The sequence below is a fragment of the Streptomyces sp. NPDC058470 genome (assembly GCF_042721055.1).
Classification (GTDB): Bacteria; Actinomycetota; Actinomycetes; order Streptomycetales; family Streptomycetaceae; genus Streptomyces.
In genome coordinates this window covers 112,946-170,403 of the sequence record NZ_JBHXMF010000005.1, presented here as the reverse complement: position 1 = coordinate 170,403, position 57,458 = coordinate 112,946, and the positions used below count along the sequence as shown (strand labels likewise).

At 70.0% G+C, this 57,458-nt stretch carries 50 protein-coding genes and 1 riboswitch (2 of these 51 running past the window's edge); of the genes, 35 read left to right on the top strand and 15 right to left on the bottom strand.

Translation table 11 applies throughout. The annotated features are described in order from the left end of the window. From ACFWP7_RS05740 to ACFWP7_RS05710, 7 genes are all read left to right on the top strand, one after another. On the top strand, positions 1-134 hold the 3' end of the coding sequence (locus tag ACFWP7_RS05740; RefSeq protein ID WP_384376662.1) for a DUF4192 domain-containing protein. 1,543 nt of this gene lie to the left of the window's left edge; only the last 134 of its 1,677 coding nucleotides appear in the window; its start codon lies off the left edge, out of view; its stop codon occupies positions 132-134. A 563-nt stretch (positions 135-697) separates the two neighbouring features. Continuing rightward, positions 698-2,668, top strand: a complete 1,971-nt coding sequence (locus tag ACFWP7_RS05735) for a glycogen debranching N-terminal domain-containing protein (RefSeq protein WP_384376659.1) — start codon at positions 698-700, stop codon at positions 2,666-2,668. Between the two features lie 131 nt (positions 2,669-2,799). After that, positions 2,800-3,558 (top strand): NUDIX domain-containing protein, encoded by a 759-nt coding sequence (locus tag ACFWP7_RS05730; RefSeq protein WP_384376528.1) that lies wholly within the window; start codon positions 2,800-2,802, stop codon positions 3,556-3,558. A gap of 126 nt (positions 3,559-3,684) precedes the next feature. After that, positions 3,685-5,445, top strand: coding sequence for an ATP-binding cassette domain-containing protein (locus tag ACFWP7_RS05725; protein ID WP_384376525.1), 1,761 nt, complete (start codon positions 3,685-3,687; stop codon positions 5,443-5,445). A 162-nt stretch (positions 5,446-5,607) separates the two neighbouring features. Beyond that, positions 5,608-6,495 (top strand): FadR/GntR family transcriptional regulator, encoded by an 888-nt coding sequence (locus ACFWP7_RS05720; RefSeq protein WP_384376522.1) that lies wholly within the window; start codon positions 5,608-5,610, stop codon positions 6,493-6,495. Between the two features lie 408 nt (positions 6,496-6,903). After that, a complete protein-coding gene (locus ACFWP7_RS05715) occupies positions 6,904-8,439 on the top strand; it encodes an RNA polymerase sigma factor (protein WP_384376519.1) in 1,536 nt (511 codons plus the stop codon). A gap of 133 nt (positions 8,440-8,572) precedes the next feature. Beyond that, on the top strand, positions 8,573-9,391 hold the full coding sequence (locus tag ACFWP7_RS05710) for a S1 family serine peptidase (protein WP_384376516.1): 819 nt from the start codon (positions 8,573-8,575) through the stop codon (positions 9,389-9,391). A 364-nt stretch (positions 9,392-9,755) separates the two neighbouring features. Here ACFWP7_RS05710 and ACFWP7_RS05705 read toward each other — a convergent pair whose 3' ends face one another. Then, positions 9,756-9,986, bottom strand: coding sequence for a hypothetical protein (locus tag ACFWP7_RS05705; protein WP_121406526.1), 231 nt, complete (start codon positions 9,984-9,986; stop codon positions 9,756-9,758). A 439-nt stretch (positions 9,987-10,425) separates the two neighbouring features. Between ACFWP7_RS05705 and ACFWP7_RS05700 the strand changes: the two genes are divergently transcribed. The 6 genes from ACFWP7_RS05700 to ACFWP7_RS05675 all read left to right on the top strand — a co-directional run bounded on the left by ACFWP7_RS05700 (position 10,426) and on the right by ACFWP7_RS05675 (position 17,861). Continuing rightward, positions 10,426-12,549 (top strand): type IIA DNA topoisomerase subunit B, encoded by a 2,124-nt coding sequence (locus tag ACFWP7_RS05700; RefSeq protein WP_384376513.1) that lies wholly within the window; start codon positions 10,426-10,428, stop codon positions 12,547-12,549. Between the two features lie 780 nt (positions 12,550-13,329). Continuing rightward, positions 13,330-13,857 (top strand): DUF1453 domain-containing protein, encoded by a 528-nt coding sequence (locus tag ACFWP7_RS05695; RefSeq protein WP_384376510.1) that lies wholly within the window; start codon positions 13,330-13,332, stop codon positions 13,855-13,857. Further along, positions 13,854-15,005, top strand: coding sequence for a sensor histidine kinase (locus ACFWP7_RS05690; RefSeq protein WP_384376506.1), 1,152 nt, complete (start codon positions 13,854-13,856; stop codon positions 15,003-15,005). The genes ACFWP7_RS05695 and ACFWP7_RS05690 overlap by 4 nt, the downstream gene beginning before the upstream one ends. Next, a complete protein-coding gene (locus tag ACFWP7_RS05685) occupies positions 15,002-15,679 on the top strand; it encodes a response regulator (protein ID WP_384376503.1) in 678 nt (225 codons plus the stop codon). Before ACFWP7_RS05690 ends, ACFWP7_RS05685 begins: the two co-directional genes overlap by 4 nt. Positions 15,680-15,783: 104 nt before the next feature. Next, positions 15,784-16,272 (top strand): DUF485 domain-containing protein, encoded by a 489-nt coding sequence (locus tag ACFWP7_RS05680; protein WP_384376500.1) that lies wholly within the window; start codon positions 15,784-15,786, stop codon positions 16,270-16,272. Beyond that, positions 16,269-17,861: a cation acetate symporter gene (locus tag ACFWP7_RS05675; RefSeq protein ID WP_384376497.1), complete on the top strand. Its 1,593-nt coding sequence runs from the start codon at positions 16,269-16,271 to the stop codon at positions 17,859-17,861. Before ACFWP7_RS05680 ends, ACFWP7_RS05675 begins: the two co-directional genes overlap by 4 nt. A gap of 132 nt (positions 17,862-17,993) precedes the next feature. Here ACFWP7_RS05675 and ACFWP7_RS05670 read toward each other — a convergent pair whose 3' ends face one another. The 4 genes from ACFWP7_RS05670 to ACFWP7_RS05655 form a co-directional block, all read right to left on the bottom strand. Continuing rightward, positions 17,994-18,674, bottom strand: coding sequence for a response regulator (locus ACFWP7_RS05670; protein ID WP_384376494.1), 681 nt, complete (start codon positions 18,672-18,674; stop codon positions 17,994-17,996). Next, on the bottom strand, positions 18,671-20,527 hold the full coding sequence (locus tag ACFWP7_RS05665; RefSeq protein ID WP_384376491.1) for an ATP-binding protein: 1,857 nt from the start codon (positions 20,525-20,527) through the stop codon (positions 18,671-18,673). The genes ACFWP7_RS05670 and ACFWP7_RS05665 overlap by 4 nt, the downstream gene beginning before the upstream one ends. Positions 20,528-20,654: 127 nt before the next feature. Continuing rightward, positions 20,655-21,599, bottom strand: coding sequence for a sucrase ferredoxin (locus tag ACFWP7_RS05660; RefSeq protein ID WP_384376488.1), 945 nt, complete (start codon positions 21,597-21,599; stop codon positions 20,655-20,657). 99 nt (positions 21,600-21,698) lie between these two features. Further along, on the bottom strand, positions 21,699-22,955 hold the full coding sequence (locus tag ACFWP7_RS05655; RefSeq protein WP_384376485.1) for a citrate synthase family protein: 1,257 nt from the start codon (positions 22,953-22,955) through the stop codon (positions 21,699-21,701). Positions 22,956-23,052: 97 nt separating this feature from the next. Here ACFWP7_RS05655 and ACFWP7_RS05650 point away from each other — a divergent pair, with 97 nt between their 5' ends. After that, on the top strand, positions 23,053-24,219 hold the full coding sequence (locus ACFWP7_RS05650) for a citrate synthase/methylcitrate synthase (RefSeq protein WP_384376482.1): 1,167 nt from the start codon (positions 23,053-23,055) through the stop codon (positions 24,217-24,219). 113 nt (positions 24,220-24,332) lie between these two features. Here the strand turns inward: ACFWP7_RS05650 and ACFWP7_RS05645 are convergent, their stop codons facing one another. Beyond that, a complete protein-coding gene (locus tag ACFWP7_RS05645; RefSeq protein ID WP_384376656.1) occupies positions 24,333-24,569 on the bottom strand; it encodes a hypothetical protein in 237 nt (78 codons plus the stop codon). 617 nt (positions 24,570-25,186) lie between these two features. Continuing rightward, entirely contained in the window at positions 25,187-25,714 is a 528-nt protein-coding gene (locus ACFWP7_RS05640; RefSeq protein ID WP_384376479.1) for a DUF6082 family protein, read from the bottom strand. Between the two features lie 381 nt (positions 25,715-26,095). Between ACFWP7_RS05640 and ACFWP7_RS05635 the strand changes: the two genes are divergently transcribed. Then, the gene (locus tag ACFWP7_RS05635; protein ID WP_384376476.1) at positions 26,096-27,184 is read left to right on the top strand and encodes a CobW family GTP-binding protein; all 1,089 of its coding nucleotides are present in this window, start codon (positions 26,096-26,098) and stop codon (positions 27,182-27,184) included. Between the two features lie 25 nt (positions 27,185-27,209). On the opposite strand, the gene ACFWP7_RS05630 is transcribed toward ACFWP7_RS05635, so the two are convergent. Then, positions 27,210-29,675: a DNA topoisomerase (ATP-hydrolyzing) subunit A gene (locus ACFWP7_RS05630; RefSeq protein ID WP_384376472.1), complete on the bottom strand. Its 2,466-nt coding sequence runs from the start codon at positions 29,673-29,675 to the stop codon at positions 27,210-27,212. A gap of 325 nt (positions 29,676-30,000) precedes the next feature. Between ACFWP7_RS05630 and ACFWP7_RS05625 the strand changes: the two genes are divergently transcribed. The 4 genes from ACFWP7_RS05625 (at position 30,001) to ACFWP7_RS05610 (ending at position 34,776) form a co-directional block, all read left to right on the top strand. Beyond that, positions 30,001-31,353: a M16 family metallopeptidase gene (locus ACFWP7_RS05625; protein WP_384376469.1), complete on the top strand. Its 1,353-nt coding sequence runs from the start codon at positions 30,001-30,003 to the stop codon at positions 31,351-31,353. Next, positions 31,350-32,738: a M16 family metallopeptidase gene (locus ACFWP7_RS05620; RefSeq protein ID WP_384376466.1), complete on the top strand. Its 1,389-nt coding sequence runs from the start codon at positions 31,350-31,352 to the stop codon at positions 32,736-32,738. Before ACFWP7_RS05625 ends, ACFWP7_RS05620 begins: the two co-directional genes overlap by 4 nt. A 192-nt stretch (positions 32,739-32,930) precedes the next feature. After that, positions 32,931-33,091, top strand: a riboswitch (cyclic di-AMP (ydaO/yuaA leader). 12 nt (positions 33,092-33,103) lie between these two features. Beyond that, positions 33,104-33,856 carry a M23 family metallopeptidase gene (locus ACFWP7_RS05615; RefSeq protein WP_384376463.1) on the top strand — a complete coding sequence of 251 codons (753 nt, stop codon included), beginning with the start codon at positions 33,104-33,106 and terminating at the stop codon, positions 33,854-33,856. 224 nt (positions 33,857-34,080) lie between these two features. Further along, the gene (locus tag ACFWP7_RS05610) at positions 34,081-34,776 is read left to right on the top strand and encodes a GntR family transcriptional regulator (RefSeq protein WP_384376460.1); all 696 of its coding nucleotides are present in this window, start codon (positions 34,081-34,083) and stop codon (positions 34,774-34,776) included. A 259-nt stretch (positions 34,777-35,035) separates the two neighbouring features. Here ACFWP7_RS05610 and ACFWP7_RS05605 read toward each other — a convergent pair whose 3' ends face one another. After that, on the bottom strand, positions 35,036-35,317 hold the full coding sequence (locus ACFWP7_RS05605; protein WP_384376457.1) for an HPr family phosphocarrier protein: 282 nt from the start codon (positions 35,315-35,317) through the stop codon (positions 35,036-35,038). A 196-nt stretch (positions 35,318-35,513) separates the two neighbouring features. On the opposite strand from ACFWP7_RS05605, the gene ACFWP7_RS05600 reads away from it, so the two are divergent. The 4 genes from ACFWP7_RS05600 (at position 35,514) to ACFWP7_RS05585 (ending at position 40,888) form a co-directional block, all read left to right on the top strand. Then, entirely contained in the window at positions 35,514-38,330 is a 2,817-nt protein-coding gene (locus tag ACFWP7_RS05600) for a GNAT family N-acetyltransferase (protein WP_384376454.1), read from the top strand. 92 nt (positions 38,331-38,422) lie between these two features. Continuing rightward, positions 38,423-39,010 carry a DUF5998 family protein gene (locus ACFWP7_RS05595; protein WP_384376451.1) on the top strand — a complete coding sequence of 196 codons (588 nt, stop codon included), beginning with the start codon at positions 38,423-38,425 and terminating at the stop codon, positions 39,008-39,010. After that, positions 39,010-40,197 carry an alkaline phosphatase family protein gene (locus tag ACFWP7_RS05590; RefSeq protein ID WP_384376448.1) on the top strand — a complete coding sequence of 396 codons (1,188 nt, stop codon included), beginning with the start codon at positions 39,010-39,012 and terminating at the stop codon, positions 40,195-40,197. Before ACFWP7_RS05595 ends, ACFWP7_RS05590 begins: the two co-directional genes overlap by 1 nt. A gap of 43 nt (positions 40,198-40,240) precedes the next feature. Next, positions 40,241-40,888, top strand: coding sequence for a thymidine kinase (locus tag ACFWP7_RS05585; RefSeq protein ID WP_384376445.1), 648 nt, complete (start codon positions 40,241-40,243; stop codon positions 40,886-40,888). A 33-nt stretch (positions 40,889-40,921) separates the two neighbouring features. Here the strand turns inward: ACFWP7_RS05585 and ACFWP7_RS05580 are convergent, their stop codons facing one another. Continuing rightward, on the bottom strand, positions 40,922-41,725 hold the full coding sequence (locus tag ACFWP7_RS05580; protein WP_384376442.1) for a VOC family protein: 804 nt from the start codon (positions 41,723-41,725) through the stop codon (positions 40,922-40,924). A 324-nt stretch (positions 41,726-42,049) separates the two neighbouring features. Here ACFWP7_RS05580 and ACFWP7_RS05575 point away from each other — a divergent pair, with 324 nt between their 5' ends. Next, the gene (locus tag ACFWP7_RS05575; protein WP_384376439.1) at positions 42,050-42,877 is read left to right on the top strand and encodes a sulfurtransferase; all 828 of its coding nucleotides are present in this window, start codon (positions 42,050-42,052) and stop codon (positions 42,875-42,877) included. A 208-nt stretch (positions 42,878-43,085) separates the two neighbouring features. Here the strand turns inward: ACFWP7_RS05575 and sepH are convergent, their stop codons facing one another. Beyond that, positions 43,086-44,138, bottom strand: a complete 1,053-nt coding sequence (gene sepH, locus ACFWP7_RS05570) for a septation protein SepH (protein WP_384376436.1) — start codon at positions 44,136-44,138, stop codon at positions 43,086-43,088. A gap of 490 nt (positions 44,139-44,628) precedes the next feature. Between sepH and ACFWP7_RS05565 the strand changes: the two genes are divergently transcribed. Next, positions 44,629-45,369, top strand: a complete 741-nt coding sequence (locus ACFWP7_RS05565; RefSeq protein ID WP_384376433.1) for a hypothetical protein — start codon at positions 44,629-44,631, stop codon at positions 45,367-45,369. Here the strand turns inward: ACFWP7_RS05565 and ACFWP7_RS05560 are convergent. Both ACFWP7_RS05560 and ACFWP7_RS05555 read right to left on the bottom strand, forming a co-directional pair. Then, positions 45,293-46,612 (bottom strand): D-arabinono-1,4-lactone oxidase, encoded by a 1,320-nt coding sequence (locus ACFWP7_RS05560; protein ID WP_384376430.1) that lies wholly within the window; start codon positions 46,610-46,612, stop codon positions 45,293-45,295. The two genes, ACFWP7_RS05565 and ACFWP7_RS05560, sit on opposite strands and share 77 nt — an antisense overlap. Further along, positions 46,572-47,810 (bottom strand): MFS transporter, encoded by a 1,239-nt coding sequence (locus ACFWP7_RS05555; RefSeq protein WP_384376427.1) that lies wholly within the window; start codon positions 47,808-47,810, stop codon positions 46,572-46,574. Before ACFWP7_RS05555 ends, ACFWP7_RS05560 begins: the two co-directional genes overlap by 41 nt. A 199-nt stretch (positions 47,811-48,009) precedes the next feature. Here ACFWP7_RS05555 and ACFWP7_RS05550 point away from each other — a divergent pair, with 199 nt between their 5' ends. Then, on the top strand, positions 48,010-49,137 hold the full coding sequence (locus ACFWP7_RS05550; protein WP_384376424.1) for a ferrochelatase: 1,128 nt from the start codon (positions 48,010-48,012) through the stop codon (positions 49,135-49,137). A gap of 8 nt (positions 49,138-49,145) precedes the next feature. Then, the gene (locus ACFWP7_RS05545) at positions 49,146-49,961 is read left to right on the top strand and encodes an inositol monophosphatase family protein (RefSeq protein ID WP_384376421.1); all 816 of its coding nucleotides are present in this window, start codon (positions 49,146-49,148) and stop codon (positions 49,959-49,961) included. Positions 49,962-50,111: 150 nt separating this feature from the next. Here the strand turns inward: ACFWP7_RS05545 and ACFWP7_RS05540 are convergent, their stop codons facing one another. Continuing rightward, positions 50,112-50,285 (bottom strand): hypothetical protein, encoded by a 174-nt coding sequence (locus tag ACFWP7_RS05540; RefSeq protein ID WP_365426212.1) that lies wholly within the window; start codon positions 50,283-50,285, stop codon positions 50,112-50,114. Positions 50,286-50,676: 391 nt separating this feature from the next. On the opposite strand from ACFWP7_RS05540, the gene ACFWP7_RS05535 reads away from it, so the two are divergent. The 4 genes from ACFWP7_RS05535 to ACFWP7_RS05520 all read left to right on the top strand — a co-directional run bounded on the left by ACFWP7_RS05535 (position 50,677) and on the right by ACFWP7_RS05520 (position 54,222). Beyond that, positions 50,677-51,330 (top strand): response regulator transcription factor, encoded by a 654-nt coding sequence (locus tag ACFWP7_RS05535; RefSeq protein WP_384376416.1) that lies wholly within the window; start codon positions 50,677-50,679, stop codon positions 51,328-51,330. Positions 51,331-51,336: 6 nt separating this feature from the next. Continuing rightward, positions 51,337-52,584 (top strand): sensor histidine kinase, encoded by a 1,248-nt coding sequence (locus tag ACFWP7_RS05530; RefSeq protein ID WP_384376413.1) that lies wholly within the window; start codon positions 51,337-51,339, stop codon positions 52,582-52,584. 392 nt (positions 52,585-52,976) lie between these two features. Next, on the top strand, positions 52,977-53,273 hold the full coding sequence (locus tag ACFWP7_RS05525; RefSeq protein WP_003997302.1) for a DUF4193 domain-containing protein: 297 nt from the start codon (positions 52,977-52,979) through the stop codon (positions 53,271-53,273). A 13-nt stretch (positions 53,274-53,286) separates the two neighbouring features. Next, the gene (locus ACFWP7_RS05520) at positions 53,287-54,222 is read left to right on the top strand and encodes a hypothetical protein (RefSeq protein ID WP_384376410.1); all 936 of its coding nucleotides are present in this window, start codon (positions 53,287-53,289) and stop codon (positions 54,220-54,222) included. A gap of 41 nt (positions 54,223-54,263) precedes the next feature. Here ACFWP7_RS05520 and ACFWP7_RS05515 read toward each other — a convergent pair whose 3' ends face one another. Continuing rightward, the gene (locus tag ACFWP7_RS05515; protein ID WP_384376407.1) at positions 54,264-54,725 is read right to left on the bottom strand and encodes a DUF3093 domain-containing protein; all 462 of its coding nucleotides are present in this window, start codon (positions 54,723-54,725) and stop codon (positions 54,264-54,266) included. A 58-nt stretch (positions 54,726-54,783) separates the two neighbouring features. On the opposite strand from ACFWP7_RS05515, the gene ACFWP7_RS05510 reads away from it, so the two are divergent. From ACFWP7_RS05510 to ACFWP7_RS05495, 4 genes are all read left to right on the top strand, one after another. Further along, the gene (locus ACFWP7_RS05510) at positions 54,784-55,368 is read left to right on the top strand and encodes a PaaI family thioesterase (RefSeq protein ID WP_384376404.1); all 585 of its coding nucleotides are present in this window, start codon (positions 54,784-54,786) and stop codon (positions 55,366-55,368) included. Next, positions 55,365-55,880, top strand: a complete 516-nt coding sequence (dut, locus tag ACFWP7_RS05505; protein ID WP_384376401.1) for a dUTP diphosphatase — start codon at positions 55,365-55,367, stop codon at positions 55,878-55,880. Before ACFWP7_RS05510 ends, dut begins: the two co-directional genes overlap by 4 nt. Before the next feature lies 1 nt (position 55,881). Then, a complete protein-coding gene (locus tag ACFWP7_RS05500) occupies positions 55,882-56,643 on the top strand; it encodes a DUF3710 domain-containing protein (RefSeq protein ID WP_384376397.1) in 762 nt (253 codons plus the stop codon). A gap of 205 nt (positions 56,644-56,848) precedes the next feature. Beyond that, positions 56,849-57,458: the 5' portion of an alginate lyase family protein gene (locus tag ACFWP7_RS05495; protein ID WP_384376394.1), read on the top strand. 611 nt of this gene lie beyond the right edge of the window; the window shows 610 of its 1,221 coding nt (coding positions 1-610); it begins with the start codon at positions 56,849-56,851; its stop codon lies beyond the right edge, outside the window.

Sequence of the window (57,458 nt, the reverse complement as noted above, 5' to 3'; positions counted from 1 at the left end):
GTGGCCGACGGCGTCGGCCCATCGACGGTGTCTCGCCGGCTGGGGACGGACCAGGCCGTGCCGCCGAGGGCGCGAGCGGACGCTCGCGGGCCCGCCGTGACTGCGGACGGCATGGCGCGGAGGAGGACACGTGAGCGCGGGCTCCTCTCGAACCGACGACGCACGGCACCTCCACCACGCATACGCCAACGGACGCGCAGCCGCAGGCGCGAGCGTCAAGCGGGTGAACTGGGTGAACTGGGTGAACTGGGTGAACTGGGCGAACCGCGTCCACCGCGCCATCCCTCGTGGCTGTTCCAGCCGTGCCGAGCACGCCCGCAGCGCGCCCGCGTCCCGGGTCGCGCCCTACCCGGCTCCCCACCGCCATTCGGTCGGCTTCCCCGGCCGAGGGCGTGACCCCGAGCGGGGCCGTCCCGTTCACCTGAGTGGCGGAACCGTGGCCGGGCCGCGCCGCCGCAGTGCCCCCGCCCTTTCGGAGCCCCCCACCCGGCGCCGAGCGCGCCCAAGCCGCGCCGAGCGCGGAGGAAACCGCCCCATGTCTCTGCCCACTCCGCACTCGTCTCCCGACGGCCATCGCCCGCCCCTTCGCAAGACCGGGCGGCCCCTCACGAGTCGAGACGCCCCCCCGAACCCGCGCGTGGCTGGGGACAGCGCCCGGCCCTTCTTCGCGGGAGCGGGCGGCCCCGCGGCTTCCCGGATGTCGGTGCCCTTGCCGCCCCGGACAGTGGACCTGCCACCTGTCCACACGGCCCTGATCTGTGTCGCCCTGCCAGGACTGGCGATCTCCACGGATCAGGGGCAGCTGACCGGGCGAGGCCTGGAGGGCTTCTATCGCGCGGGACGGCGGCTGCTCTCCCGTTGCCAGCTCCGCGTCGCCGGACGCGAACCGCTGGCGGTTCAGGCCCGAATGCTCACGGCCGACCGCGCCCGTTTCGTGGGGACGCTGCGCTCGTCCGCCGACGGAGGCCCGGATCCGGATGTCGTCGTCGAGCGGACACGGCACGCTGACGGCACAGAGCGGATCACTCTGCGGAGCGCGGCCTCTCGTACGCTGCGGCTGCCTGTCGAAGTCGCCCTAGGCACGGACCTCGCGGAACTGAGCTCGGTCGCCGCGGGCAGGGCCGGGCCCGAACTGCCCGCGAGCGTCCACGACTCCGGCCTGCGCTGGTCCTGTGCCACGGGGCACTCCGCCGTCACCGCCGACCCTCCACCCGTCGACGCGCTGGCCTCTGCCGGACTGCTGCGCTGGGAGTTCGAACTGCCTCCCGGCGGCACCCGGAGCGTGGAGCTGCGCGTACGACCGGATGGTGCGGTCGCCAACAGAACGGTGGGGCGCGGCGGCGCGGCGAGCCCGATCGCACAGGCCCGGGCAGCGGGCGACGACCCAAGGGCCCAGGCGCTCCTGCACACCTGCGTCGAGGATCTCCGGGCTCTCTTGTTGCGCGACCCCGGGCACCCGTCCGACACGCACCTCGCGGCCGGGGCTCCCTGGCGTTGCGGCCTGGCCCCGGCAGAAGCAATGGTCGCCGCACGGATGACGTTGCCGCTCGGAACCCGGCTCGCCCTGGGCACTCTGCGGACTCTCGCACGTACCCAACTCGCGGGCCCGCGGTCCGGCCTGATTCCCGGACCGCGCAGGGACGCGGGCCCGCACCTGCCGCCGGGTTGCACGGCCACCGAGGCGACCCTGCTGTTCCCCGTACTCCTTGCGGAGGCGCGGCGCTGGGGGCTCGAGGCAGGGGAGACCGAGGAACTTCTGCCCGCGGCCGAGCGGTGCCTCGACTGGCTGCGGACGGCTGTCGGCGACGGCATCTACTTGCCCGACTCCTTCTCCGGAGGACCGCTGCGCTCCGAGACCCAGGCGCACGCCCATCGGGCCGCACTGCTGGGCGCCGACCTGCTCGACGCGCATGGCCGGCCGGGGGGTGCGGGACTGCGGCAATGGGCCCTGGCACTGCGGACCGCGTTCCGCGAGGACTTCTGGGTCGAGGACCGGGGAGGCGGCAGACCGGCGGCCGCCCGCGCCCCGGACGGTCGCCTCGTGCCGCACCTTGCCGCGGGTGCCGCCCATCTCCTTGACACCGGTCTGCTCGGCTCCGGCGCGACGGCCCCCGGGTTGCTCGACAAGGTGCAGACCGAGCAGCTCGCCCGGCTGCTCGGAGGCCCCGTCATGGACTCTGGGTGGGGGCTGCGCAGCCTCGGGGTGAAGGAGGCGGCGTACAACCCGTTCGGCCATCGGGCCGGCGCCGTACGCGTTCAGGAGAGTGCCGTCGCCGTCGCGGGGCTGGCTGCCGCCGGCTACGAGAAGGAGGCGAGCTCCCTGTTGCGGGGCGTGCTGGCAGCCGCCGAGGCCTTCGATCACCGGCTGCCCGAGATGTACGCGGGGGAGCAGCGCGCGCAGGGCAGTGCACCGCTGCCTCATCCCGCGGCCTGCCGACCCGCGGCGACGGCCGCGGCCGCAGGTGTGCTGCTCCTCACCTCGCTCGTGGGGATCCGTCCCGACGCCCCGGCCGGGACGGTGACCCTGCGCCCGGTCCGCAGCGCTCCGCTGGGCGAGATCGGGCTCACGGGACTGCGCATCGCGGGCGCCCCCTTCTCCGTACGCGTCAGCCGGCTCGGCCTGGCCATGGTCGAGGAAGCGGCCGAGGGGCTGCAGCTGGGGGTGTGACCTTGTGCGACAAGCCTGCGGACGGAGATCGGCCACGGCTGGGGAGACCTGCACCTGAGGGAAGTGGATCAGCCGTGGAAGCGGCCGACGAAGGGCGTGTTTATCGTCAGGCAGACGACTATGATCGCGGCATGCCCTACGACCCATCGGCCTTTCCGCCCTTCGCCGTGACCGTGGACCTGGTGGTGCTGACCGTGCGCCGCCACGCTCTGTGCGCGCTGGCGGTACGGAGGGGCGAGCAGCCGTTCCAGGGGCGGTGGGCACTCCCCGGCGGCTTCGTGCGGACGGACGAGGATCTGGCGCAGGCGGCGGCGCGCGAGCTGGCCGAGGAGACCGGGCTGCGCGCCCACGACCCCTCCGCCCCCGCGCAGGACAACGGCGCACACCTGGAGCAGTTGGGGACGTACGGCGACCCCAAGCGCGATCCGCGGATGCGGGTGGTCAGCGTCGCCCATCTCGCCCTGGCCCCTGATCTGCCCGCGCCCCGAGCCGGCGGTGACGCCAACAGCGCGCGCTGGGCGCCCGTCGAGGAGTTGCTGCAACAGGGTGGTTACGGCCGTGACGGAGAGCAGGCGGCGCCTCTCGCCTTCGATCACGCGCAGATCCTCTCGGACGGTGTGGAGCGCGCCCGGTCCAAGATCGAGTACTCGTCGCTGGCGACCGCCTTCTGTCCGACCGAGTTCACCGTCGGCGAGCTGCGCCGGGTGTACGAGGCCGTGTGGGGTGTGGCGCTCGACCCGCGTAACTTCCACCGCAAGGTGACGGGCACGCCGGGCTTCCTGGTGCCCACGGGCGGTACGACCACACGCCAGGGTGGTCGCCCGGCCCAGCTTTTCCGCGCGGGCGGCGCCACGCTGCTCAATCCGCCCATGCTGCGCCCCGAGGTCTGACCAGGAGGCGGGGGAACACAGGTCAGGGCGCGCGAGCCGGAGTGGGTCCGCGGGCAACTTGAGCCTTGTCCGAGGCGAGGCCCAAGTTGCCCGAAAAACCGGACATATAGCGCTATCTTGCTTTGGGTGATCCAGGCCATCGGACTGACCAGCAACCCCCGCAAGGAGCTTCCGCCCGCCCTCGACGACGTGACCTTCGAGGCGCGCGGGGGTCGCGTCACAGCGATCGTCGGAGCCCCGGGCGCGGGCAAGACGACTGTGCTGAAGCTCATGCTCGAACTCCAACAAGGCCGCGGAATCACCTACTTCAGAGGCCGCCCACTGCACCGGATCGCGCATCCCTCGCGCGAAGTCGGGGTACTGCTGGGCGAGGTGCCCGGCCATCCGGCGCGTACCGTCCGCGGACAGCTCCGCATGCTGTGCGCCGCCGTCGGCGTGCCCGTACGGCGCGCCGACGAAGTCCTCGAAGTGGTCGGGCTCGTCAGTCTGCGTGACGAGCGCCTGGGCACGCTGTCGCGTGGCATGGACCGCCGCCTCGGTCTGGCGTGCGCACTGTTGTCCGACCCGCACACCCTCCTCCTGGACGCTCCGGCCGACGGGCTCTCCGCCCGCGAGGGCCGTTGGCTGCACGGGATTCTGCGCGCGCACGCGGCCCAGGGCGGCACGGTGCTGTTCACCACGGACGACCTCAAGGAGGCCGCGCACACCGCCGACCGGGTCGTCACGCTGGACGCGGGCCGCCTTGTCGCCGACCAGGAGGTCGCGGACTTCGCCCGCACTCGGCTGCGCCCCCGAGTGGCCGTTCGCAGCCCCTACGCCGCCCGGCTCGGTGCCCTGCTGACAAAGGAGGCCCGTACCGCGCGGCGTTCCGTCGAGATCGTGCGCGAGGACGGCAACCGGCTCTCCGTGTACGGCAGCACGTGTGCCGATGTAGGCGAGACCGCCTTCCGGCACGGCATCCTCGTACACCAACTCGCGGACGAGATCGGCGACATGGGGCCTACCGCCGCGCCACCGGCAGAGGGCGGCGCACAGGAGAGCGCTGAGCCACACGTGGCCGGGAGGCCGGCCGTGGACGCGCACTCACCTCTCCCGCCGCCCATCGCCGTACGCCAGGCGCCGAGCCCGCTGCGCCCTCTGCGCTACGAATTGCGCCGCGCCGCCGGCGTCGGCACGGGTTACCTCACCGCCGTGGCCGTTCTTGCCGTCTCGGCCCTCCTGTCCGTACTGCTTGCCAGAATCGGTCACACGCCCCAGCCGCGCCTACTGGCCGCGTGGCCACAGGAACTCCCGCTCCCGCCCGCCGCGCTCGGTGCGGGGCTGCTCGGCGCGATCGCCTTCGGCGACGAGTTCCGCCACCCCGCCCTGGCCGCGGACCGCGGCACCGTCCCCCGCCGCCTGGGACTGCTCACCGCCAAACTCCTCGTCGCCTCGGCCACCGCCCTGACGCTGGCCGTCCTCACCGTGGGATGCGACTTCGAAGTGCTCTATCTCGTCTACGGACGGGAGCTCACCGGAGTTCCCGCCGACTGGCTCACCCTGGGAGCGAGTTGGATCGGACTGGTGGTGGGCTGTGCCTGGGCGGGTGTGCTGGCCGCGGGCATCTTCCGGTCCACGACCGCCGGGCTCGCGGCGGTACTCGCCGTGCCGATCGTCGTCGTACCGCTCGTACAAAAAGCCCTGGAGGGGCCGTCTGTGCGGACCGCGGCCGGGTTCTCCGGGAGGATGCGCGAGCTGGTGCTGATGCAGTGGCCGTTCGGTGGAGAGCGGTATCTGGCGGCCGGGGTGCGGACGCTGGCTCAACCTGTCGGCGGTGCGCTGATGTTGTCGCTGACCGCTCTGCTCTGCGCATATCTGCTCACGACCCTGCGAAGCAGGGTCCGATGACGACCGCCCGCGCCCTTCCGGTTCCGTGGTGCGCACAACTCCCCGGAGAACGCCCATTTCTTTCCGATAAGGCGTCAATTGCGACGGGGTGAGCGATCACCCTTTCGTGTGCTTTTCACCAAAGACCTCAAGGGAGTTGGAGACAGCGCCGACAAAGGATCCGTGAGTACCCTTGCGCAGACCATGATGACCGCCGCCCGCTCCGCAGACTCCGGCCTGGCCGGCCCGGGCGAACTCAACCGTTACCCCTATGCCGAGGCCCCTGGTGCCGGCCGCGTGGGTCCCCCCGCGTGGGAGGGCGCGGACCCCGAGCTGGGCCGCGTGGGCCGACGCGGCACGGGCAACCGCGGACGCGGGCTGCACGGTCAACTCGTCCAGCAGCTCGGCCAGATGATCGTCTCCGGCGACCTCGGCGCGGACCGCCCGCTCGTTCCCGAGGAGATCGGCCAGCGGTTCGAGGTCTCCCGTACCGTCGTTCGTGAATCGCTCCGAGTCCTGGAGGCGAAGGGGCTGGTCAGCGCCCGCCCCAACGTCGGCACGCGGGTGCGCCCCGTCAGTGACTGGAACCTCCTCGACCCGGACATCATCGAATGGCGTGCCTTCGGGCCGCAGCGTGACGATCAGCGGCGTGAGCTGAGCGAGCTGCGCTGGACGATCGAGCCGCTCGCCGCGCGGCTCGCCGCCGGGCACGGTCGCGAGGATGTCCAGCAGCGACTCGGCGACATGGTCGAGATCATGGGCCACGCCATGGCACAGGGTGATTCGCTCACCTTCTCGCGCGCCGACGCGGAGTTCCACGCGCTGCTCATCCAGCTCGCGGGGAACCGGATGCTGGAGCACCTCTCCGGGATCGTGTCGGCCGCGCTCCAGGTCTCCGGAAACCCCGTCACCGGCTGCGACCGGCCGAACGACGCCTCTCTGGGACACCATGCCCGGATCGTCGATGCCCTTGCCGCGGCCGACGGTGCGGCGGCCGAAGCTGCCATGCGCCAACTGCTCACCGTGCATCCCGAGGTGGAGCGCGTGGTGCCCGCGCCGCGCGAGCACTGACCGCGCACCCAAGGTGACGCGGTTGGGGGCGTGTGCCCTCTCGTGGCATCGCCTGGCCGGCGAACCATCTCTCGCGGGACCCCGTCGGATCCTCCTTGGACCTGGCGGGGTCCGGCGGTGTGATGGGGCGGTGCGCTCATCGGCTGACCTTCTCTGACCGTATCTGGCCGCTTTTGCGCGCTTACGGGGTGTGACTCGGGCCACGCAGATTGGGCGTAACGCTCTTCTCGGCAGCGCGATGACCTAAGAGGTGGCAGCCGAGGAGGGAATACAGACGCCGTTTGTGGCGCTGTGCTTCTTCCCGGCCCCCGCCCGCGCCGTCGGCCCATCCCCAAGTCGGCGGTCGTCGGCTCCTGTCCGCACCGGACGGGGCCGGAAGCCGTTTTCCAACGTTCCGAGAGGTTGTTCGTGTCGGCCAGCACATCCCGTACGCTCCCGCCGGAGATCGCCGAGTCCATCTCTGTCATGGCGCTCATCGAGCGGGGAAAGGCTGAGGGGCAGATCGCCGGCGATGACGTGCGTCGGGCCTTCGAAGCTGACCAGATTCCGGCCACTCAGTGGAAGAACGTACTGCGCAGCCTCAACCAGATCCTCGAGGAAGAGGGTGTGACGCTGATGGTCAGTGCCGCGGAGCCAAAGCGCCCCCGAAAGAGCGTCGCAGCGAAGAGTCCTGCCAAGCGAACCGCCACCAAGACGGTCGCGGCGAAGACGGTGACCACCAAGAAGGCCACCGCCACCGCCGCCCCGGCAGCGCCCGCCGACGACGACTCGGCCGAGGACGCGACTGCCCAAAAGACTGCTGCCAAGAAGACGGTCGCCAAGAAGGCCGTCGCGAAGAAGACGGTCGCCAAGAAGGCTGTCGCGAAGAAGTCCACCGCCAAGAAGGACGACGCGGAGCCGGTCGACGACGAGGCGGCGGAGGAGACCCCGGGCGCCAAGTCCGAAGAGGAAGAGGAGGGGGCCGAGAACAAGGGCTTCGTCCTCTCCGACGACGACGAGGACGACGCGCCGGCCCAGCAGGTCGCCGTGGCCGGCGCCACCGCCGACCCCGTCAAGGACTACCTCAAGCAGATCGGCAAGGTCCCCCTCCTCAACGCCGAGCAGGAGGTCGAGCTCGCCAAGCGCATCGAGGCCGGCCTGTTCGCCGAGGACAAGCTCGCCAACGCCGACAAGCTCGCCCCCAAGCTCAAGCGCGAGCTGGAGATCATCGCCGAGGACGGCCGCCGCGCCAAGAACCACCTCCTGGAGGCCAACCTCCGTCTGGTGGTCTCCCTGGCCAAGCGCTACACCGGCCGCGGCATGCTCTTCCTGGACCTCATCCAGGAGGGCAACCTCGGTCTGATCCGCGCGGTCGAGAAGTTCGACTACACCAAGGGCTACAAGTTCTCCACGTACGCCACCTGGTGGATCCGCCAGGCGATCACTCGCGCCATGGCCGACCAGGCCCGCACCATCCGTATCCCGGTGCACATGGTCGAGGTCATCAACAAGCTCGCGCGCGTGCAGCGCCAGATGCTCCAGGACCTGGGCCGCGAGCCCACCCCGGAGGAGCTGGCCAAGGAACTCGACATGACCCCGGAGAAGGTCATCGAGGTCCAGAAGTACGGCCGCGAGCCCATCTCGCTGCACACCCCGCTGGGCGAGGACGGTGACAGCGAGTTCGGTGACCTCATCGAGGACTCCGAGGCCGTCGTCCCGGCCGACGCGGTCAGCTTCACGCTCCTCCAGGAACAGCTGCACTCCGTTCTCGACACCCTGTCCGAGCGCGAGGCCGGCGTCGTCTCGATGCGCTTCGGCCTCACCGACGGTCAGCCGAAGACCCTCGACGAGATCGGCAAGGTGTACGGCGTGACGCGCGAGCGGATCCGCCAGATCGAGTCCAAGACGATGTCGAAGCTGCGTCACCCGTCGCGCTCGCAGGTGCTGCGCGACTACCTCGACTAGGTCTCGGAAGTACGTCACGCAGGGCCCGGCTCCCACGGGGGAGCCGGGCCCTTTCGTGTGCGCGCGGAGTGCGAGCCCCCGCGTGCTGGATCACTCTGGGTTTTCGATGACCATCCCAGAGTGAGGAGCGCGCATGCGCCGTCCCTTTGCCTCAGCACTGGCCCTTGCGGCCGCCGCGGTCGCGATACCACTGGCGTCGCCCGCCCCGGCGGCGGCCGACAGCATCATCATCGGCGGCTTTCCGGTCGAGATCTCCCAGGCTCCCTGGACAGTGGCGCTGTCCAGCCGTGACCGGTTCGGGGGTACGCGCGCGGGCCAGTTCTGCGGCGGTGTCGTGATCGGTCCGTCCACCGTCCTGACCGCGGCCCACTGCCTGGGCGCGGACGTCATAGGGGCGCCGCCGCGGCAGGTTCGCGACCTGAAGGTCATCGCCGGCCGGGGAGACCTGCTGTCGAGCAGCGGTAAGGAGATCCCGGTGAGCAGCATGTGGGTCAATCCCGACTACGACAGCGATACGAACGCCGGGGACTTCGGCGTGCTCACCCTCGCGGCCCCGCTCCCGGAGAGCTCGGTCATCGGTATGGCGCCCTCCGGAGACGCCGCGTACAAGCCCGGTACGGCCGCCACGGTCTACGGCTGGGGCGATACGACGGGGGGCGGCGACTATGCGCGCAGTCTGCGGGCCGCGCGTGTGAGCGTGCTCCCCGATACCGCCTGCGAAGGGGCTTATCCGGGCAGCGCGGTCGGCACCTACCGGGCGGCGTCCATGCTGTGCGCCGGGGAGCTCAGGGGCGGGCGGGATGCCTGTCAGGGAGACAGCGGCGGACCGTTGGTCGCTCAGGGGCGGCTCATCGGCCTGGTGTCGTGGGGGAGCGGCTGTGGGCGCGCTGGGAGCCCTGGCGTCTACACGCGGGTCTCGGATGCCGTCCGGACGCTCGACGGGCCCCGGTGAGCCCCTGGATGGCCGCTGGGCAGGTTCCGCTGAGCCTCCGGACGGGCACCTCGACGGGTTCCGCTGAGATCCGGGCCGGTGTGGGGCGGTCGTACTCAGACCCGGGCGGGTGTTGGCCGGTTGCGCTGAGACCTGGACGGGTGCTGGGCGGTCGCGCTGAGAGACCCGGACGGGTGCTCCGCGGTCGTACTGAATCCCTGACGGGCGCTGGCCGGTCGCGCTGAGATCTGGACGGGTGTCGGCAGGTCGCGCTGAGCGTTACCTGCCAAGCGGTACGAATGCGGGCGGCCACTCCCTGTGTCCAGGGAGTGGCCGCCCGCACACCGGCCTGATGCCGGCACCCGCTCGTCGTTGATGCGAAGTGTCAGCGTTCTTCGTCGTTGACGCTTTCCGGAACGGACGTCAGTCGCTCCGTCTCGTCCTGTATCTCAGCGGCGATCTTCTTGAGTTCCGGCTCGAACTTGCGACCGTGGTGGGCGCAGAAGAGCAGTTCTCCGCCGCTCAGGAGGACGACGCGCAGATATGCCTGGGCGCCGCAACGGTCGCAGCGGTCAGCGGCCGTCAGCGGGCTCGCGGGGGTCAGAACAGTAGTCACGTCGCCTCTTCTCTAGCTCGACGAGCTGTCGTACCAGGGTCAACATCCAACCAGGCCGAAAACGTTCCCGCTCGGGGCCCTTCCTCGAAAATTTCTCTCCAGGGCGGCTGTCTGCTGCCAGGTGGCGGCGAATGGGCCGTATTGCGTGTCTTCGTGTCTTACGGGTTCGCGCTGTCTGTCAGGGTCGGTCCTCCCGGCTGGCTTGCCGGTTGTTCTTGAGGACGTGCCCGGAGCCTAAATGGTTCATGCCCCGAAGGGAACGTGATATGTACTTCACTCCATCGAGGGATCGAACACCCATGCGACCCTGGACTAGGGTGTTTTCATGCGAGGGTGGCGTTACAACGGCTCTACCAGGCCTCGGTACCCTCTGAGCGGCGACCGAAGCCCGGCCTTACCCAAAAGGGCCCCATCTGAAATTCAGCGAGGAGCGAACCGCGTGACCGCCGAGACGTCCGTGCCGTCCACAGCGTTGCTGACCGGAGCAGACCGGGACGGTTCCAACTACACCGCGCGGCACCTGCTCGTCCTCGAGGGGCTCGAGGCCGTACGCAAGCGCCCCGGCATGTACATCGGGTCGACCGACAGCCGCGGTCTGATGCACTGCCTCTGGGAGATCATCGACAACTCCGTGGACGAGGCCCTGGGCGGCTACTGCGACCACATCGAGGTGATCCTGCACGACGACGCCTCGGTGGAGGTACGGGACAACGGCCGTGGCATCCCGGTGGACGTGGAGCCCAAGACCGGCCTCTCCGGTGTCGAGGTCGTGATGACCAAGCTGCACGCCGGCGGAAAGTTCGGAGGCGGCTCGTACGCGGCCTCCGGCGGTCTTCACGGCGTCGGTGCCTCTGTGGTGAACGCGCTCTCCGCCCGCCTGGACGTCGAGGTGGACCGCAGCGGCCACACCCACGCGGTGAGCTTCCGGCGCGGCACCCCGGGAGAGTTCAAGGCGGCCGGCCCCGACGGCGCCTTCGAAGCGGCGAGCGGGATGCGCAAGATCAAGCGGATCCCCAAGACCCGCACCGGCGCGCGCGTGCGCTACTGGGCCGACCGTCAGATCTTCCTCAAGGACGCCAAGCTCTCCTTGGAGGGCCTGCACCAGCGCGCCCGCCAGACCGCCTTCCTGGTACCGGGACTGACCATCGTCGTACGCGACGAGTACGGGCTCGGCGAGGGCGGCAGCAAGGGCGAGGAGTCCTTCCGCTTCGACGGTGGCATCAGCGAGTTCTGTGAGTACCTGGCCGGCGACAAGCCTGTCTGTGACGTCCTCCGCTTCTCCGGACAGGGCAGCTTCAAGGAGACCGTCCCGGTCCTTGACGACCACGGGCAGATGACGCCGACCGAGGTCACCCGAGAGCTGGGTGTCGATGTCGCGATGCGCTGGGGCACCGGGTACGACACCACCCTGCGGTCGTTCGTGAACATCATCGCCACGCCCAAGGGCGGCACCCACGTCGCAGGCTTCGAACAGGCCGTCGCCAAGACGATGAACGAGGTGCTGCGGGCCAAGAAGCTGCTGCGCGTCGCCGAGGACGACATCGTCAAGGACGACGCGCTGGAGGGCCTGACCGTCGTCGTCACCGTGCGCCTCGCCGAGCCGCAGTTCGAGGGTCAGACCAAGGAGATCCTCGGCACCTCGGCGGCCCGCCGCATCGTGACGAACGTGGTGTCCAAGGAGCTCAAGGAGTTCCTGACCACCACGAAGCGAGACGCTGCCGCGCAGGCCCGGGTCGTCATGGAGAAGGCCGTCGCGGCCGCCCGTACGCGGATCGCGGCCCGGCAGCACAAGGACGCGCAGCGCCGGAAGACGGCCCTGGAGTCCTCCTCGCTGCCCGCCAAGCTCGCCGACTGCCGCAGCGACGACGTGGGGCGCAGCGAGCTGTTCATCGTCGAGGGCGACTCCGCGCTCGGTACGGCCAAGCTCGCCCGGAACTCCGAGTTCCAGGCGCTGCTGCCGATCCGCGGCAAGATCCTCAACGTTCAGAAGTCGTCCGTCACGGACATGCTGAAGAACGTCGAGTGCGGGGCGATCATCCAGGTCATAGGAGCCGGGTCCGGCCGGACCTTCGACATCGACGCGGCGCGCTACGGGAAGATCATTCTTCTCGTCGACGCCGATGTCGACGGTGCGCACATCCGCTGTCTGCTGCTGACGCTGTTCCAGCGCTACATGCGGCCGATGGTCGAGGCAGGGCGGGTGTTCGCGGCAGTGCCGCCGCTGCACAGGATCGAACTCAGCCAGCCCAAGAAGGGGCAGGACAAGTACATCTACACGTACTCGGACCGTGAGCTGCGGGAGACGATGCTCGAGCTCCAGCGCAAGAACGTGCGGTACAAGGACTCGATCCAGCGGTACAAGGGCCTCGGCGAGATGGATGCCGACCAGCTGGCCGAGACCACGATGGATCCGCGCCATCGGACACTGCGGCGGATCAACATCTCCGACCTGGAGTCGTCCGAGCAGGTGTTTGATCTGCTGATGGGGAATGACGTGGCTCCGCGTAAGGAGTTCATTTCCAACTCGGCGGCCACGTTGGATCGGTCTCGTATCGACGCGTAGGCGCGGCTGCTGGGCTGCGTGTGCGGGTGCGGGTGCGTGCGGTGTACCGGTGCGCGCTTTCCGGTACGTCTGGTGGGTGGGTCGGGGGCGTGCCGGTACGTCCCGCCCGTCGCCGACGGATCAGACCTCGGGCAAGGGTGCGGGGGTCCGGTGACGCGGGCGTACGCGACGGGCATCTGGGGGTACGGGCACGCCCCCTTCCGCCGTCCTTCGGCTGCGGGCCGCATCATCCACAGCCTGTGCGGTGGTTGGTTGCTTGGGGGTGGGGTGGGCTGGCGGGTGCCGCCGTTCCGATCCCCCAGCAGCTCGATGGTGCTCTCTGCCCATCGGCTTGGGCGGTCTTCATCCCGTCCGGTGCTTTCGGATGGAGGTGCCGTCCCGATTTCCCCCACCTGATTTCCCGCTCACCCCAGCCCTCACCCACCCGTGGGGTTCCGCTTTTCAGCACCGGCCCGGGGAGATCTTTCAGCCTGTCCGGCGTTTGAGGACGAGGCCGTTCAGGCCGATGGCGGGGGTCTGTGGGCGGCAGCCCCCAGGTACGGGACGGGTAGGGGCGGAGGGGGCGAAAAACGTCCTGGCCCGGCGGCGCACACATGCAGGGGGCCGGATGCCAGCCCCGTCGTGTGGGGGCTCCACCCGTGGGTGGAGGTCTGGTCCGGGCAGAGATCCACCCGCGATCCACCCGGGCTCCGATCTGCTGACCAGCAATTTTCCGTAGCGTCGAAGGCGTCGACAGCTCCCGCTGTCGGCATCCGCTCTTCCTCGTCCACGGAGGCCGTGATGTCTGGGCTGATCAACGCCTTGGCGATCTTCGCCGTTGTCGTTCTGGTGATCGTGCGCCAGTTCCGCGCGCAAAGGATCAGTGCGGACCGGCGCTGGTGGATCCTGCCCGCCGTTCTGGGTTTCATAGCTCTGCGAGAGCCGGGGCTGATCGACGCGCACCACCAGGCCGAGGCGATTCTTCTGCTTGGGGCGGAGTTGCTCATCGGCCTGGCCACCGGGGCCGGCTGGGCGTGGACCACCCGGATATGGGCGGCGCCGGACGGCTCGGTGTGGGGCAAGGGCACCAGGGCGAGCGTGGCCGTATGGATCGTCGGCATAGGTCTGCGCGTGGGTCTGTTCGGCATCGGGGCCCTGCTCGGCGTGGACCAGGACGCCACTGCCATGGTGCTGCTGGCTCTCGCTGCCACGCTGCTGATCCGCTCCGGAACTCTCGTCTGGAGGTCGCGATCCCTGCACCCGGCGAGCCCGCGGGGTGCGGCGTACGGTGACGGCGTGCCCCAGGCCCCGTGGAAGGAGCGTGTGTGACGGAGAACGTCTGGACGCGCTGGCCATCCCGCGAGGCACTCTCCCGAGCGGGAGTGGCGCGGCCCCGGCGCCTGCTCGCCTGGGCCACGCGTGTCGGCGCCCTCGGCATTCTCCTGGGGACGACCTTCACCGACAGTGAGTTGCACGGCTGGGGTGTCGCAGCGGGTGTGCTGGGAGTCGTTGCGTGCGGAGCCGCAGCATGGGCCTTCTGGCGGACCACACTCGAACACCGGCTGCTGCCCTCGCTGGGGCTGTTCGTACTGCTGCTCGGGATCGCGACAGTTGGGCAGAGTGTCGGATTCCGGGTTCCGGCCCTCGTCCTGTGGTGCGGGTGTGCGGTGAGTGGCATGGAGCGGTTGCCTCTCGCGGCAGCCCTGCCTGCCACCTCCGTGGCGCTGGGGGCGTATGCGGCGGTCAACAACGATGTCTGGCTGACCACCCTGGCCACCACGGTAGGGCTCGCCCTGGCCGGGTATGTGCTGCGCCTGGACGCGGAGGCGCGGGGGAGTGCGCAACGACTGCTGGCTCAGGAGCGCGCGGCGCACGTGGCCGAGGCGGAGTCGGCGGCGCTCGCGGAGCGGGCCCGGATCGCGCGGGAGATCCACGATGTGCTCGCGCACAGCCTCTCGGCGCAACTGGTGCACCTGGAAGCGGCCCGTCTGCTCATCGAGCGAGGTGGGGACCGGGAGACGATCCTCGAACGGGTCGTGGCGGCCCGGAGGATGGCACGCGAGGGCCTCGCCGAGACCCGGCAGGCGCTGTCCGCCCTGCGCGGCGAGATGTCCCCGGTGGAGGACTTCCTGAGCGAACTCGTCGCGACGACCGATGGTGCCGATGTCACCGTGACGGGTGAACGGCAGCTGTTGGGCGCCGAGGTTTCGCAGGCGGTGCGCAGGGTCGCGCAGGAAGCTCTGACGAACGTGCGCAAGCACGCTCCGGGCGCCAAGGTCCGGGTGCGGCTGGACTACGGCGAGCGCGAAGTGACCCTGGCCGTAAGGGACTCGGGCGGGCCGAAGGGCGAGCTCAGCGGTTCCGGCGCCGGGTACGGTCTGCTGGGCATGCGGGAGCGGGCCGAGTTGCTGGGCGGCTCCCTGGAGGCAGGGCCGGACGAGGAGGGGTTCGTGGTGACGCTGAAGGTGCCCGTATGACGGAGGAGGAAGGGAGGAAGCCGGCGCGAGTCGTGGTGGCCGACGACCAGACCGTGGTGCGCGAGGGCATCGTGATGCTGCTGGGGCTGTTGCCCGGCATCGAGGTCGTCGGGGCGGCCGGGGACGGGCACGAGGCCGTGGCTCTTGTCGCCGACCTCGCTCCGGACGTGGTGCTGATGGATCTGCGCATGCCGCGCTGCGACGGTGTCGAGGCGACCCGGCGCATCCGTGCCGAGTACCCGGGAACGCAGGTTGTCGTGCTCACCACGTACGAGGACGACGAGTCGTTGTTTCCCGCGCTCAGAGCGGGGGCTCGGGGCTATCTGACCAAGGACGCGGGAGGTGACGAGATCGTCAGAGCTGTGCGGAGCGTGCTCTCCGGGGAGGCCGGACTCTCGCCAAGCGTCCAGCGCCGGCTGCTCGAGCGCCTTTCCGAGCCGGAGCCGATTGCGCCTGCGGAGCCGCCGGACGGGCTCACCGCGCGCGAGGCCGAGGTGCTGTTGTTGATCGCCGGGGGCCTCACCAACCAGGAGATCGCCCGTGAGTTGCATGTCTCCACTGCGACGGTGAAGACCCACATCAACAACCTCTTCGCCAAGACGGGGGTCAAGGACCGTGCTCAGGCAGTCCGTTACGCCTATGGGAAGGGTCTCGTACGGCCACCGGCAGGCTGAGTCACCTGATGGAGTGAAGAGCGCGGAGAGAAGAGTCCGGGATCTTCCCGATCTGCACATCCTTGGGCACGCGGCCGAAACGGGCCGCGGACAAGGAGAGTTCGGTGGAGAAGCACGACGGTCGCGACACCGGGAAGGTCCGGTTCGACGACCCCTGGTACGACGCGCTTGCCTCCGGCTGGGGTGAGTTGGACGGCACGGGTGCGCCCGCTCCCGCCGTGCCGCCCGCGCACCCGGAGCAGGAGCGTCGGACGGGCGGGGCGGCCGACGTCTATCTGGAGGTGCAGCGCAGCGCGGCCTTCCAGGAGGTCCGCAGCCGGTACCGGAGGTTCGTGGTCCCCGGCTTCGCCGTCTTCTTCACCTGGTACGTGGGTTACGTGGTGACGGCGACGACGGCACCCGGCTTCATGGCCCGGCCCGTTGCCGGTGCGGTGAATGTGGCGATGGTCGCGGGGCTCGGACAGTTCGTCACCACCTTCCTGTTCACCTGGGCGTACGCGAGGCATGCGCGGCTGCGCAGGGACCGGGCGGCTCTCGATCTGCGCTGGGACACCCAGGAACTGACCCGGAGCGCCAGAGGTGGTGAGCGATGAGCGGCAACCATCAGACACTGGCGCTGCTGCTGTTCAGCGCGTTCGTCGTGGTGACCCTGGCGATCACGACGTGGGTGAGCCGCAACCGGCATGGTTCGGCGGAGGAGTTCTATGCCGGCGGGCGGTTGTTCTCGCCGATGGAGAATGGTTTTGCCATCTCCGGTGACTACATGTCGGCGGCGTCCTTCCTCGGCGTCACGGGTCTGATCGCGCTCTTCGGCTACGACGGGCTCCTGTACGTGGTGGGCTTTCTGGTGGCCTGGCTCGTGGTCCTCTTCCTGGTCGCCGAACTGGTGCGCAACTGCGGGCGGTTCACGCTCGCCGACGTCGTCGCGTCCCGGATGAGCGAGCGGCCGGTGCGGATCGCGGCGGGAACCTCGTCGGTGACCGTGTCCGTTCTGTATCTGGTGGCGCAGATGGTGGGAGCGGGCAGCCTGGTTGCGCTGCTGCTCGGGGGCACGAGCGAGGCGGCGCGCAACTGGACGGTGATCGGCGTCGGCGCGCTCATGGTGATCTATGTGTCGATGGGAGGGATGCGGGCCACCACGTGGATCCAGATCGTCAAGGCGGTTCTGCTGATGGGCGGGGCCATTGCCCTGACCGTGCTTGTCCTGGTCCGTTTTCACGGGGACTTCAACCAGTTGCTGCGTTCGGCGGCCGACAGAAGCGGACACGGTGACGCGTTCCTTGCTCCCGGGCTGAGGTACGGCGGGGACTGGACGGCACGGTTCGACTTCATCAGCCTGGGACTCGCCCTGGTGTTGGGCACGGCCGGGCTGCCGCACATCCTGTCGCGGTTCTACACCGTGCCGACGGCGAGGGCCGCGCGGCGTTCGGTGGTCTGGGCGATCGGCCTCATCGGGAGCTTCTACCTGATGACGTTCGTGCTGGGCTTCGGCGCGGCGGCGATCGTCGGTCCGGAAGCGGTACGCGGGTCGAACGCCGCGGGGAACACGGCCGTTCCGCTGCTGGCGCTCGATCTGGGAGGCGGCGCGAACTCGACAGGAGGAACGGTTCTGTTCGCGATCGTCGCCGCCATCGCGTTCGCCACGATCCTCGCGGTTGTCGCCGGAATCACCCTCGCGTCCTCGGCGTCCGTGGCGCACGACCTGTATGCGTCACTGCGACGAAGGCGTGCCAAGCCACGCAGCGAGGTCGCCGTGGCGCGCACCGCGGCCGTCGGTATCGGCGTGGTCGCGATCGCGCTCGGCTTGCTCGCCCGCGATCTCAACGTCGCCTTCCTGGTGGGCCTCGCCTTCGCGGTGGCCGCGTCCGCGAACCTGCCCGTGCTGCTGTACTCGCTGTTCTGGCGGGGCTTCACGACGCGCGGTGCGGTGTGGGCCGTGTACGGGGGGCTGGTGCCCGCCCTGGCGCTCGTACTGCTGTCACCCGTGGTGTCGGGGAGCCCCGAATCGCTGTTCCCGAGCGCCGACTTCCAGTACTTCCCGCTGCAGAACCCGGGCCTCGTGTCCATCCCCCTGGGCTTTCTCGCGGGCTGGCTGGGCACGGTCACCTCCGCGGAGCCGCCGGACGAGGCCAAGTACGCGGAGACCGAGGTGCGGTCGTTGACGGGCGCCGGGGCTGTCTGAGGGCGCGGCCGGCGACTTTGGGTGCGGTCGATGACTGAAGGCGCGGTCGATCAATGAGGTTGCGGCCGAAGATCGACCACGGCGTTGGTGGAGAAGAGTGGGGCCGGCCGAGCTGTCCGGCCAGGTGTGTTCTCAGGCGCGGGTCGCCCAGACGTAGCGGTGCTCCGGGCGACCCGCGTCGCCGTACTTCAGGGTCAGCCTGGCCCGCCCCGTGCGCTCCAGGAGCTTCAGATAGCGCTGGGCGGTCTGCCGGCTCAGTCCGGTCTGCTCCGCGACCTCCTGGGCCGACAGAGGGCCCTCGGACTTCACCAGGGCGCGGCGTACGAGTTCCGCGGTCGTGGGGGAGTGGCCCTTGGGCAGGTCCGCCTCCGTACTCGCCGACAGGGCGCCGAAGATCCGGTCCACCTCCGCCTGCTCGGCCTCTCCGCCGCCGTCGAGGGTGCGGCGCAGATCCGCGTACGCCTCCAGCTTCGCGCGCAGCCCCGCGAAGGCGAACGGCTTGACCAGGTACTGGAGCGCGCCCTGCCGCATCGCCGCCTGGACCGTCGAGATGTCACGGGCGGCGGTCACCATGATGACGTCGGTCTGGTGGCCGCGCCGGCGCATCTCCTGGACGACCGCCAGGCCCGTGTCGTCCGGCAGATAGTGGTCCATGAGGACCAGGTCCAGGTGGGGCAGCGCCTCCATCCGGCTCAGCGCCTCGGCCGCGCTGTGGGCCTCGCCCGCCACATGGAAGCCCGGCACCTTCGCCACGTACGCGGCGTTGACCCGCGCGACCCGTATGTCGTCGTCCACGACCAGGACCTCGATCATCGCGACCCTTCCTTGACAGCCGTGGCATCCGTGGCAGCGGTGGTGACGGCGGCGGATTCCGGAGGCTGGTGCGGCTCGGGCACGGGCCGCGGGCCTGTCGCCGGCGCGAGACCCGCGTCCGGGGTGTGGCCTACAGCAGGTGCGTGGCCGGTGTCCGGCGCATGACCTGCATCGGACACCGCAAGACCCGTATCGACCGTCCGACCTGCGTCCGGTGCGGAACCCGACTCCGGCTCGAACCCCGGTTCCCTGAGTGCCTCCGGCAGTACGACGGTGAACTCGGCGCCCCCGCCGTCGGCCTCGGCCACCTGCGCGCTGCCGCCCTGCCGTTCGGCGAGTCGGCGCACAAGAGGGAGACCGATTCCGCGCTTGCCGTGCGCGGGGGGCTTCTTGGTGGACCATCCGTCGGTGAAGATCAGTTCCCACCGATCCTCCGGGATCCCGGGCCCGGTGTCCCGTACTCGCAGCACGGCGGTACGCCCCTCGGCGCGCAATTCGACCTCCACGCGCGCGTGGGGCGTGCCCGCGACGGCGTCGAGCGCGTTGTCGACCAGGTTGCCGACGACGGTGACCAGTCCCCCCGGATCCACCAGCCGATCCGGCAGGAGAGTCGCGTCCGAGATCCACAGGGCCACGCCGCGCTCGGCCGCGACGGAGGACTTGCCGACCAACAGGGCGGCGAGCAGCGGATCGTGGACCTTCTCGGTGACCTGTTCGGCGGTGACCCTGTGGTCCCCGAATACCTCGCCGACGAACTCCTTGGCGTCGTCGTACATCTCCAGTTCGAGCAGCCCCAGGAGTGTGTGCATCCGGTTGGCGTGCTCGTGGTCCTGGGCGCGCAGGGCGTCGATCAGGCCGTGTGTGGAGTCGAGTTCGCGGCCGAGCTGCTCCACCTCGGTGCGGTCGCGCAGCGTGGCCACGGCGCCGCCGTCGTCCGTGGGCATGCGGTTGGCGACCAGCACGCGCTCGCCGCGGACGGTGAGCAGGTCGGTGCCGGTGACACGGCCGGCCAGCACATCGGTCGTACGGCCCGGTCCGAGCGCGTCGTCGAGCGGCCTGCCGATGGCCTCCCCGTCGAGCCCCAGCAGCCGCTGCGCCTCGTCGTTGAGGAGGCGTACGCGGCCGCCGCGGTCCAGCGCGACGACGCCCTCACGTATGCCGTGCAGCATCGCCTCGCGCTCCGCGAGCAGCGCCGCGATGTCGGAGAAGGCCAGGTCACGGGTCTGTCGCTGGACGCGGCGGGAGATCAGATACGCGGCCAGCGCACCGACGGCCAGAGCTCCGCCCGCGTACGCCAGCAGTCCGGGGATCGCGTGGATCAGCCTGGCCCGCACGCTGTCGTACTCGATGCCGACCGAGATCGCGCCGACGATGTCGCCGTCGGCGTCCCGCAGCGGCACCTTGCCGCGGGCGGAGCGGCCGAGCGTCCCGTCGTCGATCTCCATGACGTCCTTGCCGGCCAGGGCCTGGCTGGGGTCGGTCGAGACGACCTTGCCGATCTGCGTGGTGTCGGTGTGCGACCAGCGCACACCGTCCGTGTTCATCACCACCACGTACTCGGCCCCGCTGGCCTTCCGGATCCGCTCCGCCTCGGCCTGTACGGGCCCGTCCACGGACGGCCGTGTCGTCTGGAGGTCCTCGGCGATCTGCGGCTGGACGGCCGTGGTCTGCGCGATCGCGAGCGCGCGGCGCATCGCCTGGTCGTCCAGCTGTGCGCTGAGCGGGGCGAGGAACAGCCCGGTCGCGAGCACGGCGACCCCGGCGGCGATCGCCACCTGCATCAGCAGTACCTGCGAGAACACCCGCCGCGGCAGACCGAGGCGCAGTCGTCGTACGGGGGGAGTGGGGCTCATGGCTATGACGGTACGGCGGGAAGTGGGGTCTGCCGTAGGGGGGTGTGGCGTGGATCTCCTGATCGCCGCCGCGTGTGGGAGACGTGGCGGGCGCGGTGGGGCACGCGGCCGCCGGTCGTGGCGCTGATCAGCAGGGCAGGGCAAGCGCGGCCGGGATCAGTTCCCGTACCGCCACCACGTCCATCCGGGCCGGTGATCCCAGGGCCGAGCCGCAGCTCTCGGGGCGGGGCGGGAGCGAGGCGCCCCGGGCGACGACGACGCGCCACACACGGCCGTCGGTGTGGGCGACGGTCACCTCCCAGCGCGGCGCCTCGCCGTCCGTGCGGACGACGCTCAGGGCGTTCGCGGCGTACTCACGGGAAACCGTACGTACGGCCAGCTCGGCCGCCTGTCCGGGCCTCTCCCAGGCGGAGTTCCCGCGGCAGCCCTCGGTGACCACACGCCCTTCCTGGACGCCTTGAAGGATCTCCTTGACGGCGTGGGCCTCCGCCCGCCCGTACGCGTATCCGTACGGCAGGACGAGCAGGGTGGGCGAGAAGCGGTGACCGCCGAGGTGGGTGACCTCCCAGGCGCCGTCCACGCCGGAGGCGGCGAGCTCGGCGGCGAGGGGGCGGCCGAGCAGGGCGCAGCAGCGGTCGCGCTTGCCGTTGGTGCAGACGAGGGCGAGTGGGCCACCGGTGTGGGGCCGACCCCCAAGAGCGGCGTCGAAGGTGTGATGGTCGCCCATACCAAGCGCGGTGAAGTCGAGGTTGAGCAACTGCTCCGGGTCGCACGTTGTGGCGTTGTGCAGCCATACGTTTCCCGGAGTGGTGTGGGCCGCATACACCTGGCGTTCGGCCGGCGGGCCGAAGTCGGCGTGCCGTCCGGGGCGCCGGATGAGTGCGATCCGTACGCCGGTGCCCGCCGCAGCGGCTTCTAGGGCGCGGCCGAGCGCGGGGTCCAGGTGGCTCGAAGTGAGCGCCTTGGCACCCCAGGGACCGGGCTGTTCGAGCAGCAGCCATGTCCTTGCGGTGGCCGCGGTCCCCGCCAGGGGCTCGTCGAGGTGGCGGGACGCGGTCGTGCACGTACTCACAGAGGTGAGCCTAACCTGACTTCGGGCGGGGCGACTTCCGGCCCCGGCACGGGGGCGCACATAGGGCGCGTTCAGCGCGCGTCAGCGTGCGGGGGCCGCTCACCCCGGGAGCGGCTGCGGCGGCCGCGCGCCCACGTACCGACCGCTGGGACGCATACGCAAGGGGCGCTCCCCGTACTCCTCCAGGATGTGGGCGATCCAGCCCGCCGTACGGGCGATGGCGAAGACCGTCTCGCCCGCCGAGGCTGGCATGCCGGAGGCGACCGTCAGGACGGCCAGCGCCAGGTCGACGTTGGCGTGCAGCGGCCTGTGGCGAGCGGTGGTGGCCACGATGTCGTGAGCCGCTGCCAGTGCGGGGGCCGCGCCGGGAACCACCTCCAGGAGGGTGAAAAGGGCACGCGCGCGCGGGTCCTCGCCGAGGTAGAGCCGGTGGCCGAGCCCCGGGACGCGACGTCCGGCGCGCAGTTCGTCCGCGACCACGGGGGCCGCGGTGCCCTGTTCCAGGACGTCGAGAAGCAGCCGGTGCGCGAGCCCGCTGGCCGCGCCGTGCAGGGGGCCTTCCAGGACGCCCAAGCCCGCCGACACGGCCGCGTACACGTGCGCCCGGGCGGACGCGGCGACCCGGACAGCGAGCGTCGAGGCGGCCAGGTCGTGGTCGATCAGCAGTCCAAGTGCCACGTCCAGCGCGCGAAGTGAGGCTTCGTCAGGCGTACGGCCGCTGAGTCGTGTCCACAGGCGGTGGGCCAGCGGGCCGTCGTCCCGGGGGTCGTACCGCATCGGGGGCAGGGCAGCGACGAGGGTGGGGATGAGGGTGCGCGCAGTGCCCAGGACGGCGTTCTCGGAGAGGTCGAAGCGCAGCGGGTCGTTTGCCGAGGCGGCGATCGCCGCGACCCGCAGCCGGTCCGTGGGGCCGCTGTGCTCGGGAAGCGTGTCGACCGCGTGGCGGGCGGCGGCGACGGCTGCCTCCGGCGCGCTGAACAGGACGCCGGGACGCAGCTCTCCGGTCCACAGCCACTCGGCGATCTCCTCGTAGGAGTGCCGTGCCGCCAGTTCGATCGCGTCGACCCCGCGGTAGTAGTACCGATCGTCGGCGATCAGAGTGATGCCAGTACGGACGGACAGCTCGCCGCCGGTGCTCGAACTTCCGCCGGTGTCACGCCTGTTGCGCCGGGCGAGCGCCGTCACCTCCTCGGCGTCGAACGTGCTTCCACGGCCGTCGGGTCCGCGCCGGCTGCCGAGCTGACCGCGGCTCACATACGCGTACACCGTCTCAGGCTTCACGCCGAGCAGCTCTGCGGTCTCCTTGGTGCTGAGCCTTGGGCCCTCGTTTCCTGGTACCGCTTCTTGATCCCTCATATGTGCCACCGTATCCATGGATCGACATCTTGATTCAATCAATATTGACAGAGATTGCATCAAGACTGGACAGTCGGATCAAGTCCAGGGAGGAAACATGCCGATCAACCGGGCCGCGAACACCCCCGTCGACGTACCGCGAGGACTCGCGGGCGTCGTCGTCACCGACACCGAGCTGGGTGATGTCAGGGGGTTGGAGGGCTTCTACCACTACCGCCAGTACTCGGCCGTCGAACTCGCCCGGTCGCGCGGCTTCGAGGACGTCTGGCATCTGATGGTCCACGGCGAACTGCCGGACGCGGGACAGCGCGCCGCGTTCGCCGGGCGGACCGCTGAGCTGCGAAGGCTGCCTGACGACGTGCGTGCCGCACTGCCCGCGATCGCTGAGGCGACCGGCCATTCCGGGCCGCTCGCCGGGCTGCGCACCGCACTGTCCTTGCTCGGAGCCTCGCTGGAGTTCCGGCCCCTGTACGACATTGACGCCGGCCTGCGTCGCGCGGACGCCCTCGCTGCGTGCGCAGCCGTGCCCACTCTGCTCACCGCCCTGTACCGGCTGGGGCAAGGCCTGGAACCGCTGGAGCCACGTGAGGACCTCGCGTACGCCGCCAACTACCTCTACATGTTGACTGGTTCGGAGCCAGACGTTGCGTGTGCGAGGGCGATCGAGCAATACCTCATCTCAACCATTGACCACGGATTCAATGCATCAACCTTCACTGCGCGGGTGATCGCGTCGACCGGCGCGGATGTGGCGGCCTGCCTGGTCGGCGCCGTAGGAGCCCTCTCAGGTCCCCTCCATGGCGGCGCCCCGAGCCGCGCCCTGGACACCCTCGATGCGATCGGCACCCCCGACCGCATCGACCCGTGGATCCGCGAACGAGTACTCGCCGGCGGACGCATCATGGGCTTCGGCCACCCCGTCTACCGCACGGCAGACCCCCGTTCGCGGATGCTCCGCGACATCGCGCGTCAGTTCGGCGGCCCGATGGTCGACTTCGCGGTAGAGGTCGAACGCCAGGTGGAACAGATCCTGGCCGAGCTCAAGCCCGGCCGCGAGCTGCACACCAACGTGGAGTTCTACGCCGGCGTGGTCATGGAGCTCTGTGGCCTGCCCCGCGAGATGTTCACGCCCACCTTCGCCGCCGCCCGCGTGGTCGGCTGGAGCGGCAACATCCTGGAACAGGCGGAGGACTCGAAAATCATTCGACCCGCGGCTCGGTATGTGGGGCCGGGTGCGCCTGTGGCGGTGCCGCACCTGGCCTGACCGACGCCTTTGGCGGACCGAGTCCCGGGAGAAGAACCGGGAGGGGCTCGGCACCCCCCATCTGGTGCCGAGCCACGAAATTCACCTCAGCGCCCAACCATGCTGCGGTGTCGTCAGATCTCCGGGATGTCGGCCTTCGCGCGCACCAGCGTTTCGCGGCTGATGACGACGATGCGTTCGTAGTCCGCACGAGCGGCGTCGGCAGGCAACTCCTGGTCGAGTGCTTCTGTGGCCTCTGTGCCGATGACGGCGAAGCTTCCGTCGCTCAGTTCGAAGATGTCAGGACAGGTTTGCCCGGTGAGGCTGCCTCGCTGCTGCGGCGGCACGCCAAGGCGTCGTTCGATTTTCACCTGTTGTCGACCTTCCCTGTATGCGGGTTCTGGCGCAGGCCTGGTCTTGGCTACCCCTGACGGGGCTGCGCCGGGTAGCACGCGGGACGCGTCAAGGCCTGGTGAGACCACGGGAATGTCGGCCTTGGCGCAAATCAGGGTCTCGCGGGTGAGCAGCACGATGCTCCCGTCCTCGCCACGAGTTGCGTCGGCGGGGAGCAGAGCCTCCAGCGTTTCCGTGGCATTCGTGCCGATTACCGCGAAGTTCCCGTCGGCCAATTCGAAGATATCCGGGCAATTCTGCCCGGATACACTCCCTCGAAGGCTCGGAGGAGTACCCAGCCGACGGTTGATCTGACTCACTGTTCAAGTTCCCCTTGGTCTCAAGGCCTGGGCGGCTGCGCGCTGTGGCTGCGCGGCGCGATGCGGCCCTGTGGGGCTGCTACCTCGACGACCGGCGGCATGGAGCGACTGTTCGGTGGGGGTGACCCTTTCGCGATCGCGTGCAGTCAACCCTGTTGGCAACAGCAGCAACGGCTCAATTTGCGAGTTCGTTATCGCCCGACGGTGTGATCCCTCGGAACAGTGACGTGATTCCCCGGCGCGCGGGAGAGACGGGCGGCGCGCCGAGAGCGGCACTACTCGGCCGGTGGCTCCCCCACCACCCACCACTCGTCGATGTCCGTCTCCTCGAGTTGGCGCAGGAGGTCGTCAACCATGCGTCCCAGCTCGGCCTCCTCGGAGGTGTCGATCAGGGTCGCCCGGTGCGGCCTGGTGGCGTACCAGTACTCACGGAAGATGCGGTTCTGCAGGATGCCGCGGACGAAGCCGAAGAACTCCTCCCGGCTTATGTTTCCGATTTGGTAGTAGCAGAGCGCATTGGTGTAAAGGGCGTTGGCGAAGAGAAACTGGCGCTGCTTCCTTGGCGAGACGGCCTCGTCGTAGGTGTCCAACACCTCGGCCAGCTCGGGGTCGTCCATGGCCTTGCTCAACAGCTCCCAGTGCAGGCGCTGTTGGAGGGCGCGATTGGTGTCGCGCTGGGTCTGCGCCTGCTGCTCCAGGTACTCGATGCGGACACGTAATGAGTCGAGTGCGTGCCGCTGTGCCGCCAGCGTGGCGAGGGCTCCTGTCGCCAGGCTCATCGCTGCTGTGGCGACGGCACGCAAGCCCCGTATGCCAGACCTCTGTGTGGCCATGTCAACCCCCGATTTAGGCGACCGTCCGCCGGTCATCAGGTGTGGGTCGACTGGTGGGGACCGGCGAGCGAGTGGGCGGCGCGCTTGCCGTCTCCCAATTTTGCCGAGCGGCTCTGATCGGCAGGGAGGCGGAGAGGAGGCGCACGGAGGGAAGTGCGGGTCGCGTTTCTCGGCGCCTTGTCCAACGTGTGCCCTGCGAGCGCCGCCAACAATCGTTCACTTCGCGGCGATTCCTCCCACTCGTATCCTGGGTCGGCATTCATTCCTCGTACGAGTGCCGGTGCGTGAGCCGCACGCGTACGGGAGCCCGTTCCGAGCCGGTGCACGCGCCGGTGTGAAAGAGGTCGCCCGTTGAGCCAGCCCACTCCGCAGCCGGTCCCGAGCAAGCAGCCCGCGGTCGAGGAGGCCGCCGCGCGGCAGATCCCGGTCATCGTCCTCGCCGGTTTCCTGGGCTCCGGCAAGACCACCCTGCTCAACCACCTCCTGCACCGCGGCGGAGGCAGCCGGATCGGGGCCGTCGTCAATGACTTCGGCTCGATCGAGATCGATGCGATGGCGGTGGCCGGGGCGCTGGGGGACTCGACCGTCTCGCTGGGCAACGGGTGCCTGTGCTGTGCCGTCGACGCGAGTGAACTCGACGTCTATCTGGGGCGGCTCGCCCAGCCCTCGGCCCGTATCGACGTCATCGTGATCGAGGCGAGTGGGCTCGCCGAGCCTGAGGAGCTCGTACGGATGGTGCTCGCGAGTGAGCATCCGCGGATCGTGTACGGCGGGCTCGTCGAGGTCGTCGACGCCGCCGAGTTCGACGGTACGCGTGAGAAGCATCCCGAGATCGACCGGCATCTCGGCCTCGCGGATCTCGTCGTCGTCAACAAGATCGACCGGGCGGCGGAAGGCGAGGACGAGCGGGTGCTCCGCGTCGTTCGCGAACTCGCCGGGCCTGCCGCCGTCGTACCCGCCAGCTATGGCCGGATCGATCCCGAGTTCCTCTTCGACTGCCGGCCGACCGAGGAGCGCATCGGGCAGTTGTCCTTCGACGATCTCCACCAACACGAAGAACCCGACCACGCCCGTCACCTCCACTCCGCCTACGAATCCCTCGCCCTCACCTCCGAAGTCCCGCTCAGCCCGCGGCGGTTGATGGAGTTCCTCGACAGCAGGCCCGAGGGGCTCTACCGCATCAAGGGGTACGTCGATTTCGGCGCCCACGACCGCGGCAACCGCTATGCCGTGCACGCCGTCGGACGGTTCCTGCGCTTCTACCCGGAACCCTGGCCCCGTGCCGGCGAGCGGCTCAGCCAACTCGTCCTCATCGGCTCGGGCATCGACACGGCCGCCCTGGCCAAGGAACTGGAGGCGTGCAAGGAGGACGCCCCACACGCCGACGAGCACGGCATGTGGGGCGTCCTCCGCTACGTACAGGACAAGGATTCCGAATAGCCGGGCCCGTCTGCACCGGGCCCGGCTACACCGGGCCTGCCACCACGCCCACCGTCTTGGCCAGTGACACACCCGAGCCGTCACGGCGCGGGTCCATCTCCGGCAGCTCGGCCGGTGTGCCGTTCTTCTGCGCGGCCCGTGCCGGTGCCGGGCCTGCCCAGCCGAGCGAAAGGCAGTCCTCGCCCTTCAGGAAGCGCTGGCAGCGCACGCCGCCCGTGGCGCGGCCCTTGCGCGGGTACTGGTCGAACGGGGTCAGCTTGGCCGTCGTCTGGACGGAGTCGTCCAGGGTGCCGCGCGAACCGGCGACCGTGAAGACCACCGCGTCCACCGCCGGGTCGACCACCGTGAAGGAGATCACCTTCGCGCCGTCGACGAGCTTGATGCCCGCCATACCTCCCGCCGCCCGGCCCTGCGGGCGGACCTGCGAGGACTGGTAGCGCAGCAACTGGGCGTCGTCCGTGATGAAGACCAGGTCCTCCTCGCCGGTGCGCAGCTCGGCCGCGCCGACGATCCGGTCGCCTTCCTTGAGGGTGATGACCTCCAACTCGTCCTTGTTCGAGGGGTAGTCGGGGACCACACGCTTCACCACGCCCTGCTCCGTGCCGATCGCAAGACCCGGTGACGACTCGTCGAGCGTCGTCAGGCAGATCACCGTCTCGTCCGCCTCCAGGGAGGACAGGAACTCCGAGATCGGGGCGCCTCCGGAGAGGTTGGGCGCGGACGCCGTCCCCGGCAGCTGCGGGAGGTCGATCACGTTCAGCCGCAGCAGCCGGCCCGACGAGATGACCGCGCCGATCTCGCCGCGGGCCGTGGCGGGCACCGCGGAGACGATCAGGTCGTGCTTGGCGCGCTTGTCCTCCTCGGCCTCTCCGAAGGGGTCCCCATTGGCCGTACGGGCAAGCAGGCCCGTGGAGGACAGCAGGACCCGGCACGGGTCGTCCGCCACCTGGAGCGGGACCGTGGCGGCGGTGGCGCCCGCGGACTCCAGCAGGACCGTGCGCCGGTCGGTGCCGAACTTCTTGGCCACCGCGGCCAGTTCGGTGGAGACCAGCTTGCGCAGCTCCGTGTCCGAATCCAGGATGCCGGTCAGCTCGTCGATCTCGCCGTTGAGCCGGTCGCGCTCCGACTCCAGCTCGATGCGGTCGAACCGGGTCAGCCGGCGCAGCGGCGTGTCCAGGATGTACTGCGTCTGGATCTCGCTGAGCGAGAAGCGCTCGATCAGACGCTCCTTCGCCTGTGCCGAGTTGTCGCTGGAGCGGATGAGGCGGATGACCTCGTCGATGTCGATCAGGGCGACGAGGAGGCCCTCGACCAGGTGCAGCCGGTCGCGCTTCTTGGTGCGGCGGTACTCGCTGCGGCGGCGTACGACGTTGAAGCGGTGGTCGAGATAGACCTCAAGAAGCTCCTTGAGGCCCAGGGTGAGGGGCTGACCGTCAACCAGCGCCACGTTGTTGATACCGAAGGACTCCTCCATCGGCGTCAGCTTGTAGAGCTGCTCCAGGACCGCTTCCGGCACGAAGCCGTTCTTGACCTCGATGACCAGACGCAGACCGTGCATACGGTCCGTGAGGTCCTTCACATCGGCGATGCCCTGCAACTTCTTCGCGCCGACCAGGTCCTTGATCTTCGCGATCACCTTCTCCGGGCCGACGGAGAAGGGCAGTTCGGTGACGACGAGGCCCTTGCGCCGGGCCGACACGTCCTCCACCGACACCGTGGCGCGGATCTTGAAGGTGCCACGGCCGTTCTCGTACGCGTCCCTGATCCCGGAGAGGCCGACGATCCGGCCGCCGGTCGGCAGGTCGGGGCCCGGGACGTACTTCATCAGCGTGTCCAGGTCGGCGCCCGGGTAGCGGATCAGGTGGCGGGCGGCCGCGATGACCTCGCCGAGGTTGTGCGGCGGCATGTTCGTGGCCATGCCGACTGCGATGCCGGACGCGCCGTTGACCAGCAGGTTCGGGTAAGCCGCCGGGAGGACGCCCGGTTCCTGCTCCTGGCCGTCGTAGTTCGGCGAGAAGTCGACCGTGTCCTCTTCGATGGACTCGGTCATGAGTGACGTGGCGTCGGCCATCCGGCACTCGGTGTAACGCATCGCGGCCGGCGGGTCGTCGTTGCCGAGCGAACCGAAGTTGCCGTGGCCGTCGACCAGAGGCAGGCGCATCGAGAAGGGCTGGGCCAGGCGCACCAACGCGTCGTAGATCGACGCGTCGCCGTGCGGGTGGAGCTTACCCATGACTTCGCCGACGACGCGGGCGCACTTCACATAGCCACGGTCGGGGCGCAGGCCCATCTCGTTCATCTGATAGACGATGCGACGGTGCACCGGCTTGAGGCCGTCGCGGGCGTCCGGCAGGGCTCGGGAGTAGATGACCGAGTACGCGTACTCGAGGAAGGAGCCCTGCATCTCGTCGACGACGTCGATGTCGAGGATGCGCTCCTCGAAGTCGGCGTTGTCATCGGGTCGCGGGGTCTTCGTGCTGCGGCGGGCCATCGCTGCTGCGGCTCCTTCACAGTCTCTGCCGGGGCATGAGCGGGTTCTGACGCGCACCATTGTGGACCGCGCCACTGACAACGCGGACCACGACCCGTCTGTTGAGGGTCTTTGCGGGCCGATCAGAGGGGCTTTCGCCGTATCCGAGCCGAGCTCCGGGCGTACGGGAGCGGTACGCGTCCGCCCCTCTCCCCGTACGAGATCCGTACGCCGATTCTCGCTCTCGGCGTACGAGGTGCGGGAACTTCGCCAGCTGTCCGCACGCTTGCATACAGTGGCAGGACCGACAGGAAATCCGTAGTTTTCCGCGATCGAAGGGACGTACATGCCCATGGGTCACACGGCCACAGCTGAGGCAGGCTCCGGCGGGCTGACAGCGACCGAGCACCGCCTGGCCAACGGCCTGCGCGTGGTGCTCTCCGAGGACCACCTGACCCCGGTCGCCGCGGTGTGCCTCTGGTACGACGTCGGCTCGCGCCACGAGGTCAAGGGGCGTACCGGCCTCGCCCACCTCTTCGAGCACCTGATGTTCCAGGGCTCGGGCCAGGTGAAGGGCAACGGCCACTTCGAGCTGGTCCAGGGAGCCGGTGGTTCGCTGAACGGCACCACCAGCTTCGAGCGCACCAACTACTTCGAGACCATGCCCACGCACCAGCTGGAGCTCGCCCTCTGGCTGGAGGCCGACCGCATGGGCTCGCTGCTCGCCGCGCTCGACGAGGAGTCCATGGAGAACCAGCGGGACGTCGTCAAGAACGAGCGGCGCCAGCGCTACGACAACGTCCCCTACGGGACCGCGTTCGAGAAGCTGACCGCGCTCGCGTACCCCGAGGGTCACCCGTACCACCACACGCCGATCGGGTCGATGGCCGACCTGGACGCGGCCACCCTGGAGGACGCCCGCGCGTTCTTCCGCACTTACTACGCGCCCAACAACGCGGTGCTGTCGGTCGTCGGGGACATCGACCCCGAGCAGACCCTCGCCTGGGTCGAGAGGTACTTCGGCTCGATCGCCGGGCACGACGGCAAGCCCGCGCCGCGTGACGGCGCCCTGCCGGACACCATCGGCGAGGAACTGCGCGAGGTCCTTGAAGAAGAGGTCCCCTCACGCGCGTTGATGGCCGCCTACCGGCTTCCGGAGGACGGCACGCGCGCGAGTGACGCGGCCGACCTGGCGCTCACCGTCCTCGGCGGCGGCGAGTCGTCCCGGCTCTACAACCGGCTCGTACGCCGCGACCGCACCGCCGTGGCGGCCGGGTTCGGCCTGCTGCGGCTCGCCGGAGCGCCCTCCCTGGGGTGGCTCGACGTGAAAACCTCCGGTGACTTCGAGATCCCCGTCATCGAGGCCGCCGTGGACGAGGAGCTCGCCCGGTTCGCCGAGGAGGGCCCCACCGCCGAGGAGATGGAGCGCGCCCAGGCCCAGTTGGAGCGCGAGTGGCTGGACCGGCTCGGCACGGTCGCGGGCCGCGCCGACGAACTGTGCCGATACGCCGTCCTGTTCGGCGACCCACAGCTCGCCCTGACCGCCGTACAGCGCGTCCTGGACATCACCGCCGAGGAGGTCCAGGAGGTCGCCAAGTCCCGCCTGCGCCCCGACAACCGCGCGGTGCTCGTCTACGAACCGATCGCCGCTGAAGACGCCGAAGACGCTGAAGACACCGACGAGGAGGCGGCGAAGTGACCGAGCTCGCCACCATGGAGTTCCACCCCCAGCCACAGGCCGGCGAGGCCAGGCCGTGGGCCTTTCCCGCACCGGACAGGGGCACCCTGGGCAACGGCCTGACCGTGCTGCGCTGCCACCGCCCCGGCCAGCAGGTCGTCGCCGTGGAGGTGCTGCTCGCCGCGCCGCTGGATGCCGAGCCCGCGGGCCTCGACGGTATCGCCACGATCATGGCGCGGGCCTTCTCCGAAGGCACCGACAAGCTCTCCGCCGAGGAGTTCGCCGCAGAGCTGGAGCGCTGCGGCGCCACGCTCGACGCGTACGCCGACCACCCCGGCGTACGTCTGTCGCTCGAAGTCCCCGTATCACGCCTCTCCAAGGCGCTCGATCTGCTCGCCGACGCCCTGAGGGCACCGGCGTTCGCCGACAGCGAGGTCGAGCGGCTGGTGCGCAATCGACTGGACGAGATCCCGCACGAGACCGCCAACCCGGGCCGCCGCGCCGCGAAGGAGCTCTCCAAGGAGCTGTTCCCGGCCACATCGCGCATGTCGCGCCCGCGCCAGGGCACCGAGGAGACGGTCACGGCGATCGACTCGGCAGGCGTACGCGCCTTCTACGAGAAGCATGTGCGCCCCGCCACGGCCACCGCGGTGATCGTCGGCGACCTCACCGGAGTCGACCTCGACGCGCTGCTCGCCGACACGCTCGGCGCTTGGACCGGCTCGTCCGCCGAGCCGCTCCCCGTGCCGCCGGCGACCGCCGACGACACCGGCCGGGTCGTCATCGTGGACCGCCCCGGCGCCGTCCAGACCCAGCTGCTCATCGGCCGTGTCGGCGCCGACCGGCACGAGCGTGTGTGGCCCGCCCAGGTCCTCGGCACGTACTGCCTCGGCGGCACCCTCACCTCGCGCCTGGACCGCGTCCTGCGCGAGGAAAAGGGTTACACCTACGGTGTGCGGGCGTTCGGCCAGGTGCTGCGCTCGGCCCCGGACGGTACGGGCATCGCGATGCTCGCCATCAGCGGCTCCGTGGACACCCCGAACACCGGCCCCGCGCTCGACGACCTCTGGAAGGTGCTGCGGACTCTTGCCGCAGAGGGCCTGACGGACGCCGAGCGTGATGTCGCCGTACAGAACCTGGTGGGCGTGGCGCCCCTCAAGTTCGAGACGGCGGCGGCCGTCGCGGGCACGCTGGCCGACCAGGTCGAGCAGCATCTGCCGGACGACTACCAGGCGACGCTGTACCGGCAGCTCGCCGCCACCGGCACGGTGGAGGCCACCGCCGCCGCCGTGAGCGCCTTCCCCGTGGACCGTCTGGTCACCGTCCTGGTGGGCGACGCCGCGCAGATCGAGGAGCCCGTCAAGGCCCTCGGAATCGGTGAAGTGAGCGTCGTTCCGGCGGAGTAGAACAGCAGCTCCCCTGGGGGCCCAGGAGACCACAGAGTCTCCTGGGCCCCCATTTGTCCGTATTGATAGGGAGGTTGCCTGTCTGCCCTGTGGCATGCGCTACAAAAGGCGTGATCCGTTTGTTGATTGAAAGATGTCCCGTTTAGCGTCGGTCCGGCTGTTCGTCAGGCAGTGCGCCGCGCCCGCGGCACCGGACAGTCATCGCCGAGTCCCCGTACGGCGCGAGCCAGGGGAGCCGGGGACCCATACGTAGTCCCTGGGGTGAATCGGACGCCCTCTTCGGAGGTGGTCCGTAGGAGACCTTCCTGCTCCGAACCCGTCAGCTAACCCGGTAGGCGAGAAGGAAGGAAAGGATCAGCCCCTACATGGCGTTCACCTGTGGCACAGGCAGGCACCGTCGCCCGGGCCGCGTGAAGCGCACGACCACGAACGCCCTCGGCGTCGCGGCGCTCACCACGACCGGTGTCCTCGGCACCCTGGCCGCCCCGGCGCTCGCCGCGGACAACTCCGTCGAGCAGACCGGTCTGACCCAGGCCGTCGAGATCGGTGACTCGATCGCCGACCAGATCGACGCGCAGGCCGCCGCCCAGCAGCAGGCCGCCGACGAGGCCGCCGCGCAGAAGAAGGCCGATGCGGCCGCCGAGAAGAAGGCCGAGGAGGAGCGCGAGGCCAAGGAACGCGCCGCCCGCGCGGCCGAGCGCAAGCGCCTCAACACCTTCGTCGCGCCGATCACCGGCTCGTACATCTCCACCGGCTACAAGACCGGCGGCAGCCTCTGGTCGTCCGGCAGTCACACCGGCGTCGACTTCCACGCCGCGTCCGGGACCTCGGTCCACGCGGTCGGCTCCGGCACGGTCGTCACGGCCGGCTGGGGCGGCGCCTACGGCAACCAGATCGTCCTCAGGATGAACGACGGTACCTACACGATGTACGGCCACCTGTCGTCCATCGGTGTCTCGGTGGGCCAGACGGTCACCCCGGGGCAGCAGATAGGCCTCTCCGGGGCCACCGGCAACACCACCGGGCCGCACCTCCACTTCGAGGCCCGCACGACCGCCGAGTACGGCTCGGACATCGACCCCGTCGCATACCTCCGCTCGCACGGCGTGAACGTTTGACACGGGCGCGGCGTGTGAACGTCCGATCACTCGCATAGGTACTTCACAAGGTCCCGGCCCGAACGAGCCGGGACCTTGTCGTTTCGAACCGTTTCGAACGACTACCTGTCCAAAAAATATCCATGGATTTCGGTCCGCCATCGGAAATTCCGAGTCTCTGCAATAGAGTCACTGAACAAGCGCCAATCGACGGCGTTTCACGGGGATTAAAGCGGAGGTCCGGTATGCGTGTTCCTGCGCACTCGGTATGCACAGCGATCCGCGACGACATCGTCGCGGGTGTCTACGAGCGTGGCAGCCGGCTCACCGAGGAACTGCTGGCGCGCCGCTACGGCGTCTCGCGCGTCCCCGTACGCGAGGCGCTGCGCACCCTGGAGGCCGAGGGCTTCGTGGTCACCAGGCGGCACGCGGGCGCGTGCGTCGCGGAGCCGACCGAGCAGGAGGCCGCTGACCTGCTGGAGATGCGCATGCTCCTGGAGCCGCTGGGCGCCGCACGGGCCGCGCAGCGTCGCACCGAGGCGCACCTCAAGGTGCTCCGAGGCCTGGTCAGGCTGGGTCAGGAGCGGGCGCGGAGGGGCAACAGCGAGGATCTGCGCTCGCTGGGCGGCTGGTTCCACGAGACCCTCGCGCAGGCCTCCGGCAGCCCCGCGCTGACCTCCACGCTCGCCCAGCTGCGGCACAAGATCGCCTGGATGTACGCGGTCGAGGCACCGGCCAACCCGGCGGAGTCCTGGGCGGAGCACGGCGGGATCGTGGACGCCGTCGCGCGCGGCGACAGTGAGCGGGCGCGGGCGATCACGGCCCTGCACACCGAACGCGCGATGGTCGCGCACCGCCTCCGCTTTCCCGGCGGAGCCGACCGCCCGGACCGTGTGAGAACTTCGCAACATCCCGTAAACATGACGGGCCTGCGGCATTAACATGAGCGCCGTATACAAAGAGAAGTAATTCGCGGGAGATTATTTATGCTGCCCGCACAAGGGAAATGCGAAGGGCCCACCCGATAATTCGGGCGGGCCCTTTCCGGCGTTTTGGAGCGATGAAAAGCGCCATCGAAGTGATGGACGCCGCCACCGCGGCGATGGACATCACTGCGGCGATGGACACCGCCGCAGTGATGGACACCGCCGGCGCAGCGATGGACGCGGCCATCGAAGCGCCAGGCGCCGGCGCCGAATCTCAGACGGTCTCCGGAAGCTCCTCAAGCCCCTCGGAGACCAGCTTCGCCAGTCGGTCGAGCGCGGCGTCCGCACCCTCGGCGTCGGAGGCGAGGACGATCTCCTCGCCGCCCTGGGCGCCCAGGCCGAGGACCGCGAGCATGGAGGCCGCGTTGGAGGGGTTCCCGTCCGCCTTGGCGATCGTCACGGGGACGCCGGAGGCCGTGACGGCCCGGACGAAGATGGAGGCGGGGCGGGCGTGGAGACCCTCGGCCCAGCCGACGTTGACGCGGCGCTCAGCCATGTGATGCTGCCCTTCAGATGTCTCAGGTTGTCTAGACCAGTGTCCCATAAGGTGAAGCGTGCCGGGAGCGGGTCAGAGGGTGACAAAACCCTGCGCACCCGCCCCCGGCCGGCGCCGGATACCGGCCTGGATCCGGCTTCGGTTCCCCCAAGACTGCCTCGCTCCGTTGTCGTACGCGAGCCGTACTCTGGGGCGCATGCAGACCTCGTCGGACCGGCACGAGTACCCCGCCCACTGGGAGGCGGACGTGGTGCTGCGCGACGGCGGGACCGCACGGATCAGACCCATCACCGTCGACGACGCCGACCGCCTGGTCAGCTTCTACGAGCAGGTCTCCGACGAGTCGAAGTACTACCGCTTCTTCGCGCCGTATCCGCGCCTGTCCGCAAAGGACGTCCGCCGCTTCACCCACCACGACTTCGTGGACCGGGTGGGACTCGCGGCCACGGTGGGCGGCGATTTCATCGCCACCGTACGGTACGACCGCATCAACGCCGACGGACGGCCCGCCTCCGCCCCAGCCGACGAGGCCGAGGTCGCCTTCCTCGTCCAGGACGCCCACCAGGGGCGCGGTGTCGCCTCCGCCCTCCTCGAACACATCGCGGCCGTGGCCCGCGAGCGGGACATCCGCCGGTTCGCGGCGGAGGTGCTCCCGGCCAACAACAAGATGATCAAGGTGTTCACGGACGCCGGGTACCAGCAGAAGCGCCACTTCGAGGACGGCGTCGTACGCCTGGAGTTCGACCTCGAACCCACCGACCGGTCGCTCGCCGTGCAGCGCGCGCGGGAGCAGCGTGCCGAGGCCAGGTCCGTGCACCGGCTGCTCGCGCCCGGCTCGGTCGCCGTCATCGGCGCCGGCCGCACGCCAGGCGGCGTGGGCCGCAGCGTCCTCACCAACCTCCGCGCCGCGGGCTTCACGGGGCGGCTGTACGCCGTGAACAGGGCGGTCGAGGAAGGCGAGCTCGACGCAGTGCCCGCGTACCGCTCGATCGTCGACATCGCCGAACCCGTCGACCTCGCGGTTGTCGCCGTGCCCGCGCCCTACGTCCCCGAAGTCGTCGCGGAGTGCGGTGCGCACGGGGTGCAGGGGCTCGTGGTCGTGTCCGCCGGGTACGCCGAGAGCGGCCCCGAAGGGCGCGAACGGCAGCGCGAACTCGTCCGCCAGGCCCGCACATACGGCATGCGCATCATCGGCCCGAACGCCTTCGGGGTGATCAACACGTCCCCCGAGGTGCGGCTCAACGCCTCGCTCGCGCCGGAGATGCCGCGGCCCGGACGGATAGGTCTGTTCGCCCAGTCGGGTGCGATCGGGATCGCCCTGCTGTCCAGGCTGCACCGACGCGGCGGCGGCGTCACCGGCACCACCGGCGTGTCGACCTTCGTCTCCTCCGGCAACCGGGCGGACGTGTCCGGCAACGACGTACTCCAATACTGGTACGACGATCCGGACACCGATGTCGCCCTGATGTACCTCGAATCCATCGGCAACCCGCGCAAGTTCACCCGGCTCGCCCGGCGGACCGCGGCCGTGAAACCGCTGGTCGTCGTGCAGGGTGCCCGGCATGCCGCCGCTCCGCAGGGGCATGCCGTACGGGCCACACGGCTGCCGCACGCCACCGTGTCCGCGCTGCTCGGGCAGGCCGGGGTGATCCTGGTCGACACGATCACCGAACTGGTGGACGCGGGGCTTCTGCTGGCACGCCAACCGCTCCCTCCCGGTCCCCGGGTGGCGATCCTCGGGAACTCGGAATCGCTGGGGCTGCTCACGTACGACGCGTGCCTGGCCGAAGGGCTTCAGCCCTCGGCGCCGTTGGATCTCACGACGGCGGCGTCGGCCGACGACTTCCGTCGGGCGCTGTCGAAGGCGCTTGCCGATGACGGCTGCGACGCCGTCGTGGTGACCGCCATCCCGGCGGTGGGGGAGACCTCCGCCCAGGACGCGGCGCTGGCCGAGGCGCTGCGCGCCGCCTCGGCCTCGGCTCCGGCCAAGCCGGTGCTCGTGGTGCACGTCGAACTAGGTGGGCTCGCCGAGGCACTGTCCGCCGCCGCAGGCACGGCACCCCAGGCAGCCCCCACCGCTCCCGACGGTATCGATGACCCCGCGGAACACCTGCCCCCCGAGGCGCAGGCGACCGACGAAGCTCGTCTCATCCCCGCCTACCCGGCCGCCGAGCGCGCCGTCCGCGCCCTCGCCGAAGCCGTGAAGTACTCCCAGTGGCGGCAGGACGCCGCCGACCCGGGCAGGGTGCCGGAGTACGAGGACATCGACGAGAAGGGCGCCGCCCAGCAGATCGACGTCCTCCTCACGCGCGAGGAGGACGGGGAAGGGCTGACCCTCGGCACCGAGGAGACCCGGGAGCTGCTCGGGCGGTACGGCATCGACGTACACCCGGTCCTGGCCGCCCCGACGCCGGACGACGCGGCGCGCGCCGCGAGAGACCTCGGCTACCCGGTGGTCCTCAAGACCACCGCCCCGCATCTGCGGCACCGAGCCGACCTGGGCGGCGTACGGCTCGACCTGGCGGACGAGGAGCAACTGCGGCGGGCGTACGCGGAGTTGACCGAGCTCTTCGGGAAGCCGGCGGGACTGCGCCCGGTCGTGCAGGCCATGGCGCCGCGCGGGGTCGACACGGTCGTTCGGGCCGTCATCGACCCGGCGGCCGGAGCGGTGCTCTCGTTCGGGCTCTCCGGGGCCGCCTCGGAACTGCTCGGGGACACCGCGCACCGGCTGATTCCGGTCACCGACCGGGACGCCACCTCGCTGGTCAGATCGATCCGGACGGCGCCGCTCCTCTTCGGCTGGCGCGGCTCGGCCCCGGTCGACACGGCGGCCCTCGAAGAGCTGATGCTGCGCGTCTCGCGCCTGGTCGATGATCACCCGGAGGTCGTCGCGGTGTCCCTGGAGCCGGTGGTGGTCGCCCCGCACGGCCTGAGCGCGCTGGGCGCCACGGTACGGCTGCACCGCGCTCCCGTCCGCGACGACCTCGGTCCGCGGACGCTCCCCGCCTACTGATCTCCTTCGGAGGGCCATCGAACGTCGATCTCCGCGGGGCAGACGCCGCGAGCGGTGCCTCGCAGTCAGTGGGCGCCCGTAAGATGGACATCATGGCCAAGACCAGTACGTCGACCCAGGGGCTGCGAGCGGCGATCGAGCGCAGCGGCTACTACCCGGCCCTCGTGGCCGAGGCGGTGGAGGCCGCGATCGGCGGCGACACCATCCGGTCGTACCTGGTTCATCAGGAGACGACGTTCGACGCCAACGAAGTGCGTCGGCACGTCACGGTGCTCGTCCTCACGGGCAACCGTTTCATCGTGAGCCACACCGATGAGCAGTCCGAGGACACCACCTCACCGACGCCGTACGCCACCACGTCGACGGAGTCCGTGAAGCTCGGCCGTATCTCCTCGGTCGTCGTCAGCCGGGTCGTCGCCAACCCCGAGTCGTACGCGCCGGGCACGCTGCCCCGCGAGGTCGTCCTGACCATCGGCTGGGGCGCGGTCTCCCGTATCGACCTGGAGCCCGCCGCCTGCGGCGACCCCAACTGCGAGGCGGACCACGGCTACACGGGCAACTCGACGGCGGACGACCTGAGCCTGCGTGTCAGTGAGGCCGGGGACGGCCCGGAGACGGTGCGCCAGGCCCTCGTCTTCGCGCAGGCCCTCTCCGAGGCGACCGCGGACATCGCGCGCTGATGATCCTGCCCGCCTGGGATCACCCGGAACCCCTCGCCCTCGACACCGCACCCGTCCCGGAGTACGGCGCCGGCTCGCTCGCCGACCTGCTGCCCACGCTCGCCGCCGGCATGGCCGTGCCCGGCATGACCGCCGCCATACCGGAACTGACCGGAGCCGACCGGAACTGCGTCTTCCTGATCGACGGCCTCGGCTGGGAGCAGCTGAAGGCGCACCCGGACGAAGCCCCCTTCATGACCTCACTCCTGGCGTCCTCGCGAGGAGGCACCGGCCGCCCGATCACCGCGGGCTACCCGGCCACCACCGCGACCTCACTCGCCTCCGTCGGCACCGGCCTGCCGCCCGGCGCACACGGCCTGCCCGGCTACACCGTGCGCAACCCCAGGACCGGCGAGCTGATGAACCAGCTGCGTTGGCAGCCGTGGACGGACCCGCGCGCCTGGCAGCCGTACCCCACGGTCTTCCAACTGGCCGACAAGGCCGGCGTGCACACCGCCCAGGTCTCCTCGCCCGCCTTCCAGAACACCCCGCTGACGAAGATCGCCCTCAGCGGCGGAACGTTCCATGGGCGGCTGACCGGCGAGGAGCGCATGGACGTCGCCGCCGCACAACTCGCCGCGGGCGACCGCTCCCTGGTCTACACGTACTACGCCGAGGTGGATGGCAAGGGCCACCGCTTCGGCGTCGACTCGGACCCCTGGCGCGGCCAGCTCATGTACGTCGACCGCCTGGTCCAGCGCCTCGCGGAGCAACTGCCGCCGCGTGCGGCCCTGTATGTCACCGCCGACCACGGCATGATCGACATCCCCTTCGACGAGCAGCACCGCATCGACTTCGACGAGGACTGGGAGCTGCGCGCCGGAGTGGCCCTCCTCGGCGGCGAGGGCCGCGCCCGGCACGTCTACGCCGTCCAGGGCGCCGAGTCGGACGTCCTGACCTGCTGGCGCGAGGTGCTCGGCGAGCAGTTCTGGGTGGCCTCGCGGGACGAGGCGATCGCGGCGGGCTGGTTCGGCCCGCGGATCGACGAGCGGGTGTACGCCCGGATCGGCGACGTCGTCGCCGCGGCCCGCGACGACGTCCTGATCATCGCGTCCGAGCGGGAGCCGAAGGAGTCGGCGATGGTCGGCAACCACGGCTCGATGACCCCGGCGGAGCAGCACGTACCGCTCCTGCAAGTACGCTCCTGACCCCCACTCCTCCCTCCTCTCGCCGAAAGGTGCTCAACTCGCCATGCCCGAGCTGGTGTTCTTCTCCGGAACGATGGACTGCGGGAAGTCGACGCTGGCTCTCCAGATCGAGCACAACCGTTCGGCGAGGGGCCTACAGGGCATGATCTTCACGCGTGACGACCGCGCGGGCGAGGGCAAGCTCTCCTCGCGCCTCGGGCTGGTCACGGACGCGGTGGAGGTGGCGGACGAGCAGGATCTGTACGGGTACCTCGTCGATCACCTCTCCCGAGGTGGCCGCGCGGACTACGTGATCGCGGACGAGGCCCAGTTCCTGGCTCCCGCGCAGATCGACCAACTGGCGCGCGTGGTGGACGACCTGGGCGTCGACGTGTTCGCCTTCGGCATCACCACCGACTTCCGCTCCAAGCTCTTCCCCGGTTCCCAGCGCCTGGTCGAGCTGGCCGACCGGGTCGAGGTCCTCCAGGTGGAGGCCCTGTGCTGGTGCGGCGCGCGTGCCACGCACAACGCCCGCACGATAGGCGGCGAGATGGTCGTCGAGGGTGCCCAGGTGGTCGTCGGCGACGTCAACCAGGCGGAGGACATCGGCTACGAGGTGCTGTGCCGCCGGCACCACCGTCGCCGTATGACGGCCGCCACGGCTCACGCGGGCGCCCTGTCACCGGACGTGCTGCCGATGACCTCCGCCTGACGTCAGGTCACGGACCGGCCCCGCGGCGTCCGTTCACTGGACGCTGTGGATCACGGAGAACATCGCGCCCTCCGGATCCGCCACCGTCGCCACGCGCCCGTGCGGCGAGTCGTGGGCGGGTTTCAGGACGTGCCCGCCGAGGTCCGTGACACCGGTGACGGTGTCGTCCACGTCCGTGGCCTCGAAGTACGTCATCCAGTGCGGGCCGCGGTCGCGGGGCAGGCCGTGGCCGACGCCGTGGATGCCGGCCACCGGACGGCCGTCGAGGTGCAGGGTCACGTAGTCGAAGTCGGCCGAGACGACCGGCTCCAGCTCATAACCGAAGACCCCCTGGTAGAACTTGACGACGCTCTCGGTGTCGCGGGTCACCAGCTCGTTCCACGCGGGCGTCCCCGATACGCCGGTGATGCCCGTGCCCAGGTGGGCGGCCGTCTGCCAGATGCCGAAGACGGCGCCTGTCGGGTCCGAGGCGATCGCCATACGGCCTGCCTCGCCGGCGTCCAGGGGGCCGACCCCCACGGTGCCGCCGCTGAGCCGTACCGTCTCGGCGGTCAGGTCCACGTCGTCCGAGGCGAGATAGGGCGTCCAGGCGATGGGCAGATGCCGATCGGGCGGCAGTTGCCCGATCCCCGCCACCTCTTCGCCGTGAAGCAGGGCACGCACGTACGGGCCGAGCTGGTGCGGGCCCGGCTGGAACTCCCAGCCGAACAGCGCTCCGTAGAAGTCCTGGGTCGTGGCCATTCCGTGCACCATCAGGCTCACCCAGCAGGGTGTGCCGGGCGTGTGCGGAGCGTCCGTTGCGCCGTTCAGGCCGGCCGACCCCCGTGCCTCGGTCATCGTCACTCTCTTCTCGGCCCCTCGCGGTGGCCGGTCACCTTCCGCCTACCCGCACGCGTACCGCAATCGCGTACCCGTAAGCCCCGTGCCGATGTTCGCACCACCGGTAGCACCGTGCGTCCCGGCCGCGCCGTCGTTCGGCGGCCTACGAGCGGAGGATGCCCGATGTGCGGTTTCCCGTCCGTTTCCGCACTATTGCTCCAGGGTGTCCATCGGCTGTACAGCATGTGCCCGATCCCATACGCCCAGTGATCGGACCTGCCCGGCCGAGCACAGTAGCCCGACACGGACGACGCGGCCACCCCGTGCGCAAGGATGGTCACCATGAACGCCATCATCTCCGCGCCCGAGCTGGCGAGCGACCTGGCCGGACCGAACCCTCCTGTCGTCCTTGATGTCCGCTGGCAGCAAGGGGGCCCGAGTCTGCGCTCCGAGTACGAGAAGGCGCACATTCCAGGGGCCGTTTTTGTCGATTTGGATTCCGAACTTGCGGGTCCCGCGGGGGTCGGCGGCCGTCATCCGCTGCCCGAACCCGAAGTCTTCGGCGCGGCGATGCGCGCCGCCGGGGTCTCGGCGGACCGCGACGTCGTTGTGTACGACGGCGGGCTCGGCTGGGGCGCCGCGCGCGCCTGGTGGTTGCTGGGCTATACGGGTCATCCGTCCGTGCGCGTGCTTGACGGCGGTCTTGCCGCCTGGAGCGGTCCGGTGTCGTCGGAGATCCCCGCCCCCGCTGCCGGAAGCTTCGTACCCGCGCCCGGTGCCCGGCCGCTGCTCGACGCGGACGGAGCGGCGGCGCTCGCCCGTACCGGAGTGCTGCTCGACGCCCGGGCGGGTGAGCGGTACCGGGGCGAGGTCGAACCGATCGACCTGGTAGGCGGGCACATCCCCGGCGCGGTCTCCGCGCCGACCACCGAGAACGTCACGGACGACGGACGGTTCCGGCCCGCCGCCGAACTCGCCGACCGCTTCAAGTCCCTTGGCGCGACCGGTACTCCCGAGGTCGGCGTCTACTGCGGTTCGGGCGTATCCGGTGCCCACGAGGTGCTGGCACTCGCCGTCGCGGGCATCCCGGCCGCCCTGTACGCGGGTTCCTGGTCGGAGTGGACACGGGACGGGAGCCGACCGGTCGCGGTGGGCGCCGACCCGCAGTAGCGGCGGTGGGTTCCGACTGGCAGTGACGGCGGTGGGCTCCGACCGGCAGTGACGGCGGTGGGTCCCGACCCGCAGTAGCGGCGGTGGGTCCCGACCCGCAGTAGCGGCGGTGGGCCCCGGCTGGCAGTGACGGCGGTGGGACCCGACCCGCAGTGACAGCGATGGGGCCCGCGCCAGGTCGGCGCGGGCCCCACCGTCGTACGACTGATCAGTCCTTGTTCTTCCGTCGTGTACCGAACACGATCTCGTCCCAGCTCGGGACGGCCGCGCGGCGGCCCGGGCGGACGCCGTCGGCCTCGGCCTGGCGGTCGGTCGAGCCGACGAGGCGGTCGCGGTGGCTGCCGACCGAGCGAGGCATGAGGACGTCCGCGTAGGCGGAACCGGCACCGGCGGAGGCCGCGGGGGCCGGAGGCTCCTCGGCTTCGGGCTCGGGGGCGGGTTCCTCCGTGTCGGGCCGGTCCGTGGTGGCGGGCCGCTCGGGCACCACCATGTCGCCCCGGAAGCTCGGCACCGCCTCCAGGAGGCTGGTGAGCGAGTCCCGCTCGGACTCCTCGACCGGCTCCGGGGACGGCGCGGGCAGCCCCGGCCGCTCCGACTGCCGGTCCAGGGCGCGGTCCATCGGGCGGTCCCGGGGCAGCCGTGCGATCCGCGGCACGAACGGGAAGCTCGGCTCGGCGGCCGCCGACAGGTCGTCGGACTCACCGATCAGCGAGCGCGCCTCGTCGTCGACGGCCTGGACGAGCCGCCGCGGCGGGTCGTACGTCCAGCTCGCCGAATGCGGCTCACCCGCGACCCGGTAGACGAGCAGTACTTCCCAGGTGCCGTCGTCACGACGCCACGAGTCCCACTGTGCGGTGTCCTTCTCGGCGCCGCGCAGCGTCAGCCGCTCCTGCACGGCCTCGCCGAGCTGGGGTCCGGCGTTCTCGCCGGGGCGGCGGACAGGGGTCTTCCTGGCGCGCTCGGCCATGAAGGCACGCTCGGCGAGGACAGGCCCCTCGAAGCGGCGCACACGGTCGACGGGGATCCCGGCGAGCTGTGCGACCTCCTCCGCGGAGGAGCCGGCACGTATACGTGCCTGGATGTCTCGGGGGCGGAGATGGCTCTCCACCTCGATCTCGATCTGGCCGAGGCGGGGACGGTCGCCGCGTACAGCGGCGCGCAGACGCTCGTCAATCGGAAGCGTGTACTCCGTGCTGTCCGCAGCCTTCAGCACCAGCCGTGTGCCGTCGTTAGAGACGGCCACGACACGCAGTTCCGGCATGAGGACCTCCCGGGTGGTGCCTGCCGACGTCACGTGCGTCGCTGCTTCCGCTAGTCGAGTGTGGCCTGCCCGGGTGCAGCCTGCCACAACCTTGCCGAGTTCTCCGGCGTGTCGGGCACAGGCCCGAGACCGCCGTTATGGCACGGTTACCTATTCGCAACGCTAAGTGACGAACTCCATCACCCTGTGCAACGAGCCCCCTCCCGGCGGTCCTGCAAGGCCCCGGACACCCTGGCGGGAGTCCGGACCCAGGGCTCGCAAGAGTACTCCATTCGGGCCACTTGCGCGGTTCGGCACGTCACCCAACTTCGAGCCGGGGGTGGCAGTTGGTCGACCGAAGCGTCGTTTCTGTGGTCATGGAAAGTGGCGCACTTCACGTAATCACCGCAAATGGAACTAATCGCTTCGTCCGTCCGTCCCTCTCTTGTGCGGTCAGTTGATCAATCGGGTCAAGTCGATCAAGTACGGGAAAGGCGGGCAAGGTCCGGGCATGCGTGAAAAGCCGGATGTCGGTGCGGAGTCGGGTGTCGATGAGGAGGTCAGCAGGAAACGACTGGATCTGAGCGTGCCCCAGGTGGCAGGCAGTGCGGTGGCAGCGGTGGTGGCCGCGAAACTCGCCTCCTACTTCGGGGTCTACGGGACGATGCTGGGCGCGGGCCTGGTGAGCGTGGTCGCCACCTGCGGCGGCACGGTCTTCCAGCACTTCTTCAGGCGCACCGGCGAGCAGATACGCGATGTGACGGTGCAGGCCAGGCCGAGGACCCAGCAGACCGCGGCCGCGGGGGAGTTCACCGAGGGAACCGTCTACCGCGCGCGGGTCAGGAGCTGGAAGCGGCCGGTGGCCGCGGCGGTACTCGTCTTCGGCGTCACCATGGCGAGCATCACCACATACGAACTCGTGGCGGGCCACAGCTTCAGCGACAGCAGAGGCACGACCGTCGGTGACGCCCTCAAGGGGAGCGGTTCCCCTTCCCCGTCGGAGCCCGGTACGCCTCCCGCGTCGAGCGCGACGCCTTCGGCCGGCTCCTCCTCGGCGCAGCCGCCTGGCGACGCCGATTCGGGTACCGGCGCGACGACGCCCACCCCGACGCCCAGTTCCAGCGCCACGCCGGAAACCGGGGCCGACGCATCGACCCCCACTCCCAGCGGCGCCGCTACGACCCCAGCACCCTCCGCAAGTAGTCGTTCCCAAAGCGTCGATCCGGGTCAAGCCGATCCCTCAGCGCAGTGAATTCGCCGAAGCGCGGGTAGACCTCGGCGAAGTACTCCGCGTCGCGCGTGTGCACCTTGCCCCAGTGCGGCCGCCCCTCGTGCGCGGTGAGGATCCGCTCGGCGGCGGTGAAGTACGCCTGATAGGGGGTGCCCTTGAACATATGGACGGCGATGTACGCGCTCTCCCGTCCGGACGCCGTCGAGAGCGTGATGTCGTCCGCGGGCGCCGTGCGCACCTCGACGGGGAAACTGACCCGCAGGGACGACCGGTCGACCATCGTCTTCAGCTCGCGCAGCGTCTCGACGAGGGCCTCGCGCGGAACGGCGTACTCCATCTCCACGAAGCGCACCCGGCGCGGAGAAGTGAAGACCTTGTACGGAATGTCGGTGTAGGTCCGTGCGGACAGTGCGCGGCTGGAGATCTTCGCGATCGCCGGGATGGTGGCCGGCACGGCGCGGCCGACCAGATTGGCCGCCTGGAAGACGCCGTTGGAGAGGAACTCGTCCTCGATCCAGCCGCTGATCTGCGGCACCGGCTTCTCGGGCCCCGCGCTGCGGTTGTTGCGCTTGGTGTTGCAGTTGCCGGTGTGCGGGAACCAGTAGAACTCGAAGTGCTCGTTCTCGGTGAACAGTTCGTCGAAGTCGGCGGTGACCTTGTCGAAGGTCATCGGTTCCTCACGGGCCGTGAGCAGAAAAACGGGCTCTACGGAGAGGGTGATCGCGGTGATGATCCCCAGGGCGCCGATTCCGATCCGGGCGGCCGCGAAGACCTCGGGATTCTCCTTCTCGGAGCAGGCGATGACCGAGCCGTCGGCCGTGACCAGCTCAAGGCCCTTGATCTGGGCGGCGATCGAGGCGGAGTCACGCCCGGTGCCGTGCGTGCCAGTGCTGACCGCACCGGAAACCGTCTGCTCCATGATGTCGCCCATGTTGGTGAGCGACAGTCCCTCGCGGGCGAGAGCGAGGTTGAGACGCTTGAGCGGGGTGCCCGCCTCCACGGTGACGGTGCCGGCGTCGCGGTCGATCCTGCGGATGCCGGTCAGCAGTTGGGGGCGGATCAGTACGCCGTCGGTCGCGGCGGCGGCTGTGAAGGAGTGCCCGGTGCCGACGGCCTTCACCGTCAGACCGTCCTCGGCGGCGCTGCGCACGGCCGCGGAGAGCTCCTCCACGGAGGCGGGAGTGACCTCTCGTGCCGGACGGGCGGTGACCGTGCCCGCCCAGTTACGCCACGTTCCGCTCTTCCCGTTCGCTGTGCTGCTCATGGGTCCCTCCCCGATGCGGAACCGGCCTGTTCAGCCGGCGATACCCGAGGAAACCGACCGCGACCGCGACGGCCCCGGACACCGCCGGAACCCCGTACCCGGCCTTCGCACCGGCGGCGTCGATCACCCAGCCGGCCACGGAGGAACCGAGCGCGACCCCGACCGCGAGCCCGGTGCTGATCCAGGTCATGCCCTCGGTCAGTTTCGCGCTTGGTACGTGCTGTTCGATGAGGGACATCGTGGTGATCATCGTGGGAGCGATGGACAGGCCCGCAACGAACAGCGCCACGGCCAGGAACGGCAAGTTTCCGACCAGTAGGAGGGGGATCATACTCACGGCCATCGCACACACGCCCAGCAGCCACCGACGTTCGGGCGCCCCCTTGAAGTGCAGCAGCCCGAACACCGCTCCCGCCGCACAGGAGCCCGCCGCGTAGAGGGCGAGAACGACGCTCGCCCCAGCCTTGTGGCCCTGCTCCTCGGCGAAGGCCACCGTGACCACGTCGACGGCTCCGAAGATCGCTCCGGTCGCCACGAAGGTGGCCACCAGGACCTGGAGTCCGGCCGAGGCCATCGCCGAACCGCCCTTGTCCTGCCCGCGCGGATGCGGCACCGGTTCGGTGCCGCGCTGGGCCGTCAGCCAGAAGACGCCGACGGCGAGGAAGCAGGCGGCGAGCAGCGGCCCGGCCTCCGGGAACCACACCGTGGACAGACCGATCGAGATGATCGGTCCGAAGATGAAGCAGATCTCGTCCACCACGGACTCGAAGGAGTACGCGGTGTGCAGTTGCGGGGTGTCCCGGTAGAGGGCGACCCAGCGGGCTCTGACCATCGCGCCCATGCTCGGCACACAGCCGATGCCGGCCGAGCAGACGAACAGCACCCAGTCCGGCCACTCGAACCTCGCCGCGAGCAGCAGCCCCGCGGCCGCGGACAGCGCGAACAGCGTCACGGGGCGCAGCACCCGCCGCTGCCCGTGCCGGTCCACCAGCCGGGAGACCTGCGGGCCCATCGCCGCGGCGGCCAGCGCCATGGTCGCCGAGAGCGCACCCGCGAGCCCGTACCGCCCGGTGAGCTGGGAGATCATCGTGACCACGCCGATGCCCATCATCGACAGCGGCATCCGGCCGAGGAAGCCCGCGGCGGAGAAGCCCCTGGAGCCGGGGGCGGTGAACAGGGCGCGGTACGGGCTGGGCAAGGCGGAACTCCGGTCGGCTCGGCTGGGCCGCCCGGTCACCACGGGCGGGCCTGAACACCGGTAAGGCGTGAATCTGGCCGATACAGCTTACGGGTGAGGTGACCCTAACGCACGCCCTCGGACGCTTGAACGCACGCCCTCGGACGCTTGTCCGGTGGCCGTTGTCCGCCTGTCAGCGACGGGTGGCAGGATCGAAGGCATGCCAGACGTGCTCGATGCCACCCCCTACGACGCCCTGCTCCTGCTCTCGTTCGGCGGCCCGGAAGGACCCGACGACGTGGTCCCGTTCCTGGAGAACGTGACGCGGGGACGCGGCATCCCCAAGGAACGACTCAAGGAGGTGGGTCGGCACTACTTCCAGTTCGGCGGGGTCAGCCCCATCAACGACCAGAACCGCGCCCTGCTCGACGCGCTCCGCAAGGACTTCGCCGACCACGGCCTGGACCTGCCGGTGTACTGGGGCAACCGCAACTGGGCGCCGTACCTGACCGACACCCTGCGCGAACTGGTCGCCGACGGCCGGCGCCGCGTCCTGGTTCTCGCCACCAGCGCGTACGCCTCGTACTCGGGCTGCCGTCAGTACCGCGAGAACCTCGCCGAGGCCCTGGCCACCCTTGAGGCCGAGGGCCTGGAGCTCCCGAAGGTCGACAAGCTGCGGCACTACTTCAACCACCCCGGCTTCGTACGCCCGATGGTGGACGGCGTGGTGAAGTCCCTGGCCGAACTCCCCGTGGACGTACAGGAGGGCGCGCACCTCGCCTTCACGACGCACTCGATCCCGGACGCCGCCGCCGACACCTCGGGACCCGTCGGGGACCACGGCGACGGCGGCGCGTACGTCAAGGAGCACCTGGACGTCGCCCGGCTGATCGTCGACGCCGTGCGCGAGGAGACCGGGATCGACCACCCCTGGCAGCTCGTCTACCAGTCGCGCTCCGGAGCCCCGCACATCCCGTGGCTGGAGCCCGACATCTGCAACCACCTGGAGGAGCTGCACGGCGCCGGCGTCCCGGCCCTCGTGATGGCGCCCATCGGGTTCGTGTCGGACCACATGGAGGTGCTGTACGACCTCGACACGGAGGCCACCGCCAAGGCGGCGGAGCTGGGTCTGCCGGTGCGCCGCTCGGCCACCGTGGGCGCCGACCCGCGGTTCGCCGCGGCGATCCGTCAACTCGTCCTGGAGCGCGCCGCGACCGAGAGCGGACGGCAGGTGACACCCTGCGCCCTGGGCGCTCTCGGCGCGAGTCACGACCTGTGCCCGGCGGGCTGTTGCCCGGCCCGTGCCCCGAAGCCCGCCGCCGCGGGCGCCGACAGCCCGTACGCCTGAGGAGCCCCGTGATCGAGCCCCTGCACACCGAACTGCTCCAGCTCGCCCACCAGGCCGCCCGTAGCGCCGGTGAGCTGCTGCGGGACGGACGCCCGGCGCACCTCACGGTCGCCGCGACCAAGTCCAGCCCGATCGATGTCGTCACCGAGATGGACATCGCCGCCGAGAAGCTGATCACCGACCTCATCACCCAGCACCGCCCCGCCGACGGCTTCCTCGGTGAGGAGGGCGCCGCCACGGAGGGCACCAGCGGCATCCGCTGGGTCATCGACCCGCTCGACGGCACCGTCAACTACCTGTACGGGCTGCCCACCTGGGCGGTGTCCATCGCCGCCGAACAGAACGGCGAGACCGTCGTCGGAGTCGTCGCGGCGCCGATGCGCGGCGAGACCTACCACGCGGTACGCGGCCGGGGCGCCCGGGCCACCGGAGCCTGGGTCGGCGAGCGCCGGCTGAACTGCCGCCCGTCACCGTCCCTGGACCAGGCCCTGGTGTCCACCGGCTTCAACTACGTGACCGAGGTCAAGACCCACCAGGCCGCCGTCGCCCAGCGGCTGATCCCGCTGCTCCGCGACATCCGGCGCTCCGGCTCCGCGGCGGTCGACCTGTGCGATGTCGCGGCCGGGCGCCTCGACGGCTACTACGAGCGCGGGCTCCACCCCTGGGACCTCGCGGCGGGCGACCTGATCGCCCGTGAGGCGGGCGCCCTGACCGGTGGGCGCCCCGGTGAGCGCCCCGGAGGCGATCTGGCGGTGGCAGCCTCTCCCGGCGTCTTCGAGCCCCTCCAGCGACTCCTGGAGGAGTTCGGCGCCTGGCACGACTGACGGCGGCGGCGCGTAGACGGAGCGGGGCCCCGGCACTGGATCGATGCCGGGGCCCGCTCTCGTACGAATGAAGAATCTGGTGAAGAGCTGAAGAGCTGAAGAGCTGAACTGAAGAACCGAAGAGCTGGAGAACCGCGAATGAGGAACTGATCAGACGCGTGTAGCGCCTACCTGTACACCGTGCTCGGCGGCGAGGCGGTGCAGGTCGTCGAGCTCGGCCTGCTCGACCTCCGCGAGGAAGTCGTCGCCTGTCTCGCGAGCCCGCGTCAGGTCGGACTCGGTAGCCCTTATACGCTGCAGAAGTCCTGCGGTGAATGCGTCCATGCTGCGCCCCCTCGTCCTGGGTCGTGGGTCGATGGCACGGGGGTGTGCCGTTCAGAAGGGGCGATCACGTCTCCAAGGGGTGCCCAGCGCTGCCCTGCCGGGCGGCGACGGTGCCGGACACCCACGCCCACTCTGCGGAAAGCGGTTGGACATACCACAAGGTGGCTTGCCACAAGCAGAGCGTGATCGCGGGGTGTAAAGCTGTCGTCCCCCCACTCCCTTCCGTGGAAACCTCAACCGCACGAGAAAATCTGGCATTCCCCCACGCTCCCCCCGTCTTACAGCCGACTTATGGCCGAAAAGGGCAGGATGGAGGCCTTACCAACGACAGGGCCCTGCTCGCATGCGCCGAAGAGGCGCTGCGCGAGTGGACAGAGGAAGGACAAGCGACGTGCGCGTACTCGTCGTCGAGGACGAGCAACTGCTCGCCGATGCGGTGGCCACCGGACTGCGCCGGGAGGCCATGGCCGTCGACGTCGTGTATGACGGCGCGGCCGCCCTTGAGCGCGTCGGAGTCAACGACTACGACGTGGTGGTCCTGGACCGCGACCTCCCGCTCGTGCACGGAGACGACGTCTGCCGCAAGATCGTCGAGCTCGGCATGCCCACGCGCGTGCTGATGCTCACGGCTTCCGGCGACGTCAGCGACCGCGTCGAGGGCCTGGAGATCGGCGCGGACGACTATCTCCCCAAGCCGTTCGCGTTCAGCGAGCTGACGGCACGCGTGCGTGCTCTGGGACGTCGTACGAGCCTGCCGCTGCCGCCGGTCCTGGAGCGCGCCGGGATCAAACTCGACCCCAACCGCCGCGAGATCTTCCGCGACGGCAAGGAAGTCCAGCTCGCGCCCAAGGAGTTCGCCGTCCTGGAGGTGCTGCTGCGCAGCGAGGGCGCCGTCGTCTCGGCCGAGCAGCTCCTGGAGAAGGCCTGGGACGAGAACACGGACCCCTTCACCAACGTCGTACGGGTCACGGTCATGACCCTGCGCCGCAAGCTCGGCGAGCCCCCCGTGATCGTCACCGTGCCCGGTTCCGGTTACCGGATCTGAGCCACGGTGACCACGACCCCCGCGCCTCCCACAGCGCCTCCGAAGCCCACGTGGGACCCCAGGCGGGTGGAGACTCCGTTCCCCTGGCTGAGGCCCACCATCCGGATAAGGCTGACGCTGCTGTACGGCGGCATGTTCCTGATCGCCGGCATCATGCTGCTGTCGATCATCTACCTGCTCGCCGCGCAGGCGCTGAACACCGGTGCAGAGCCTCTCTTCAAGATCGTCAGCGGCACCGATATCAAGGTTGCCAGCGACAATTGCCCCGCGGTCAATGCTGGTAACCAGACGCTCACCGAGTTCAACGCCTCGATCAGCGCCTGCATCGACCACCAGCGCCAGGCCGCCCTGGACAACCTGCTCAGCCGCTCCCTGCTCGCCCTGCTCGGCCTCGCCATCATCGCCTTCGCCTTCGGCTACGCGATGGCGGGCCGGGTGCTAGCGCCACTCGGCCGGATCACCCGCACCGCGCGCGCGGTGGCGGGCTCGGACCTCTCCCGGCGGATCGAACTGGACGGCCCGGACGACGAGTTGAAGGAGCTCGCGGACACCTTCGACGACATGTTGGAGCGGCTCCAGCGGGCCTTCACCGCGCAGCAGCGCTTCGTGGGCAACGCCTCTCACGAGCTGCGGACGCCGCTGGCGATCAACCGCACGCTTCTTGAGGTGCATCTCTCCGATCCCGCGGCGCCGGCGGAACTGCAACAGCTCGGCAAGACCCTGCTCGCCACCAACGAGCGCAGTGAGCAGCTCGTGGAGGGCCTGCTGCTGCTCGCCCGCAGTGACAACCAGATCGTCGAGCGCAAGCCCGTGGACCTCGCCGAGGTCGCTTCGCGAGCCGTCGACCAGGTGCGTGCCGAGGCGGACGCCAAGGGCGTGGAGATCCGCGTGAAGTGTCCCCCGGCGGTCGTCCCGGGCAACGGTGTCCTCCTTGAGCGGATCGCCCTGAACCTCGTCCAGAACGCCGTCCGGTACAACGCGCCGCAGGACGGCTGGGTCGAGGTCACGACTCAGGTTCAGCACGGCCAGGCGGTCCTGGTGGTATCGAACACGGGGCCGGTGGTTCCCGCGTACGAGATCGACAATCTTTTCGAGCCCTTCAGGCGGCTGCGTACGGAGCGCACAGGTAGCGACAAGGGTGTGGGCCTGGGCCTGTCGATCGCCCGGTCGGTGGCTCGTGCGCACGGGGGGCATATCGTCGCTCAGCCGCGCGAAGGAGGTGGGCTCGTGATGCGAGTCACCCTGCCGATCTGAGACCATGTCGCCGACACGCGAGGATGTTCGCTTTGCGCGGAATTTCCTGGGCATGCGTCCGGGAGGCTGGTGTGTGATCGATCACAAGGGCATATTTCCGGCCTTCCACTCTCCGTGATCAAGAAGGCTGCCGTAAGGCCGGGATAATCCGGGTTTTCGGGGGTCCAGATCACGGGAAGTACACGGTGGGACGCCTTTGAAGTGCGGCCTGCGGACCGTGTACGGTCCGCATCGCCATCCAAGCCGATCACTCTTGAGGAGTCCGGTTGGGTGTCGATTGAGTAACAGACCTTGATGTGAGGCAAAATCTCCGCCTCGGGTCGGGCACAAGTCCGGCCTCTCACGCGTTACGTGCGCTGAGACACCGCAGACACCCAGAGGGGGAGAGCGACATGGCAACGGATTACGACACCCCACGCAAGACCGACGACGACGTCGATTCGGACAGCCTTGAGGAACTGAAGGCTCGCCGGAACGACAAGTCGACGTCGTCTGTAGACGTGGATGAGTTCGAGGCCGCAGAAGGCCTGGAACTGCCCGGCGCGGACCTCTCGAACGAGGAGCTGGCCGTCCGGGTGCTGCCCAAGCAGCAGGACGAGTTCACTTGCATGAGCTGCTTCCTGGTGCACCACCGCAGCCAGCTGGCCCGAGAGAAGAACGGCCAGCCGATCTGCCGCGACTGCGACTGAGGCGGGGTCGGCCGTGACTGGCTCGACCCCTCCCTGGAAGCGCCGTTCCTCCGGACGAGGAGCGGACGAAGGGCCGTCAGACGGCCCTGAAGGCGTGCGTGACGACGAGCGGGGCTCTTCCCGACCAGGATCAGCCTCGCTCGACCGGCCGCCCGCCACGACGTCGGCAGGGGCTTCGGCGCCCGTCGGCGAACTGGTGCCCATGGACACCCCGGCGCCCGCGGCAAAGCGCCGTGCGGCCGCCGTCCGTGACGGAGTCAAGGAAGGCGTTCGCAAGGGCAGCAGCAGAGCGAGAGCAGGCCTGTCCTACCTCGCCGACCGCATCATCGACATCGCTCCGCGCATCCCCGTACGGGACCTCGCGACCCTCCGTCGGCAGTTCCCCGGCCTGACCGCGGAGCAGCTCGCCGACAAGCTCGTCGCCGGCGCGGCCAACGCGACGTCGGCGGTGGGCGCCGGCATCGGCGCGGCCGCCATGCTTCCGGTGCCGCCCGCGATGCCCACCGAGATCGCCGCCGAGATCACCGGCGTCGCCGCGATCGAGCTGAAGCTGATCGCCGAACTGCACGAGGTGTACGGCGTCCGGCCGCCCGGGAACCTGACGCAGCGCAGCACGGGGTATCTGAACTCCTGGTCCACCGAGCGCGGGATCGACGTGACGAAGGTGGCGTCGCTCAACACCGCGCTGGGCGGCCCCATGAAGCGTCAGCTGCGTCAGCAGATCATGAAGCGCATGGTTCGGGACCTACCCAACCTGATGCCGTTCATGGTCGGCGCGGCGGTCGGAGCGGTCATGAACCGCCGCGACACCAGACGGCTCGCGGAGCACATCCGCAAGGACCTGCGTAAGTCCCAGGTGCCGTGGGACGCGCTTGCGGAACTGCCGCCGCTCGAGGCACCCGCCGACCCCCTTCGGATGGGGGAGATCCCCAAGGAGCTCGGGAACTGAGCTCGCCCCGCCTGTCCTGCCCGGTCTGTGGCGGCGGGTCCCTACGCCGTCGCCCGCGCGGCTTCCAGCGCCGCTGCCAGGCGCTCCGGCTCCCGGGTCGAGAGGTACAGGTACGGGGTCGGGTCCCGCGGGTCGGTGACCTCGACGCGAAGGGCCGTCGGGATGTACGCGCGCAGGAGCATGAAGGCGCGGGTGTCGGCCTTGAACGTGCGCCAGGCGCGCGCCTCCTCCTGGTCCATGATCACGGCATCGCCGAGAGCCGCGACCGGGATCTTCGCGTCACCCGCGATCAGCGAGTCGCCCACGATCCGGATGCGGATCGAGCCGTACGAACTCGTCACGACCGCCGCGACCGCGGTGCCGCCGACCAGACCGCCCAGCAGCGGCAGCGCACCGAACGGGAGGAAGATCAGGGCCATCGAGACCCCCACCAGGAAGCAGACCAGCCACCAGGTTCGGGGCGCGTTGAGGCGTTCTTCGTACGGCGGGGCGGAGAGCTGCATGAAGTCAAGCTTGGCACGGGGCGTCCGTTGGCTTGACGCGCGGGTAAGGTCTGCGGCTGTGAGTGGTACTTCCGCAGCTCTGAAGCCTCCCGCCGACGCTGTCGCGCCGGTGCGGCACCCCGACGCACCCCCGCCCGGTGAACTCCTCGGTGCGCACTACGGGCAGTGTTTCGGGTGCGGCGACGGCCAGGCCCATGGGCTGCACCTCGAAGCGCGTGCGGGCGAGGGGGTCCGGATCACCGCGGAGTTCACCGTGCGGGCCGCCCATCAGGGTGCCCCCGGTCTCGCGCACGGCGGGGTGCTCGCCAGCGCGCTCGACGAGACGCTCGGCTCGCTGAACTGGCTGCTGCGGACCATCGCGGTGACGGGACGGCTGGAGACGGACTTCGTACGGCCCGTGCCCGTCGGCACCGTACTGTTCCTGCAGGCCGAGGTCACGGCGGTGGCCGGGCGCAAGATCTACTCGACCGCGACCGGGCGGATCGGCGGCCCCGAGGGGCCCGTCGCCGTCCGCGCCGACGCCCTCTTCATCGAGGTGAAGGTCGACCACTTCATCGACAACGGTCGCCAGGAGGAGATCCAGGTGGCCATGAACGACCCCGACCAGGTCAGGCGCGCACGCGCCTTCGAGGTGAACCCGTGACCCGTCGTCCTGTGGATGTGCTGATCAGGCGCGTCGACCCGGAAGTCCCGCTTCCCGAGTACGCGCACCCCGGTGACGCGGGAGCGGATCTGCGTACCACCGAGAGATGTGAACTGGAACCGGGTGAACGGGCCGTTCTGCCCACGGGAGTGTCTGTCGCGCTGCCGGAGGGGTACGCGGCCTTCGTACACCCCCGTTCCGGGCTGGCCGCCCGCTGCGGTGTCGCTCTCGTGAATGCCCCGGGGACGGTGGATGCCGGGTACCGTGGGGAGATCAAGGTGATCGTGGTGAATCTCGACCCGCGCGAGTCCGTGCGGTTCGAGCGCTTCGACCGGATTGCCCAACTGGTCGTCCAGCAGGTCGAGAAGGTCCGCTTCCAGGAGGTCGCGGAGCTTCCCGACTCGGCGCGGGCCGCAGGGGGCTTCGGGTCCACCGGCGGTCATGCCGCCGTGGGCGGCGGGGCGGGTGGGAATCGATACGCTTCGGTCGTATCCGACCGGGAAGGACAGTGACGTGTTCGGACGTCGCAAGAAGGGCAGTGCCGCCGAGGACGCGGCTGGCGAGGCCGAGCAGGTCGTCGACGATGTCGACACTGAGGCGGACGAGACGGATCGGGAGCGAGTGAGGCTTGAGCCGGAGCCGCGGCCCGACGGACCCTGGGACGACTCGGAGGTGCGCGACCCCGCCGAGGGCCGTGTGGACCTGGGCGGCATTCTGGTGCCCGGAGTCGACGGCATGGAGCTGCGGGTCGAGGTCGCGGGCGACGCGATCGTCGCGGCCACCGTCGTCCTGAAGGACAGCGCCATCCAGCTGCAGGCCTTCGCCGCTCCCAAGCGTGAGGGCATCTGGGGCGAGGTGCGGGAGGAGATCGCCTCCGGCATCACCCAGCAGGGCGGTGTCATCGACGAGGTCGAGGGCCCGCTGGGCTGGGAGCTGCGCGCGCAGGTTCCGGTGCAACTGCCGGACGGCACGGGCGGTTTCCAGGTCGTGCGGTTCGTCGGCGTGGACGGCCCCCGCTGGTTCCTGCGCGGAGTGATCTCCGGGCAGGGCGCGGTGCAGCCGCAGGCCGCAGGGCTCCTTGAGCAGATCTTCCGGGACACGGTCGTCGTGCGTGGTGAGGGTCCGATGGCCCCCCGCGACCCGATCGTCCTGAAGCTGCCGAACGACGCGCAGATGGTCCCCGAGGGTGTCCAGCAGGAGGAGCAGGCCGGTTCCCGCTTCTCCGGCGGAATGGGGCAGTTGCAGCGCGGGCCGGAGATCACCGAGGTTCGCTAGCGCTTCTCAGTACGAGAGTCGGGCCGTATCCCCTGCACAGGGGGTGCGGCCCTTTCGTATGCCCGAGTCCTTCTTCCCGGAGGGCAGTTGAGGTGCGCGTTCTCCGGCAGGCCTTGACGGACAGTTGGTCTGGACCTATGGTCCCGGCCAGCGCGTGTGTTCAGTCCCCAGTGTGTCGTTCACATACGAGAACGGATCCCCTCACATGCTCGGAACCCCCACAGTCCGTCTCCCCAGACGGCGCCCGGCTTTCCTCGTCACCGTAGCCACGACCGCCGCCCTGGTGGCCGCACTGCTCTCGCTGCCCGGCACCCAGCAGAAGGCCGAAGCCGCGCCCGCCACCTTCGTCCACCCCGGAGTCGGCGTCTCCAGAGGGCAGCTGGACTTCGCCCGCACCCAGGTCCTCGCCGGCGCCCAGCCGTGGAAGGCCGCGTACGACCAGATGCTGGCGAGCAAGTACGCCTCGCTGACACGCACCCCCCTCCCGCGCTCGGTCGTCGAGTGCGGCTCGTACTCGAACCCCAACAACGGCTGCACCGACGAGCGTGAGGACGCGATAGCCGCGTACACGACCGCTCTCGCCTGGTACATCACCCGCGATGTCCGCTACGCGCAGAAGTCCATCCAGCTGATGGACGCCTGGTCGGCCACGATCACCGACCACACCAACAGCAACGCGCCTCTGCAGACCGGCTGGGCCGGGTCCTCGTGGACCAAGGCCGCCGAGATCATCAAGTACACGTACACCAGCACCTGGACCAACTCCGCGCGCTTCGGGACCATGCTGCGCAACGTCTACCTGCCCGAGATCATCA

Bases quoted from the DNA above. Each gene is read 5' to 3' on its own strand.
- ACFWP7_RS05735 (WP_384376659.1), top strand. From the start codon at position 698: ATGTCGGTGCCCTTGCCGCCCCGGACAGTGGACCTGCCACCTGTCCAC.
- ACFWP7_RS05730 (WP_384376528.1), top strand. From the start codon at position 2,800: ATGCCCTACGACCCATCGGCCTTTCCGCCCTTCGCCGTGACCGTGGAC.
- ACFWP7_RS05710 (WP_384376516.1), top strand. From the start codon at position 8,573: ATGCGCCGTCCCTTTGCCTCAGCACTGGCCCTTGCGGCCGCCGCGGTC.
- ACFWP7_RS05695 (WP_384376510.1), top strand. From the start codon at position 13,330: ATGTCTGGGCTGATCAACGCCTTGGCGATCTTCGCCGTTGTCGTTCTG.
- ACFWP7_RS05685 (WP_384376503.1), top strand. From the start codon at position 15,002: ATGACGGAGGAGGAAGGGAGGAAGCCGGCGCGAGTCGTGGTGGCCGAC.
- ACFWP7_RS05675 (WP_384376497.1), top strand. From the start codon at position 16,269: ATGAGCGGCAACCATCAGACACTGGCGCTGCTGCTGTTCAGCGCGTTC.
- ACFWP7_RS05670 (WP_384376494.1), bottom strand. From the start codon at position 18,674: ATGATCGAGGTCCTGGTCGTGGACGACGACATACGGGTCGCGCGGGTC.
- ACFWP7_RS05665 (WP_384376491.1), bottom strand. From the start codon at position 20,527: ATGAGCCCCACTCCCCCCGTACGACGACTGCGCCTCGGTCTGCCGCGG.
- ACFWP7_RS05655 (WP_384376485.1), bottom strand. From the start codon at position 22,955: ATGAGGGATCAAGAAGCGGTACCAGGAAACGAGGGCCCAAGGCTCAGC.
- ACFWP7_RS05650 (WP_384376482.1), top strand. From the start codon at position 23,053: ATGCCGATCAACCGGGCCGCGAACACCCCCGTCGACGTACCGCGAGGA.
- ACFWP7_RS05630 (WP_384376472.1), bottom strand. From the start codon at position 29,675: ATGGCCCGCCGCAGCACGAAGACCCCGCGACCCGATGACAACGCCGAC.
- ACFWP7_RS05625 (WP_384376469.1), top strand. From the start codon at position 30,001: ATGCCCATGGGTCACACGGCCACAGCTGAGGCAGGCTCCGGCGGGCTG.
- ACFWP7_RS05615 (WP_384376463.1), top strand. From the start codon at position 33,104: ATGGCGTTCACCTGTGGCACAGGCAGGCACCGTCGCCCGGGCCGCGTG.
- ACFWP7_RS05610 (WP_384376460.1), top strand. From the start codon at position 34,081: ATGCGTGTTCCTGCGCACTCGGTATGCACAGCGATCCGCGACGACATC.
- ACFWP7_RS05605 (WP_384376457.1), bottom strand. From the start codon at position 35,317: ATGGCTGAGCGCCGCGTCAACGTCGGCTGGGCCGAGGGTCTCCACGCC.
- ACFWP7_RS05600 (WP_384376454.1), top strand. From the start codon at position 35,514: ATGCAGACCTCGTCGGACCGGCACGAGTACCCCGCCCACTGGGAGGCG.
- ACFWP7_RS05595 (WP_384376451.1), top strand. From the start codon at position 38,423: ATGGCCAAGACCAGTACGTCGACCCAGGGGCTGCGAGCGGCGATCGAG.
- ACFWP7_RS05590 (WP_384376448.1), top strand. From the start codon at position 39,010: ATGATCCTGCCCGCCTGGGATCACCCGGAACCCCTCGCCCTCGACACC.
- ACFWP7_RS05585 (WP_384376445.1), top strand. From the start codon at position 40,241: ATGCCCGAGCTGGTGTTCTTCTCCGGAACGATGGACTGCGGGAAGTCG.
- ACFWP7_RS05580 (WP_384376442.1), bottom strand. From the start codon at position 41,725: ATGACCGAGGCACGGGGGTCGGCCGGCCTGAACGGCGCAACGGACGCT.
- ACFWP7_RS05575 (WP_384376439.1), top strand. From the start codon at position 42,050: ATGAACGCCATCATCTCCGCGCCCGAGCTGGCGAGCGACCTGGCCGGA.
- sepH (WP_384376436.1), bottom strand. From the start codon at position 44,138: ATGCCGGAACTGCGTGTCGTGGCCGTCTCTAACGACGGCACACGGCTG.
- ACFWP7_RS05565 (WP_384376433.1), top strand. From the start codon at position 44,629: ATGCGTGAAAAGCCGGATGTCGGTGCGGAGTCGGGTGTCGATGAGGAG.
- ACFWP7_RS05560 (WP_384376430.1), bottom strand. From the start codon at position 46,612: ATGAGCAGCACAGCGAACGGGAAGAGCGGAACGTGGCGTAACTGGGCG.
- ACFWP7_RS05550 (WP_384376424.1), top strand. From the start codon at position 48,010: ATGCCAGACGTGCTCGATGCCACCCCCTACGACGCCCTGCTCCTGCTC.
- ACFWP7_RS05540 (WP_365426212.1), bottom strand. From the start codon at position 50,285: ATGGACGCATTCACCGCAGGACTTCTGCAGCGTATAAGGGCTACCGAG.
- ACFWP7_RS05525 (WP_003997302.1), top strand. From the start codon at position 52,977: ATGGCAACGGATTACGACACCCCACGCAAGACCGACGACGACGTCGAT.
- ACFWP7_RS05515 (WP_384376407.1), bottom strand. From the start codon at position 54,725: ATGCAGCTCTCCGCCCCGCCGTACGAAGAACGCCTCAACGCGCCCCGA.